Below are 57671 nucleotides of genomic sequence, written 5' to 3'. Positions count from 1 at the left end.
GCGTGATGGCAAGAGCCTGTCCGTGCTCGATTTTGCCTCGCGCCGCCGCTACGTCATCGATTTGGCGGCATCCACCTACGACGCGTATTCGCTGTTCGACGTGGTGGCTTATCGGCGTATCGAGATCGGACACCGCAAGGGCATGGCCGGCGCGCTCCAGGCTGGCGGCTTGCAGGCCCACGTCACGCCGCCCGTATATGAGGAGCAAGCGCTGTCCGTGCCGGCGGCAAGGCGGCGCAATGCACTGCAGCCCCAGGTGCAGGACGGCGCCGTGCTGTGGTCGCTCGACGAGCAGCCTCTGCTGCGTTTGGGGATAGCCGGCAGCCCCGTCAGCGGCGACGACGCCACGGCGTTCGCCCAGTACCTGCGCTATACCTGGGGCGGTCACCCGTTGTTGCTGAAGATGCTGGCCGATGGCAAGCGCATTCCCGCCGACTTCACCTTGCATTACCAGGAGGTGGGCGGCGCGGTCACGCGCCATTTCCGCATCAGCGCCATGACGGCGGGTGCGCCCGCCACGTATGCGCTGGCAGCTTACCGGCCACGTCCGCTGGCAGCCGACGCGCCGGCGCTCGAAAGAGTGCTGGCGCAGGCGGCGCGGTTGCCGCCGCTGGGATCCCAGGCCCATCCCGCGCTGCGGGCTGAAGCGGAGCGTCTGTTTGCGGAAGAGAAACCCTTTGAGGCCTTCCTGAGCATGCTGGAAGACCATTTTTCCACGGGCGCGCTGGTCGAAAAACTCACGCCCCGGCAGCAACTGGCCATGCAGGAGTGCGAGCCCATTCACGACTTGACGCGGGGGCTGCTGGCCAAGGACCCGGCGGGCATCGCGGCCGCGCTGGCCACCGTGCAGGAATTAAGAGAAAAAACGGGACTGGAGCAGCCCGTACTGGCCTTGTTCGAAGGGAATTTGCGCGCCAAGCTGGGGCAATGGCCGGAAGCGACCGCGCTGTATCTGCAAGTGCTGCAGGCAAAACCGCAGATGGCGGCCGTGTACCAGGACCTGGGCGACGCCTTGCTGGCGCAGTTCGATGCGCCGAATGCCTGGCGCAGCTGGGATGCGGGGCGGGTCATGGCGCCGTCGCTGCGGCAATTTCGCAAGGCTAACGAGCTTGAACGTAGCCTGCTGAAGGAGTACCCCGCCTTCTTTGCAGGCGGGGCGCCGGTGCAGCCGACAGTTCAGCCCAGCACCAGCCGTCCGGCCAGCAGAACGAAGACGGTGGGCAGCACGAACTTGCCGTAAGGCGAAGGTTTGCCGCGCAAGCGGTGCGCCAGGCGCGCGGCCAGCACGGCGTACATGGCATCAAACAATAGGCCCATCAGCACCAGGACAGCGCCCAGGCGCAGGTATTGCATGCCGACATGCTCGCTGCCGACGACGAATTGCGGCAGGAACATGCTGCAAAACAGCAGTGCCTTCGGATTGAGCAGATTGGTCAGGAAGCCGCGCACCAGGCTGGCGCGGGCGCCGTGCGCCGTGGCGGGGGCGCCTTCTTCCTGCGCCGCTTTTTTCGACAGGGCCGACTGTAACAGGCGCAGCGCCAGGTACAGCAGATAGGCGGCACCTGCCCATTTGACCCACTGCAAGGCTTGCGGATGTGTCACCATCAGCGCCGCCAGGCCCGCGCCGGACAGCGCCACGTGCACGGCCCGTGCACCGGCGATACCCACTGCAGTCACCAGCGCCGTGGCCACGCCGCGCGCCGCGCCCGTCGCCAGCACCAGCGCCATGTCGGGACCTGGTAATAAAAAGGCGCCGGCCAGTGCCAGCAGGTACATCAGGAAGGTAGAATCGGACATGGCGCAGCTCGGTCACAGGCAAAAAGTAAGGGCGGGAGCAACGGCCGCTTGCCGCATGCTCGCCGGGCCCCATTATGTTCTTGCCGTGATGAAATGTGCTTGCTTTTCCTGCCCTGCATACCCTAGTATTCGGGTAGATTCCACTCCTATAAAAACAAAAAATAGATGAAAATTTCAGAAGTTAGCCTCGACGCCACCGATTTGCAGATACTCAGGCTGTTGCAGGATGAAGGACGGCTGTCGAATGCGCGCCTGGCCGAGCGCTTGAAGCTCAGTGAAACCCCCGTCTGGCGCCGCTTGCGCCGCCTGGAAGAGGAAGGCTTTATCACCGGCTACCAGGCTTTGCTCAACCGCAAGAAGTTGGGGATCGGCCTGGTCGCGTTCGTGCGCGTCGTGTTTGCCAACCATGGCGGCGAGCAACCCTCGCAGTTTGAGCAAGCCATCGCGACGATACCCGAGATATTGTCGTGCCACAATGTGGCGGGCGAAGCCGATTATTTCCTGCAAGTGGTGGCGCGCGACCTGGAAGCGTATGGCGAATTCGTCTCGACCGTGCTGCGCCGCCTGCCCGGCGTGGCGGAAATCCAGTCCAGCCTGTCGATGCGCGAAATCAAGTCGTCGAACCGCCTTCCCTTGCCGCTGGCCTGAGGCGCCGGGGGCGCACTATGGCACTATAATTGGGTCTTTGCCAGGCATCCGCTGCCTGGCTTCCAGACCTTCTGCGAGGACCGCCATGCCTGATTCCCTGTCGCCCCTGTTTCCCGTCCTGACGCCGAACCGGCACGGCATGCTGGCGGTCGATGACCTGCACACCATTTATTGGGAAGAGTGCGGCAATCCCGACGGCATTCCCGTGCTGTTCCTGCATGGCGGTCCCGGCGCGGGCCTGTCGCCGCAGCACCGCCGTTTCTTCGATCCGCAGCGCTACCGCGTAATCCTGTTCGACCAGCGCGGCGCGGGCAAGTCCACGCCGCTGGGCGAATGGCGCAACAACACGACGCAACTGCTGATCGAGGATATCGAAGTACTGCGCGCCCAGTTCGGCATCGCTCAATGGCTGGTGTTTGGCGGTTCCTGGGGTTCGACCCTGGCGCTGGCGTATGGCCAGGCGCATCCGGAGGCTTGCCTCGGTTTCGTGCTGCGTGGCATTTTCCTGTGCACGCAGGCGGAGATCGACTGGTTCATCGAAGGCGTGCGCTGGTTTTATCCGGAACTGTACGCGGAATTTGCCGCGCCCATTCCGCCAGAGGAGCAGGGCGACTTGCTGGCGGCCTACGTGAAACGCATCCTCAGCAGCGATCCCGCCGTGTACTGGCCGGCCGCACGCGCCTGGAGCCGCTTCGAGGGCCGCCGCGTCTACCTGATGCCGCAGCCGGAAGATGCGCCGAACGATGCGCTGGACCTGGGCGTGGGCCGGCTTGAATCGCATTACATGGCCAATCTTGGTTTCTTCGAGGAGGACCAGCTGATTCGCAACATGGGGCGCATCGCGCATTTGCCGGCCGTCATCGTGCAGGGACGCTACGACGCCATCTGCCCGCCCCTGTCAGCCTACCGCCTGCAGCAGGCATGGCCTGGCGCACAGCTGGAGATGATACCGGACGCGGGCCATGGCGCGCTGGAGCACGGCATCGCTTCGGCGCTGGTGCGCGCCACCGAACGCTTCGTCCCGGGGCGCGGCTTCGCATGACATTTAAACATGCCGGTTGGCAAAGCTGCCAGCCGGCGTGCGCCACCTGCTACACTACGGCCTGTGCTGGCGCCAGGGTCGGGCGCCGGTGTGAACCCACGACTTTTTATCCATGAACATACAGATCGGCGACATCGGCCATATCATCCAGCTGGCGATTGCGCCGGTTTTCCTGCTGACCGGTATCGGCACCATGCTGGTGGTGCTGACCAACCGCCTGGGCCGCATCATCGACCGCACGCGCGTGCTGGAAGACCGGCTCGACATCGGTTACAACGATTTTTATATGGATGAGCTAGATACCTTGTATCAGCGTACCCATCTGATCAATTACTCGATTTCGCTCAGCACGGCGTGCGGTTTTTTCGTCTGCGTCATCATCGCCATGCTGTTTTTGGGCGACATTTTGAACCTGACCCTGGACAAATACATCGCGGCCTTCTTTGTGCTGGCCGTGATTTGCCTGATCGGCTGTTTTATCTATTTACTGCGCGAAATTTACCTGGCCGCCAGGGCCCAGCGCATCCGGCGCCATATCCGTCCGCCCCGTTAAGCGGCCGCGCCGGTTTTACCCTACTATTGAAGAACGAGTCCAGCATGCACGATTACAAACGTCCCCCCACCCTGCACCGCTACGGCCAGCGCAGCGAACTTGAGCTGGCACTGAGCCTGGGCCAGTTCCGCCTGATGCCAGCGGGCAATTGTTTGACCCTCAGCTTTTCGCAAGTATGGGACAAGCAACTGTTCGACCTGTTCGCCCCGGCCGATGCCTGTTTGATCATCCACAATACGGAAGAATTCGGCGAACGCCTGCACCGCGCCGTGCAGCGTACTTTGCCCAGCTGGGCCGGCATCGACGGCCTCGTCGAGTATGGCCAGCGTGCGGCCCTGGGCGCCGCCTTCACCAAGACGCGCGCCGAAGCGCCCGAGCAGGAATGGCTGTTCGCCTGGCGCTCGATGCAGCCGCAGGCCAGCCTGAATCCCGTCACGGTGAAACTGGGCAGCCTGGAAAATTTTGCGGAAATCCGCGACCGCGATACCTATTTAGCCTGATTTATCCGGATTTATCGGCGTACTGGCTGTCGATGCGGGTGAGCACGGCCGCCATCATGCGCTCGATATCGCCGCGTATCATGGTCGTGCCCAGCATGCCGGGCACATAGAAGCCCGGCATCAGCCGGCTGGAAAAGACGATGCGCGTGCCGCCCGTCTCGGGGATGGAATACAAATTCCAGCGCGATTCGTAATGCCGCATGTCGCCCGAAATGAGGGCGATATCGATGGCCGTGAACGGCGTTTCCGTGGCCCGCACCACCAGGTGGATGGCGTGGTTCATGAACAGGAAGCGCGCCATGCCCTGCTGCTCGATGATGACTTCATTGCCGTTGCGCGACAGCACGCGGCAGGAGCTGAGGTCGGGCACGAATTCATTCATGCGCTCGTAGGTGGTCAGGGTCTTCCAGACGGACGCCAGCGGCGCCTGCACGCTGCCGCTGGCATCGACTTCATACATGCGCTGCCCGTCGACCTCGATGCGCTTGACGTCGACCTTCAGCTTGTCCAGACGTGGCGCCTGCATCTGCGCTTGTGCTGCAGCCGGGGTGGCAACGGTACACAGCATCAGCAGGCAGAGGAAGAGTCGTGTCATGCTACCTAGCCTACGGGAAACTTGCGCCCTGCACAAGCTGTACCCATCGCCGGCGGGCGCGCCGGGCGATTTAGAACTCCCGGTCTAGAGAAATACGCTGCGGCGGCCAGCAATGCTTGTTACCGTACGGCCTGCATACCATCTTCTATCGGACCGACCATGACTGCCTATCCCCATTTGCTGGCCCCGCTCGACCTGGGCTTCACCACCTTGCGCAACCGCGTCATCATGGGGTCCATGCACACGGGCCTGGAAGACCGGTTTTATCATTATGGCAAGCTGGCCGCGTTTTACCGCGAGCGGGCGCGCGGTGGCGTGGGGCTGATCGTCACGGGCGGCATCTCGCCGAACCGCCAGGGCTGGCTGCTGCCGTTTGGTGGCACCCTCAATTTTCTCGGCGACGTACCGAACCACCGCAAGGTGACGCGCGCCGTGCACGAGGAGGGCGGCAAAATCGTCATGCAGATTCTGCATGCGGGCCGCTATGGTTATCAACCGTTCGTCGTTTCGGCGTCGGCGAAAAAATCGCCGATTTCGCCATTCCGCCCCCGTCCCTTGAGCGAGCGGGGCATCGAGCGCACGATCTGCGACTACGTACGTTGCGCGCGCCTGGCACAAAAGGCGGGCTACGACGGCATCGAAGTGATGGGCAGCGAAGGATACTTATTGAACCAGTTCCTGTGCGCACGCACGAATCTGCGCCAGGACCGCTGGGGCGGCACGATCGATAACCGCATGCGCCTGCCCGTGGAAATCGTGCGCCGTATCCGCGCCGCCGTCGGTCCCAACTTCATCATCATGTACCGCCACTCCCTGCTCGACCTGGTCGAGGGCGGCAATACCTGGGACGACGTGGTGACGGTGGCCAGGGCGCTGGAGCAGGCCGGCGTGACGATACTCAATACGGGCTTCGGCTGGCATGAGGCGAGGGTCCCCACCATCGTCACCTCGGTGCCGCGCGCCGCCTTTGCCTCCGTGGCGGGTCGGCTGCGCCGCGAAGTCAGCATTCCCGTGGTGGCATCGAACCGCATCAACATGCCGCACGAAGCGAATGCCATCCTGGAGCGGGGCGACTGCGACCTGGTGTCGATGGCGCGCCCCTTCCTCGCCGACCCTGACTTTGTCGCCAAGGCCGCTTCCGGCCGCGCCGACGAGATCAACACCTGCATCGGCTGCAACCAGGCCTGTCTCGACCACACGTTCGCCAACAAGCGTGCCAGTTGCCTCGTCAACCCGCGCGCCTGCCATGAAACGGAACTCGTGTACGCGAAAAAGGCCGTGCCGCGCAAGGTGGCCGTCGTTGGCGCCGGCCCCGCTGGCCTGTCGGCCGCCACCGTGGCTGCCGAATGCGGGCACGACGTGACCCTGTTCGACAGCAGCGACAGCTTGGGCGGCCAGTTCAAGGTGGCCATGCAGATACCGGGCAAGGAAGAGTTTACGGAAACCATCCGCTATTTTTCCCGCCGCATCGCCTTGTCGAACATCAAGCTGCGCCTGGGCCAGCGCGTCACGCGCGAGCAATTGCTGGCCGGCGGCTATGACGACGTCATTGTCGCCACCGGCATCAAGGTGCGTCTGCCGGCCATTCCCGGCATCGAGCACCCGAAAGTGCTGTCGTATCTGGACGTGCTGCAAGCCAAGAAACCTGTCGGCGCGCGCGTGGCCATCATCGGCGCGGGCGGCATCGGTTTTGACGTGGGGGAATACCTGCTGCACGACCCGGCGCACCCGCTTCCGCAACCCGTATCGGCCTGGGCGGGGGAGTGGGGCGTGGACCTGAACGCGGCCACCGGCGGCGGATTGGTGGCGCCCGTGGCCTCTGCGCCCGTGCGGCAGATTTTCCTGTTGCAGCGCAAGACGTCGAAGGTGGGCGCGGGCCTGGGCAAGACGTCGGGCTGGGTGCACCGTGCGGCGCTGGCGAGAAACGGCGTCGCCATGCTGGCGGGCGTGACCTACGACAAGATCGATGGGCAAGGCTTGCACATCACCGTGGGCGGCGAGCAGCGCTTGCTGGCGGTGGACAACGTGGTCATCTGCGCGGGCCAGGACAGCTTGACGGAACTCATGCCGCCCGTCGACAAGGATGGCAAGCCCCTGCATGCGGGCGGCCCGCGTTTCCATAAAATCGGCGGCGCCGCGCTGGCGGCGGAACTCGACGCCAAGCGGGCGATACGGGAAGGTGCGGAGCTGGCCGCGAGTTTGTAAATTGAGGGCTGGGGTCAGACCCGGCGGGTCTGACCCCGGATGTCGCTGCACGTGCCATTATTAATGGCCATGCCCCTTTTTCACCGCCTCAAAACTCTGCAGCACGTGCTCGGCCATGCCATTCGCCAGTTCTTGCTCGCCAATGAAGACTTTGCCCGCGTTTTCTGCGCGCAGCAATTCCGCCTCTTCCTCGCTGTGCGTGCGCACCACCGTCATGATGGAGGGGTTCAGCGCGCGCGCCGTCTCGATCATGGCGCGCACGTGGAAGGTGTCCGGCGTGGCGATGACGAGCATGGTGGCGTGCGTGATGTGCGCCTGGATCAGCACGGCCGGTTCGCCCGCATTGCCGGCCACGGCCGGAATGCCCTGCTTGCGCAACTGGTCGACGATTTCCCGGTTTTCCTCGGCCACGACGAAGTGGATACCCCGCTCCATCAGGGCGGCGGCGATGCGCCGGCCTACGCGGCCGTAGCCGACCAGGACGATCTGGCCCGACAGCTTTTCGTGCGGCACCGTCATCGGCAGCTCGGCCAGCGGGTCGGTCGTGCGTTCGAACTTGCGCGCGAAATCGCTGTTGCCGATCACGCGCAGCAGCGGCTTGGCCATGCTGAACACGAGCGGGTTGAGGGCAATGGAGAGGATGGCACCGGCCAGTATCAGGCTTTGTCCTTCCTGCGGCATCAGGCCCAAGGAGAGGCCCAGGGCGGCCAGAATGAACGAGAATTCGCCGATCTGCGCCAGGCTGGCCGAGACGATGATGGCTGTTTTCGGCGGATAGCGCAGGGCCATCACCAGCAAAAACGCGGCGATCGACTTGCCGAAGATAATGATGGCGCACACGGCCAGCACTTGCAGCGGCTTGTCGATGAGAATATTCGGCTCGAACAGCATGCCGACGGAAACGAAGAACAGCACGGCGAAGGCGTCGCGCAGCGGCAAGGATTCTTCCGCAGCGCGGTGGCTGAGTTCTGATTCGCGCAGCACCATGCCGGCGAAGAAGGCGCCCAGCGCGAACGACACGCCAAACAGCTTGGTCGAAGCGTAGGCGATGCCCACGGCGGCGGCGATCACGCACAGGGTAAACAGTTCACGCGAACCGGTGCGCGCCACTTGCCATAAAATCCATGGGAACAGCTTGCGGCCGACGACCAGCATGAAGACGATGAAACCGGCCACTTGCCCCAGCGTCACGGCCAGGGTTTGCCACAGGCTGACGGCCTCGGCATCCGGCGCGACTTTGCCGCCCAGCACACCGGCGAACGCCGGCAGCAGCACCAGCACCAGTACAGTGACGAGATCTTCCACCACCAGCCAGCCGACGGCGATGCGGCCGTTGAGCGAGTCGAGGATGCCCCGTTCTTCCAGCGCGCGCAGCAGCACCACGGTACTGGCCACGGACAGCGCCAGGCCAAAGATCAGTCCGCCACCGAGAGTCCAGCCCCACCAGTGGGCCAGGCCCATGCCCATCGCCGTGGCGACGCCAATCTGCAGGATGGCGCCGGGCAGCGCAATCTTGCGCACGTCCCACAAATCTTCGATGGAAAAGTGCAGGCCGACGCCAAACATCATCAGCATCACCCCGATCTCCGCCAATTGCCCCGCTATTTCCGCATCTGCCACAAAACCGGGCGTGGCCGGTCCGATGATGATGCCGGCGGCCAGATAGCCGACCAATGCCGGCAGTTTCAGGCGGGCGGCGATGAAGCCGAAGATGAGGCCGAACCCGAGGGCGGCGGCGATGGTGGTGATCAGACTGATGTCATGGGGCATGCGTGGTGGGTTCCTTATGGTGACGTGCGGATGGAAAAAGAGGGGATTCAGCGATTGAGTATAAACGCAACAAAGCTGCGGCTGGAATTTTCCTGCCGCTTTTTTTACAAAAAATTTACGCTATATCTTCGTCCAGGTGCCTGCGAACGCATGCCATCCACTGCGATCTGCGCCTAATTGAGGCAATCAGGCGCATCTCGCGGCTAACGCTTACACCTTGCGTACGACCACGCAGCCGATGGAATAGCCGGCGCCGAACGAACAGATGACGCCCAGGCCGCCTGCCGCCATGTCATCTTGATATTTATGGAAGGCAATGATCGAACCGGCCGACGAGGTGTTGGCGTAGGTGTCGAGGATCACGGGCGCTTCGTTGGCCTCGGCGTCGCGGCCGAGGATCAGGCGCGCGATCAGCAGATTCATGTTCAGGTTGGCCTGGTGCAGCCAGTAGCGGCTCACTTGCGCCACTTCCACGCCGGCCTTGGCCAGGGTCGCCTTGATCATCTCGGCGGCCATCGGACACACTTCCTTGAAGACCTTGCGGCCTTGCTGGCGGAACAATTTGTCGGCCTTGCCCACGCCGGATTCGTCAAAACGGTTGAGGAAGCCGAAATTGTTGCGGATGGCATTCGAGAAGCGCGTTTTGAGTTCCGTGCCGATGATCTCGAACTGGTGCTGCGACACGGCCGTGTCCTTGGCTTCGACGATGATGGCGGTGCAGGCGTCGCCGAAAATGAAGTGGCTGTCGCGGTCGCGCCAGTTCAGGTGGCCGCTGGTGATTTCGGGATTCAAGACCAGCACGGCGCGCGCCTGGCCGCTTTGCACGGCGGCCACGGCTTGCTGGATGCCGAAGGTGGCGGACGAACACGCCACGTTCATGTCAAAACCATAACCATCGATGCCGAGCGCATCCTGCACTTCCACGGCCATGGCCGGGTAGGCGCGCTGCATGTTGCTGCACGCCACCAGCACCATGTCGATATCGGCCGCCGTGCGGCCGGCGCGCGCCAAGGCGTCACGCGCGGCAGCGACGGCCATCTCGGCCTGCAAGGACAGTTCGTCATCGCCCCGTTCCGCAATGCGCGAGACCATGCGCGTCGGATCGAGGATGCCTTCTTTTTCCATCACGAAGCGCGACTTGATGCCGGACGCCTTTTCGATGAAGGCCACGCTCGACAGGTCCAGCGCCGTCACCTCGCCTGCGGCGATCGCGTCGGCGTGATCGGCATTGAATTTTTCTGCGTAGGCATTGAAGCAGGTGACCAGCTCTTCGTTGGAGATCGAAAATGGCGGCGTATACAGTCCGGTACCGCTGATGACGACTTGTTTCATGGTTAAACTTTCAAATTTGGCAATCGACGCGCTGCCGATAAGTGAAGCAAATTTTACACAAACAGACTCGACCGTAGAGAGTTTCGTGTTGCGGGGGAGGGGAAAGTGTGGCGGAAGATTGATTTTTGTCGCGTGGACGGTGGCAGGGGGTATTGCGTGTGATGGGGGCAGACGGGGGCGCCGAGTCCCGACGGGTCTGACCCCAAACTGCCTACTTTTTCTGTTCTTTCTTGACGTCAGCCTGCACCACCACCGGTTCGGCCTTGGCCAGCTGGACAGGCAAGCCTTTCAGGTGATTCAGCGCCTGGTGCAGCTGGAAATCGTCCTTGCTGCCAAATTCCAGCGGCTTGCGGGTTTTTTCCAGGGCGATGATGCGCAATTGCTCTTCCATCTCGTCGTTGACGGGCGCGGCCTTGGTACTTTCCTGGTCGCGGTCGTTGCTCAGGTGCTTGGTCAGGTCCGCTTCGCGGATGCGCAAGCCGTTCAAGCCGTCGCCATCCGCATTTTCATCGACCAGCAGGTCGGGTACGATGCCCTTGGCCTGGATCGAGCGGCCATTCGGCGTGTAGTAGCGGGCCGTCGTCAGCTTGACGGCCGTGTCGGCGGTCAACTGGCGTATGGTTTGCACGGAACCCTTGCCGAAGGTTTGCGTGCCGATGATGGTGGCGCGCTTGTAATCCTGCAGGGCGCCGGCGACGATTTCCGACGCCGAGGCCGAGCCTGTGTTGACCAGCACCACCAGCGGCACCTTCTTGATAGCAGCCGGCAATTTCGCCAGCGCATCGCCTTCCGAGCGGAAGGAATAGTATTCGGCGCGGCCGTAGAACACCTGTTTCGAATCCGGTAACTGGCCGTTGGTCGAGACAATGGCCGAGTCCTTCGGCAGGAAGGCGGCCGAGACGCCGATGGCGCCTTGCAGCACGCCGCCGGGATCGTTGCGCAGGTCGAGCACCATGCCCTTGAGGTTAGGGTCTTGCTGATACAGGGCCGTGATCTGCGCGGCCATGTCGTCGACGGTCGGTTCCTGGAACTGCGACACGCGCAGCCAGGCGTAGCCCGGCTCGACCATCTTCGCCTTCACGCTCTTTTGATGGATTTCCTCGCGCGTGATGGTGAAGGCCAGCGGCTGGGGTTCATCCTTGCGGGCAATGGTCAGCGACACCTTGGTGCCCGGTTCACCGCGCATGCGCTTGACGCTGTCGTCCAGGCTGACGCCTTTGACGGGCTGGCCATCGAGGCGGGTGATCAGGTCACCGGCCTTGATGCCGGCACGGTAGGCGGGCGAATCCTCGATGGGCGAGACGATCTTGATGTAGCCGTCTTCATTCATGCCAATTTCAATACCCAGGCCGACAAACTTGCCTTCGGAGCCTTCGCGCAGCTCGGCGTAGGCTTTCTTGTCCAGGTAGGCGGAATGGGGGTCGAGCGAGGCAACCATGCCGGAAATGGCGTCCTCCAGCAGTTTTTTGTCTTCCACCGGCTCGACGTAATCGGACTTGATCAGGCCAAACACATCAGCCAGCTGGCGCAGCTCTTCCAGCGGCAGGGGCGGCTCGACGTTCTTTTGCGCCATGGCCGAAAATTGCAGCGACACGGCGACGCCGGCCACCACGCCCAGGCCGATCAAGCCGGTATTTTTGAGTTTGCCCATCATTGCACCTTTGCAGCTAGCGTGTCTTGCACAAGCGCCAGTCCCCGTGGAGCGGCGCTTTGTTGAAAGTATAGACCTGAATCTCTGCCGGCGTGGGCCGGTCGTGGAAAAAGCGTACCTGGCCGCAGTCTACGCGCGAAAACGGGACTTTCAGCTTGCCATATGTTGCGGTTTTGTATGCGATGTATAGTTACTCTTGAGGGGAGTAAGCATTTGTAAGAGTCGAAAAAAAGCGTGTGCGGCGGCCCTATAGTGGATTCGCATTCTCGACCCGAAGTGGTTTTGCCTGCGTCTGCGGACGCAGGCTTTTTTTTATCCGGAGCCCCCATGACATCGCCGACCTTTTCCCGCACCTTGCGCCGCCTCAGCCTGGCCTTCCTGCTGGGCAGCACCGCCTTGGCCGCCTCGGCCGTGCCGATCGCCGAGATGCGCCTGGAAGACTTGCTGCCGATGGCCCCCGATTTCAGGACGGAATTGAAACTCAATGCGAATCAAAGCACCTTGTGGCAGCAGGTGGAAGGAAAAACCCGTCAACTCCTGCGCGAACGCAAGGCGCGCCGCGAACGCCTGCAAGCGGCGGTGACGCAGGGCTTGCAGGCGCCCCGGCTGGAGTTGCGCGACCTGCTCGCCGGCCTGGACAATGAAAGCGCGCTGAGCCTGGCCGAAGAAAAGCAGGTGCGCGAGTGGTGGCTCAGCGTCAACGATGCCCTGGACGAGCAGCAGCGCCAGATGGTGGCCCAGTTCATCGCCGGGCAGATGGCGCGCGTGATGGACGCCGCCGTACCTCACAGTGAATCGCGCGGTGCGCCCGTTGGCGAACACGGCGGGCGCAAGGGGGGCAAGGGTGGCATGGGAGGCGTGAGCATGGGCAATGGGGGCGCCGGCATGACGATACCCGCTAACTGAGGGGCAATCCAGGGGTAGTCCAGGGGCAAAGGATGGCCAAATGGCATGGTCGCGTGCTACATTCCCGTAGCGCCTGGCGCGGCGGGCTATCCGCCCGCAGCTATCTGCCCGGTCTTTTTGACATGCCCCATAAGGACAATCCGTGAATCGCTATCTCTTGAGCAGTCTGACCCTGACCCTGTTGGCTGCGTTTGCCCATGCCGCCGAACCGGTATCCGCCGCATCCTCCATGTCGGCACCGACCGTGGCGCCCAGTGTCGCACCTTCCGCGCCTGCCGCCGCTGGCGTCGTTTCCGGCATCGATGTGCAGTACATCGACCCTGCCGTGCGCGTGCAGGACGATTTCTTCACCCACTTGAATGGCAAGTGGCTGGCCACGGCCGAGATTCCTGCCGACAAGTCGAGCTGGGGTTCGTTCGCCAAGTTGCGCGATGACACCACGCCACAGTTGCGCGGCATCATCGAGTCCACGCAACAGGACAAGCACAAGAAGGCCGGTTCCGAAGCGCAGAAAATTGGCGACCTGTACGCCAGCTACATGGATGAAGCCCGCCTCGATGCGCTGGGCACGAAGCCGCTTGCCGGTGAACTGAACCGTATCCGCTCGCTGCGCGACAAGAAGGGCGTGCCTGCCCTGATCGCCCACCTGAGCCAGACGGGCGTGCCCACCCCGTACGCCGTGTACGTGGGCCAGGATGCGCGTGCCTCGACGAAATACGCCGCCTATGTCAGCCAAAGCGGCCTGGGCATGCCTGACCGCGATTACTACCTGGAAGCCAAGCAGGCTGGCGTGAAGGAAAAATACCAGGCGCACGTAGAAAAAATGCTGGCCATGGCCGGCGACAAGAACGCCGCCGCCCGCGCCAAGGCCGTAGTTGCCCTGGAAACATCGCTGGCCGAAGTGCAATGGACCAAAGTCGAGAACCGCGACCCCGTCAAACGCTACAACAAGACCGACATTAACAAGCTGAACGACCTGACCCCCGGCTACGACCTGAAGTCCAGCCTGGCAGCCCTGGGCATCGCCAACAAGGTCGATTACGTCATCGTCAACCAGCCGAGCTACCTGGCCGGCTACAACAAGGTGCTCGCTGCCACCGACCTGGACACCCTGAAAGCCTACTTTGAATGGCAGTTGCTGCGCAGCTATGCCAGCTACCTGTCGAAAAACTTCGTCGACGAGAGCTTTGCTTTCTACGGCACGGTACTGAGCGGCGTGACGGAAAACCAGCCGCGCTGGAAGCGTGGCGTGGGCGCCGTCGAAGGCGTGCTGGGCGAAGCCGTCGGCAAACTGTACGTGGCGCAATATTTCCCGGCTGAGCGCAAGGCGCACATGCAGGAACTGGTGAAAAACGTGCTGGCCGCCTACAAGGACAGCATCGATACGCTGGACTGGATGAGCCCGGAAACCAAGAAGGAAGCGCAAGCCAAGCTGGCCAAGTTCACGCCGAAGATTGCCTATCCGAACAAATGGCGCGATTACACGAAGCTGCAAATCGTCCAGGGCGACTTGGTGGGCAACATCATGCGCGCGGCCAATTTCGCTTCGGCGCGCCAGGTGGCCAAGCTGGGCAAACCGATCGACCGTGAAGAGTGGGGCATGACGCCGCAAACGGTGAACGCCTATTACAGCTCGACGATGAATGAGATCGTCTTCCCCGCCTCCATCCTGCAGCCGCCATTCTTTGACGCCAACGCGGACGACGCCGTCAACTATGGCGCCATTGGCGCTGTTATCGGCCATGAAATCAGCCACGGCTTCGACGACAAGGGCAGCCAGTCCGATGGCGACGGCAACCTGCGCGACTGGTGGACCCCGGCCGACCGCAAGAACTTTGCGGCCAAGGCCGACGCGCTGACCAAGCAGTACGATGGCTACAGCCCATTGCCTGGCTACAACGTCAACGGCGCGCTGACCCTGGGCGAGAACATCGCCGACAACTCGGGCGTGGCCATCGCGTACAAGGCGTACAAGATTTCGCTGGGTGGCAAGCCGGCGCCTGTGCTTGATGGCTTGACGGGCGACCAGCGCTTCTACATGGGCTTTGGCCAGGTATGGCGCAGCAAGATGCGCGAAGCGCAGCAGATCGTGCAAATCAAGACCGACCCGCATTCGCCGGGCCAGTACCGTGCGAACGGCACCATGGTTAACCAGCCTGGCTTCTATGAAGCGTTTGGCGTGAAACCGGGCGACAAGATGTATGTCGCCCCGGAAAACCGCGTGATCATCTGGTAATCGCGTACGCGTCGTCGTGAAAAACGTACTACTGTAACAACAGAAAGGACCACCTCGCGTGGTCTTTTTTGTATTCCGGACAAAGTTCTTTCTGTCGTTTCGGCCGGTATGCTACAGTCAAAAACCGGGCCAGAAGCCTTGGGCCTTCTGACCCTTATATTTTACACAATACAATATAGAGGACAACCGTGAATCGTTATTTGTTAAGTGCATTGACCCTGAGTTTGCTGGCTGGCGTGTCCGGCATGGCTGGCGCCGCTGATTCTGCCAAGAAAGCCGCTGTCGCTCCCGCCACGGCCGTCGCCGCTGCGGCGCTGACGTCCGGTATCGCCATCGAATACGTCGACCCTGCCGTGCGCGCGCAGGACGACCTGTTCCAGCACCTGAATGGTAAATGGCTGGCGGAAACTGTCATTCCTGCCGATAAGTCGAGCTGGGGCAGCTTTGCCAAGCTGGCCGACGATACGCAAACCCAGCTGCGCGGCATCGTCGAAGGTGCGAGCGCCGACAAGGCCCGCGCGGCCGGCTCGAATGCCCAGAAAATCGGTGATTTTTATACCAGCTTCATGGATGAAGCCAAGCTGGAAAGCCTGGGCCTGACCCCCTTGAACGCGGAGCTGGCGAAGATCGCCGCGCTGCAGGACAAGGCGGAGTTGCCTGCCGTCATCGCTCATTTCAGCAAGCTGGGCGTGACCTCGCCTTACGACTTCGGCATCCACCAGGACGCCAAGGATTCCACCAAATACGTGGCCGACATCGTGCAAAGCGGCCTGGGCTTGCCTGACCGCGATTACTACCTGGAAGAAGGCAAGGCCGATACGCGCGCCAAGTACCTGGCCCACGTGGAAAAAATGCTCAGCCTGGCCGGCGATGCGAATGCTGCTGCCAACGCCAAGGCTATCCTCGCGCTGGAAACGGAACTGGCAAAGGCGCAATGGAGCAATGTGCAGAACCGCGATCCCGTCAAGACCTACAACAAGGTGGAGTTGGCGAAACTGGCCGCCCTGGCGCCAGGCTACGACTGGGCCCGCTACCTGAAGGACACGGGCATTGCCGGCAAGGTCAATTATGTGATCGTCAGCCAGCCCAGCTACCTGAAAGGCTTTGCCGAGATCGCCAACAAGACGCCGCTGGACACATGGAAAGCGTATTTCCAGTGGCACTTGCTGCACGCCAACGCCGGCTACCTTCCGAAAGCGTATGTCGATGAAAACTTCGCGTTTTATGGCACCACCCTGACGGGCGTGACGGAAATGCGTCCGCGCTGGAAACGCGGCGTGGGCGCCGTCGAAGGCGCGCTGGGCGAAGCCGTGGGCCAGCTGTACGTCGAGCAATATTTCCCGGCCGAGCGCAAGGTGCGCATGGAAGCGCTGGTGAAAAACCTGATGACGGCCTACAAGCAAAGCATCGACAAGCTCGACTGGATGAGCCCTGTTACCAAGAAACAGGCGCAGATCAAGCTGGCCAAGTTCACCACCAAGATCGGCTATCCGAACAAATGGCGCGATTACTCGGGCCTGACGGTGACGCCGGACGATTTGATCGGCAACATCCAGCGTTCGCACTTGCTTAACTACAACCGCGAATTGAACAAGCTGGGCCAGCCTATCGACCGCGACGAGTGGGGCATGACGCCGCAAACCGTGAATGCTTATTACAACCCGGAACTGAACGAAATCGTCTTCCCTGCCGCCATCCTGCAAGCGCCGTTCTTCGACGCCAATGCGGACGATGCCGTCAACTATGGCGCCATCGGCGGCGTGATCGGTCATGAAATCAGCCACGGCTTCGATGACCAGGGCGCCCAGTACGATGGCGACGGCAACCTGCGCGACTGGTGGACCAAGGCCGACCATAAAAACTTCGCCAAGAAAACCAAGCAGCTGGTGGCGCAGTACAACAGTTTCAGCCCCGTCAAGGGCCACTTCGTCAACGGCGAACTGACCCTGGGCGAGAACATCGCCGACAATTCCGGCGTGGCGATTGCCTACAAAGCGTATAAATTGTCGCTGAATGGCAAGAAAGCCCCTGTCATCGACGGTTTCACGGGCGAGCAGCGCTTCTATGCGGGCTTTGCCCAGGTCTGGCGCATGAAGATGCGCGAAGCGCAGCAACTGGTCTTGCTGAAAACGGACCCGCACTCGCCAGGCCAGTTCCGCGCCAACGGTACCATGCGCAACCAGCCCGGCTTCTATCAAGCCTTCGACGTGAAACCGGGCGACAAGATGTATCTGCCACCGAAAGACCGCGTCATCATGTGGTAAGACGGTTGTCCCAGGCATAAGTTGCCAGCCGCCCCGCGCAAGCCGGGCGGCTTTTTTACATCGGGTGATCTGGCACAAACTGCGGGCGAAAAAAAACCGCCCATCCGGGCGGTTCCTGGTCCAGCGCGCTGGCTGAATTATTTGGCAGGCTCGGCTGCAGGAGCAGCGCCGTCAGCGGCAGCGGCCGGTGCCGGCACTTCCGGTTCCTTGAATTTGCCGCCCGAAGCGTTGGCCATGTAGACCACGGCGCGCGCCACTTCTACATCGTCGAGGTCGGGATTGCCGCCCTTGGCCGGCATCGCGCGCAAGCCTACGATGGCGTGCTTCAGGACCGTATCGTAGCCCTGGGCCAGACGGGCCGACCAGCTGCCCGCGTCGCCAAACTTCGGTGCACCGGCCACGCCGGCGCCATGGCACGCCACGCAGGTGGCTGTGTAGACGGCTTCGCCGCCTTGCAGCACCTTCGGACCGCTGGCATCCTTGAAGGTAAAGCCGGCGTTGGCCACGGGGCTCAAGCGTTCGGCAATGGCTTCCGGCGACTGGCTGTCCGTCCCCGCACCCGTCAGTTTTTGCGCCGTGACGAACTGCACCAGCAGGATGATGCCAATGACGGTGATGAGGAAGAAGCCAGCTACGGCGGCAAGCAGTTGTTTAGGCGTTTTGATCGCTGATTGTTGTTCGTTATGTGCGTCGCTCATGATGTCCTTAGTCCAGATTTGAAACTGATGGCCGTGTAAGGTAGCATTTTTACATGCTTGTATGTAAACCTTTATGAAACCCACAATTATAGGCACAAAAATTGAGCAGTGACATGCAATTGCCAGCGATACGACAGTTTCCGTAGACGTAGGTAAAGAAAAACGGTATCCTTCGCATCACTTCAGAAATTCCCCCTACGCGGCTGTAGCTCAGTGGATAGAGTATTGGCCTCCGAAGCCAAGGGTCGTGGGTTCGATCCCCGCCAGCCGCACCAGACAAATCAAGACTCCCGTTTTATCCAGTCAGCATTGCCATGCTGGCTGCATGCCGCATCCCCACTCCCACTATTACTTCCGCAAGCCTGACAAGGTCTATCGCTGCTTGCCAGGGATGCCACTCTTTGTGCGTCGCTTACCCGAAAACGCCCCTGACGTACTTGCCGTTATCGCTTTGCAAGCTCCAGTATCCGCCCGACGCCGATATCAAAATTGATATCGAAACTGTGGAAAAATTGATTGGAGGGATTATCGTCCAGCCCCTAAGATCAATGCCGAGCATGCGAACGACATGCAAGCAGCATGACAATATCAATACAGTCTCTGGAGATTCATGATACGCAACACCATCGGCCCGCTCGCGGCCACTTCTCCTCATCGTCCATTCAACTTGAAGGCCGCCGTTGTGGCATCGGCCGGTATCGGCCTGCTGAGCACGGCTTCGGCATGGGCGCAGGACGCGGTGGTGGCGGACGCCAGTGGCGAGCCTGCGGCGGAAGTGTCAGTCGTGACCGTCAGCGGGGTGCGCCGCGCCGACAGCATCGCCGGCCTGGCCGACGCACCGAGCCGCGAAATCAAAGATAAATTGTTCCAGCGCCGTATGTATGCGATCCGCCGGAATTCCGCAGCTTCTGGGCCAAGGAGTCCGCCGACTTGCTCGACCCGTTTTCGTGGAGCACGTCGCCCGAGCCCGTGTTTGCTACCTGCTACGAGCACGGCAACTATGGCCCCGGCCACAACAGCTGCACCAAGGCCGGCGGCGACGTATTGCTGGTGTACCATGCCCGCACCTACCCGGACATCGTCGGCGACCCGCTGTGGAATCCGGTTCGCCACACGTTTGTCAAACCGCGGCGCCGGGATGCGCAAGGCATGCCCGTGTTTGGCCGCTCATCGACCCTGTAAAACCTGGACCCTACGCCATGACCCCAGTTAATTCTGTTTCTGTGACGCAAGCGCCGTTCGGCATCCTGCCCGACGGCCAGCAGGTAACCGTCTTTACCCTGACGAACCGCCGCGGCATGCAAGTCAAAGTGCTCGACTTTGGCGCCATCATCAGCGAAATCCACGTGCCCGACCGCGACGGCAACTTTGCCGACGTGGTGCTGGGTTTCGAGCGTATCGAGCCCTACCTGGCCAACAGCGCTTTCCTGGGCGCCGTCATCGGGCGCTTCGGCAACCGCATCGCGGCAGGACGTTTCCATCTCGATGGAATGGATTACCAGTTGGCCGTCAACAACGCGCCGAATCACTTGCATGGTGGCAACCAGGGCTTTCACCAGGTCATGTGGCAGGCTGAGCCGTTCACCAGGGATGAGGCGGTCGGCGTGACGTTGACGCGCAGCAGCCCGCACGGCGAGGATGGCTATCCGGGCAAGCTCGACGTCACCGTCGTGTACGAACTGGACAACGACAACGCGCTGAGCCTGCGTTACCACGCCGTGACGGACCAGGCCACGCCCGTCAACCTGACCAACCATAGCTATTTCAACCTGGCGGGGCAGGGCACTATCCTCGGCCACGCGCTGACGATCAACGCGGACCGCTACCTGCCCGTCGATGCCGGGTCCATCCCCACGGGCGAACTGGCGGACGTGTCCGGCACGCCGTTCGACTTGCGCCAGAGCACCGTCATCGGCGGCCGCATCGATTTGCCGCATGAGCAGATCCGCATCGGCCGTGGCTACGACCATAACTTTGTGCTCAATCAACAGGCAGATCAAGGGCTGAACCTGGCCGCCAGCGTGCGCGATCCCGTGTCGGGGCGCGTGATGCAGGTGTACACGCAGGAGCCTGGCATCCAGTTTTATTCCGGCAATTTCCTCGACGGCAGCCAGCACGGCAAGCAGGGCCCCATTCGCTACCGCGGCGCGCTGTGCCTGGAAACCCAGCATTTCCCGGATGCGCCGAACCAGCCCCACTTCCCCAGCACCATTTTGCGCCCGGATCAGGTGTATCGGACGCAAACCGTGTACCGCTTTTCTGCAGAATAATCGTCGCAGCTCCCGGGGTCTGACCCGGCGGGTCAGACCCCAAATACCTTCCACGCCCTGCCGCCACGCGCCCGCAGGGCGTTTTCATTGGGACATGCCGATACCGTTTTCGATATCGGAACGCATTAAAAATTGATTGGAAAGGCATGGCTGGATTCTTTAGTATTCCAACATCGCTGCCCGGGCCGACGACCTTAGATCCGGCACGGCACAACCAGGAGAATGGCATGTCTGAGACAAAAAAGAAGGTTGCCCTGCGCTCGGCCGAGTGGTTTGGCTCGCAGGACAAGAATGGCTTCATGTACCGCAGCTGGATGAAAAACCAGGGCATACCTGACCACGAATTCCATGGCAAGCCCATCATCGGCATCTGCAATACCTGGTCCGAACTGACCCCCTGCAACGCGCATTTCCGCCAGCTGGCAGAACACGTCAAGCGCGGCATCCTGGAAGCGGGCGGTTTCCCCGTGGAATTCCCTGTCTTCTCGAATGGCGAGTCGAATCTGCGTCCGACAGCCATGCTGACGCGCAACCTGGCCTCGATGGACGTGGAAGAATCGATCCGAGGCAACCCGATGGACGCCGTCGTGCTGCTGGTGGGCTGCGACAAGACCACGCCTGCGCTGTTGATGGGCGCGGCCAGTGTCGACATTCCCACCATCGTCGTCAGCGGCGGCCCCATGCTGAACGGCAAGCTCAACGGCAAGGACATCGGCTCCGGCACGGCCGTGTGGCAGTTGCACGAGCAGATGAAGGCCGGTTCCATCACCCTGCACCAGTTCATGTCGGCCGAGTCCGGCATGTCGCGCTCGGCCGGTACCTGCAACACCATGGGCACGGCCTCGACCATGGCCAGCATGGCCGAAGCACTAGGCACGTCCCTGCCGCACAACGCGGCCATTCCCGCCGTCGACTCGCGCCGCTACGTGCTGGCGCACATGTCGGGCATCCGCATCGTCGAAATGGTGCACGAAGACCTGCGCCTGTCGAAAGTGCTGACGCGTGCAGCGTTTGAAAACGCCATCAAGGTCAACGCCGCCATCGGTGGCTCGACCAATGCCGTGATCCACCTGAAGGCGATTGCCGGACGCATCGGCGTGCCCCTGGAGCTGGAAGACTGGACCCGTGTGGGCCGTGGCACGCCGACCATCGTCGACTTGCTGCCGTCGGGCCGTTTCCTGATGGAAGAGTTTTACTATGCAGGCGGCTTGCCCGCCGTGATACGCCGCCTGGGCGAAGGCGATTTGCTGCCGCACAAGAATGCCTTGACCGTGAACGGCAAGTCGATCTGGGACAATTGCGTCGAAGCACCGATCTACAACGATGAAGTGGTGCGCACCTTGGACAACCCGCTGCTGGCCGATGGCGGCATTTGCGTGCTGCGCGGCAATCTGGCGCCTCGCGGCGCCGTCCTGAAACCGTCGGCCGCCTCGCCGCATTTGATGCAGCACCGGGGCAAGGCCGTCGTCTTCGAGGATTTCGAACATTACAAATCGCGCATTCTTGATCCGGACCTCGATGTCGATGCCGACTCCGTGCTGGTCATGAAAAATTGCGGCCCGAAAGGCTACCCCGGCATGGCCGAAGTGGGCAACATGGGCTTGCCGCCGAAGCTGCTGGCGCAAGGCATCACCGACATGGTGCGCATCTCGGACGCGCGCATGAGCGGTACGGCCTACGGCACGGTCGTCTTGCACGTGGCGCCGGAAGCCATGGCGGGCGGCCCGCTGGGCATCGTCAGGGATGGCGACATGATCGCCCTCGATTGCCACGCCGGCAGCCTGAATATCGACATCAGCGACGCGGAAATCGCCGAGCGCCTGGCGAAGCGCGAGCTGGGCAGCGCGCCCGGGCCGAAGAGCGGCTACCAGCAGCTGTACATCGAACACGTGTTGCAGGCCGACGAAGGCTGCGATTTCGACTTCCTGGTCGGCAATCGCGGTTCAGCCGTGCCGCGCCACTCACACTAAGCGGAGAATCCCATGCTGTTGCTGCAATTTACGAATGAACATCGCGGGCGTCTCGTCGGCCTGCTGCAAGACGACCAGATCCGCGTCATCGAAGGCTACAACACGACGTATGCGCTGGCGCAAGACGCCATCCGCAAAAAGGTCAGTCTGGCGGAACTGGTCAACGCCAGCGTCGGCAACAGCATGCATTCCTATGCTGACGTGGCCGCTGCCGGACGTGTGCTGCCGCCGCTGGACCACGCCGATGAAGCGCACTGCTATGTGACGGGTACGGGCCTGACCCATTTGGGTAGCGCCGGTGCGCGCGACGCCATGCACAAGAAGATAGGCGGCGACGCGGAGTCGCTCAGCGATTCGATGAAAATGTTCCGCCTGGGCGTGGAAGGCGGCAAGCCTGAAGCCGGCACGGCCGGCGCCCAGCCCGAGTGGTTCTATAAAGGCGACGGTTCCATCGTGCGCGCCAGCGGCCAGTCGCTGCGCATGCCGGATTTCGCCCTCGATGGCGGCGAAGAGCCGGAAATCGCCGGCCTGTACGTGATTGGCGACGACGGCCAGCCCTACCGCGTTGGCTATGCCATCGGCAATGAATTCTCGGACCACGTCACGGAACGCCAGAATTATCTGTACCTGGCCCACTCGAAGCTGCGCATGTGCAGCGTGGGTCCGGCCCTGCTGGTGGGCGAATTGCCCGCGCACATCGCCGGCGCCTCGCGCGTGTTGGACACGGCCGGCAATGTGCGCTGGGAAAAGGCCTTTGTCAGCGGCGAAGACAATATGTCGCACACGATTGCCAACCTGGAACACCATCATTTCAAGTATCCGCTGTTCAAGCGCCCTGGCGACGTGCACGTGCACTTCTTCGGCACGGCTACCTTGAGCTTTGCCGATGGCGTGAGCGTGGCGCCGGGCGAAACCTTTGAAATCGAAGCGCCTGCCTTTGGCCCCGCCCTGCGCAACCGCCTCGACGTCTTCCCAACCGAATTTGCGAAAGTGAGCACATTATGAGTTTCAATATCACCGGTGATGCATTGATCGGCGGCGTCGCCGTCAAGGGCAATGGCGGCTCCTTCGAAGCGTGGGACCCGGCCGCGCGCGCACACATCGCGCCCGCCTTCCACATGGTGGACGTAGCGCAAATCGACGAGGCTTGCCGTCTGGCGCAAGCGGCGTTCGACCCTTTCCGCGCCACCACGGATGCGCAGCGTGCCGATTTCCTGGACACCATCGCCGCGCAAATCCTCGAACTGGGCGACGAGCTGATCGTGCGCGCCATGACGGAAAGCGGCTTGCCGCGCGCGCGCCTGGAAGGCGAACGCGGCCGCACGGTGGGTCAATTGAAATTGTTTGCCGGCTTGCTGCGCGAAGGCTCGTGGACCGATGCGCGCATCGATTCGGCCTTGCCCGAGCGCGTGCCGCCGCGTCCAGACTTGCGCCTGCGCATGATAGGCCTGGGTCCCGTCGCCGTGTTTGCAGCGAGCAATTTCCCGCTGGCCTTCTCGGTCGCGGGCGGCGATACGGCCTCGGCCCTGGCGGCTGGTTGCCCCGTCGTGCTGAAGGCCCACTCGGCGCATCCGGGCACGTCGGAGCTGGTGGCGCGCGCCATCGTCAAGGCGATTGCCGTTTGCCAGCTGCCGGCCGGCGTGTTCGCCTTGCTGACGGGCACGGGCAACGGTATCGGCCAGGCGCTGGTGGCCCATCCGGCCATCCAGGCCGTGGGTTTTACGGGATCGCGTTCGGGCGGCATCGCCCTGATGAAGGTGGCGGCCGAACGTGCGCAACCGATACCTGTCTATGCTGAAATGAGCAGCATCAACCCCGTGTTTGTGCTGCCGCAAGCCTTGGCTGCCCGTGGTGCGGCCATTGCCAGCGGCTTTGCCGCCTCGCTGACGATGGGCGTGGGCCAGTTCTGCACCAATCCCGGCCTGGTGCTGGGCCTGGCCGGCGCTGACTTTACGGCCTTTGCCGCTGCCGCCGCCGAAGCGCTGGCGCCGGCCCCGGCCGCCACCATGTTGACGGCCGGCATCGCCAGCAGCTATGCCAAGGGCGTGGCCGCGCTGGCGCAGCACGCCGACGTGACATCGCTGGTGCAAAATGTGGGCGAGGAAGGCAAGGGTGCCGCCGCCCTGTTCGTCACTTCGGGCGAGGCGTTTTTGGCCAGGCATGACTTGCGCGACGAAGTCTTCGGCCCGGCCTCCCTGCTGGTGGCTTGCCGCGACATGGAACAATTGCTGGCGATTACGGAAAGCCTGGAAGGCCAGCTGACGGCCACCCTGCAAATGGAGGCGGGCGACCTGGAAGACGCGCGCCGTTTGCTGCCCGTGCTGGAACGCCGCGTGGGCCGCATCCTGGCCAACGGTTTCCCGACGGGCGTGGAAGTGTCGACGGCCATGGTGCACGGCGGCCCGTTCCCCGCCACCTCGGACGGCCGCAGCACGTCCGTGGGCACGGCGGCCATCAACCGCTTCCTGCGCCCCGTGTCGTACCAGAACCTGCCGCAGGACTTGCTGCCGGAAGCGCTGCGCGATGATAATCGGCTGGGGATATGGCGCCGCAAGGATGGCGTGCTGGGCAAGGAGTAACAACACGGCGCGCCGCATGCGATTGCGGTTCGCTGCTGTTGCACGTTGTACATAAAAAATAAACAGGTGGAGACAAGATGAAGCAATTGGCGAAATATGGCAGCTTGCAGGGCAAGCGCGTGTTCATCACGGGTGGTGGCAGCGGCATCGGCGAATCTCTGGTGGCCGAGTTTGCCGCCCAGGGCGCGCTGGTGGCGTTTGTCGATATCGCAGTGGAAGCGAGCGAGGCCCTGTGCCGCCGCCTGGCCGAAGCGGGCATGATGGCGCCCTTGTTCCGTCATTGCGACATTACGGATATTGCCTCCTTGCAAGCCGTCATGGCGGAACTGGCCGAGCAATTGGGCGACTTCGATATCCTCGTCAACAATGCGGCCAACGACCAGCGCCACCAGGCGCAGGACGTGACCCTGGAATACTGGAACGAGCGCATTGCGATCAATCAACGTCCCATGTTCTTTACTTGCCAGGCTGTCTTCGAGGGCATGAAACGCAAGGGCGGCGGTTCCATCATCAATGTCAGCTCGATTTCCTGGCACATGAAGTCGGGCGGCTATCCCGTGTATGCCACCACCAAGGCGGCTGTCGTGGGTCTGACGCGGGGCCTGGCGCGCGATTATGGCGCCCACAATATCCGCGTCAACACGGTCACGCCCGGCTGGGTCATGACGCAGCGCCAGATCGACCTGTGGGTCGACGAGGCGGCGGAAGTGGAAATCAAGAAAAGCCAATGCTTGCCAAGCAAGCTGATGCCACAGGACATCGCCGCCATGGTGCTGTTCCTCGCTTCCGATGACGGAGCGATGTGCTCCAGTCAAGAGTTCATCGTCGACGCCGGCTGGGTCTGAGAAAACTTCCAGGGCGTTGCTGCAGGGTCGGATGTCATCGTACTGATGTACCAGCGTACTGTCTTCGACCCTGCGCCTGGCCATGGCCGCCGGTAGCACCTTCTCGGCGCCCGTCAATGTCACCATCGCCGAACACTTGGGCACGGGTATCTGCGAAGGCATGTGGGTGGTGCCCGACTCTTCCATTCCAAACACCAAGGGCTGACGCAATCGACGTGCTGCACACGTGCGTGACGGCGGACAACTACATGCAGAAACGCAAGGTCCTGCCCATGACGTGGGATAAGGATGGCTGGCCGCAAGTCAATGCGCGCGGCTTGAACCGCGATCAAAGCCGCCAATGAGCGGCCGCCAAACGGTACGGAGGCAGGAGATGTGTGCCAGGTGATACGCAAATCGGTATCGCAAGCGAAAAAGAATTGATTGGATGGCTATGTTGCTTTCTCCTACCATTGCTTCATAAAAAAACCGCCCATCCGGCATCCGGCTGTGATGGTATTCCAAAAAAAACTGGAGACAAGAATGACATTGACACGCCGCACACTCCTCGCCAGCGCCATGCTGCTGGCCTTTTCCGCCACCACCTTCGCTACCTCGTCCGCCTTCGCCGCCAAGCCCCTGGTCATGGGCTTTTCGCAGGTAGGCGCCGAGAGCGAGTGGCGCACCGCCAATACCGTCTCCATCAAGGATGCAGCCAAGAAAGACGGTGTCACCCTGAAATTTGCCGACGCGCAGCAAAAGCAGGAAAACCAGGTCAAGGCCCTGCGCTCCTTCATCGCGCAAAAGGTCGACGTGATCGCCTTCTCGCCTGTCGTTGAATCCGGCTGGGATACGGTCTTGCGCGAAGCCAAGGCCGCCAAGATTCCCGTCATCCTGACGGACCGCGCCGTCAATGTGGCCGACAAATCGCTGTACGTGACCTTCATCGGTTCCGACTTCGTGGAAGAGGGCCGCCGCGCCGGACAATGGCTGCTTGAGCACGCCAAGAAAACCCCGGACGCCACCTTGAACATCGTCGAACTGCAGGGTACGGTGGGTTCCGCCCCGGCCATCGACCGCAAGGAAGGCTTCCAGGAAGTCATCGGCAAGAATCCCAAGCTGAAGATCATCCGTTCGCAAACGGGCGACTTTACGCGCGCCAAGGGCAAGGAAGTGATGGAAGCTTTCCTGAAGGCCGAAGGCAAGAAGATCAACGTGCTGTATGCGCACAATGACGACATGGCCATCGGCGCCATCCAGGCCATCGAAGAAGCGGGCATGAAGCCGGGCAAGGACATCATCATCATCTCCATCGATGGCGTGAAAGGCGCATTCGAAGCCATGATCGCCGGCAAGCTGAATGTCACCGTGGAATGCAGCCCGCTGCTGGGCCCGCAACTGATGTCCATCGCCCGCGATGTGGTGGCCGGTAAACCCGTGCCAGCGCGCATCACGACGGTGGAAGGCGTGTTCCCTGCCGAGGTGGCCGCCAAGGAATTCCCGAACCGTAAGTACTAAGCTTGCCGCATGATGAAGACGCAAGCGCATCACAACGCCGCGCCAGCCCCCCTGCTGGAGTTGCGCGGCATCAGCAAATCCTTTCCCGGCGTCAAAGCCCTCAGCGATGTTGCCCTGCGCCTGTATCCGGGTGAAGTGCATACCTTGATGGGGCAAAACGGCGCCGGAAAGTCGACCCTGATCAAGGTGCTGACGGGCGTCTATACGCCCGACAGCGGCCAGATCCTGCTCGACGGCAAAGCCATCGCCCCAGCGTCCACGTCGGACGCGCAGGCGCTCGGCATCAGCACCGTGTATCAGGAAGTCAATCTGTGCCCGAACCTGTCGGTGGCGGAAAACATTTTTATCGGCCGTTATCCACGCCGCTTTGGCATCATCGATTGGCGTGCCATGCAGCAACAGGCGCGTGCCTTGCTGCAGCAATTGCAGATCGATATCGACGTCACGGCGCAATTGTCCAGCTTCCCGCTGGCCATCCAGCAAATGGTGGCCATTTCGCGCGCGCTGAACATTTCGGCCCGCGTGCTGATCCTCGACGAACCCACGTCCAGCCTGGACGAGGCGGAAGTCAGTCTGCTGTTTTCCGTGCTGCGCCGCCTGCGCGAGCAGGGCATGGCGATCCTGTTCGTCACCCACTTTCTGGACCAGACCTACGCCATTTCCGACCGCATCACGGTGATGCGCAACGGCGAGCGGGAAGGGGAATACGCGTGCAGCGAGCTGTCGCGCCTGGCACTGGTGAATAAAATGATCGGCGTGGCGGCCGACACGCAGGAACAAGCGCTGGATCTGGCGCAGGACGCGGGCGGCGCCAGCTTTGGCCCCACCGTGCTGGAGGCGCAGGGCCTGGGCCGCAAGGGCGCCTTGCTGCCCATGGATTTCCACATCCGCCAGGGCGAATTGCTGGGCCTGGCGGGCTTGCTGGGCTCGGGCCGTACCGAGCTGGCGCGATTGCTGTTCGGCGCCGACAAGGCCGATTCCGGCAGCATCACCATGCAGGGCAAGCCGCGCCAGTTCAGCGTGCCGCGCGACGCGATTGCGCACGATATCGGCTTTTGCTCGGAAGACCGCAAGCACGAGGGGGCGATTTTGTCGCTGTCCGTGCGCGAAAACATCATCCTGGCTTTGCAAGCCCGCACAGGTTTGCTGCGCGCAATCCCGTTCAAACGCCAGCAGGCGCTGGCCGACGAATATGTGAAGGCGCTGGGCATCAAGACGGCCAGCATCGAGACGCCGATCGGCAGCTTGTCGGGCGGCAATCAACAAAAGGCCTTGCTGGCGCGCTGGCTGCTGACCTCGCCCGCCATGCTGATTTTAGACGAACCGACGCGCGGCATCGACGTGCGCGCCAAGCAGGAAATCATGACTTATGTGAGCAAGCTGTGTCGCAAGGGCATGGCGATTCTGTTCATTTCGTCCGAGCTGCCCGAAGTGCTGCGCTGCAGCGACCGTATCGTCGTCATGCGCGATCGCAAGGCTTGCGGCGACTATGCGCGTGGCGAACTGGACGACAGTTCCGTGCTGCAAGTGATCGCCGGAGATGCCACATGAGTTTATCCACACCCTCCAGCGCGGCATTGACGCGTGCGGCTTCCCTTACGAATGCTTCCATGTTGCAGAGTGTCTTGCACCACCCTTTGAGCCGCCCCCTGGCCGCGTTGCTGTTGCTGCTGCTGGTCGACTTCTTTGCCATCCCAGGCTTTTTTCATCTGGAAATCCGTGACGGTCACCTGTACGGCAGCGTGATCGACATCGTCAACCGCGCCGCACCCTTGATGCTGGCCGCGCTGGGCATGACCCTGGTGATTGCCACGCGCGGCATCGATATTTCCGTGGGCGCCGTCGTGGCCCTGTCCGGCACCGTGGCCGCCATGCTGATCGGCGGCACCATGGTGATGGAGAATGGCGTGGCGACGTATGTGAGCAACATCCCCATGGGCTGGGCCCTGGCGGCGGCCCTGGGCGCGGCCTTGCTGTGCGGCGCCTGGAATGGCGTGCTGGTAGCCGGCCTGGGCTTGCAGCCCATCGTCGCTACCCTGATTCTGATGGTGGCGGGGCGGGGCCTGGCGCAGCTGTTGACGGATGGGCAAATCGTCACCGTCTACTATCAACCGTACTTCTTCATCGGCAGCGGTTACCTGTTCGGCTTGCCCTTTTCCCTGTTCCTCGTAGCGGCGGTCTTCCTCATCACGGCCGTGCTGATGCGCAAGACTGCGCTGGGCCTGTTCATCCAGGCTGCCGGCATCAATCCTGTCGCCGCCCGCCTGGCCGGCATCAAGACGGCAACCCTGATCTTTTTCGTCTACGTGTTTTGCGCCGCCTGCGCGGGCTTGTCGGGGCTGATGATCAGCTCGAACATCAAGAGCGCGGACGCGAACAATGCTGGCCTGATGCTGGAACTTGACGCCATCCTGGCCGTCACTCTGGGAGGGACGTCCCTGGCCGGCGGCAAGTTCAGTCTCGTGGGCAGCATGATCGGCGCGCTCATCATCCAGACCCTCACCTACACCATCTATTCGCTGGGCGTGCCGCCGGAAGTGAACATGGTCGTCAAGTCGGTCGTCGTGTTCCTCGTCTGCCTGTCGCAATCGTCGGAATTCAAGCAATTGCTACAACGGAGAAAAGCATGAAGGGCTTGCTGCACACCCCGTATTTCACTTCGCTCGTCACCGTGCTGCTGTTGGTGGTGATGCTGGGCCTGGGCGGCGCCGCCTATCCGGGCTTGCTGTCGACGCAAGTGATCTTTAACCTGTTGATCGATAACGCCTTTTTGCTGGTGATCGCCGTCGGCATGACCTTCGTCATCGTTTCCGGCGGCATCGATCTGTCCGTCGGGTCCGTGCTGGCCCTGTCGACCATGATCGCCGCCTGGCTGCTCCACGTGGCGCACTGGCCGCCGCTGCTGGTGATCGCCACCGTGCTGGCGCTTGGCACCATCTTTGGTGCCGGCATGGGTGCGCTGATCCATTATTTCAAATTGCAGCCATTCATCGTCACCCTGGCCGGCATGTTTCTGGCGCGCGGTCTGTGCTATTTGATCAGCATCAATTCCATCACCATCGATAACCCGCTGTTCGTGGCCATGTCGCAGACGCAATTGGGGCTCTTGGGCGGCTTTGTCTCGCCCGGCGTGGTGATTGCCGTGATCACTTTGCTGCTGGCCATCTGGCTGGCGCACGCCACGCCGTTCGGGCGCGCCGTGTATGCGATAGGCGGCAATGAACAGTCGGCCCTGATGATGGGCTTGCCCGTAGGCCGCACCAAGGTGCTGATATACGCCTTCAGCGGCTTTTGCGCCTCGCTGGGCGGTGTGCTGTTTTCGTTTTACATGCTGTCCGGCTATGGCTTGCATGCGCAAGGCACGGAGCTCGATGCGATTGCCGCCGTCGTCATCGGCGGCACCCTGCTCAGCGGCGGCTACGGCTACGTGGCGGGCGCCCTGTCCGGCGTGCTGGTGCTGGGCACCATCCAGACCCTGATCGCCTTCGACGGCACGCTCAGCTCGTGGTGGACCAAGATCGTCATTGGCGGCCTGCTGTTCGTCTTTTGCGTCGTGCAGAGATTGATGGCCATGGGCCAGAAAAATACCAAGGGGAGTTAAGCTTTATGTTGAAGTAACACACACTTGCGTACAAGCCGGACGGCGGCATCGAGTTCATCCATCAAACGGCTGGCCCCGCAGCTAATCCCGGCGCCGCCTGCAAGGCAACCTGAACGCTTGCTGACGATGGACCAGACACACCGATATCAGTAGTATCGATATTGAATTAAAACTGATATCGATCATGATATGATTTATTGATGGATACCCTCAACCCCAACTGGTTCTTGCGAGCCCGCCTGAAGACGCGGCAATTGCTGCTGTTGATCGCCCTGGATGAGCAGCGCAACATCCACCGCGCGGCGGAAGAATTGCACATGACGCAGCCGGCCGCGTCCAAGCAAATCAAGGACCTGGAAGAGATGCTCGACGTGCGCCTGTTTGACCGCTTGCCGCGCGGCATGGAGCCGACCATCTACGGCGAGACGATGATACGCCACGCGCGCATGGCCCTGACGAGCCTGTCGCTGGCGCATGACGATATCGTGGCCCTGAAGTCGGGCTTGACGGGCCAGGTGGAAGTGGGCGTCATCATGACGCCGGCCATGGCCTTGCTGCCGCGCGCGATTGCCCGCATCAAGCAGCAGGCGCCGCTGATGCGCATCGGCGTGCACCTGGAGCACAGCAACACCCTGATGGACATGCTGCAGCATGGCACGCTGGACTTCATGATCGGGCGCATCCTGGAAAAGGAAAGCAGCGCCGGCCTCATCTACGAGGAGTTGACGGAAGAGCCGGCCAGCGCCGTGGCGCGCAATGGCCACCCGCTGCTGTCACGCAAGAATCTGCAATTGAAGGATTTGGCGGGCCAGCCGTGGATCTTGCCGCCGCAGGGCAGCATCCTGCGCCACCGCTTCGACATGATGTTCCGCCGCGCCAGCCTGGAACCGCCCGTCGACGTGGTCGACACCACCGCCTTGCTCTTGATCACGTCCTTGCTGCAGCAAACGGATTCCCTGCACGTGATGCCGACGGAAGTGGCGCATTACTACGAATCGTTGAACGTGCTGAGCATCCTGCCCATCGAGCTGCCGTGCAAGATGGATGCCTTCGGCATCATCCGCCAGCAGGATCATCTGCTGTCGCCGGGCGCGGATATGCTTTTAAAAGCTGTGCGGGCCACGGCGGCGGATATGTATTGACACGACGCGGTGGTGGCTGTGTCGGATTACGCGTTCCGCTAATCCGACCTACGCATGGTCCCGTGACAGGTAGGTCGGATTAGTCCGCAGGGCGTAATCCGACAACACCGGCGCAGCATGCTTAATCGGGCACTTCAAAAAAGAACAGCTGCACCAATCGCCCATTCTCCGGCGTGTCGCCAAACACATTGCTGATCGAGTGAAAGTAATGGCCCTTGTAGACGATCAGGCGGTTGTGGCGCATGGGTACTTCCAGCAGCGCTTGCCAACTGTCGCGCTGTTCCTGCAAGTCGTTGAATTTCTGCACTTTATTGTTTGGCAGCCAGCGCTTCTGGAAATCCTTGAAGCTGGCGTAGCCGCCCGCCTTGACGTCCGCCTCGGGCAAGCGCCGATACCAGCCGCTGGGCTGGTGGCGCCAGAAGGTGGTGCCGCCCTGGCACTGCTCGGGCGGGTTCAAATACAGCACGCCCGCATAGAAATTGAAATTATTCCCCGTCTCGTTGTCCACATGGATATCCGTGCGCGCCATCGCGTCCGCATAGCTGAGGCGGTAGGAGCCATTGTCGGGCGAAATGAAACGGATGGGGCGGTCCAGCGCCGTGGCGATGCGTTCCATGATGGCTTGGCAAGGCTGGCCCGCCGTCTGGCTGCCCGGATAGTTCTGTCCCGCATAGCGCTGCTGCTCAAATGGTAAAGCCAGCGCCTGCGCGCGCCAGGCGGCCGGATCGGGCAGGAAATCGTCGAGGATGTGCAAGTCCGTTTCGCGCAGGAAGTCCTGCAGCGATGGCGCGGCATCGATCGGTGTCAACGTTTCCGCGTGGTCCGCTTGCGGACTGGCAAAGCCGATGCTGCATATTTGCGCCAGCGCCGGGTGCAGCGCGATACCCTGCGCATAGCGGGCCAGCGCCAGTTCCTGCTGGCCCGTGCGGTAATACATCTCGGCCAGTCCCTGCAGGTTTTGCCAGCGTTCGGGACGCAAGGCATGGGCGCGTTCGAGTTCCACGATGGCTTCGGGCAGGCGCAGCTTGGAAAGCAGTAATTCGGAATGCACGATGGCGAAATCGTGTTCGTGCGGCGCCAGCCGCGCCGCCGTGGCGTAGCTGGCCAGCGCCGCTTCGCTATCCGTACCGCGCAACACATTGCCCAGGTTGTAGTGGAACAAGGCATTGTCGGGTTGTTGCTTGAGCGACAATTTCAGCAAGCCCAGGCCAATGGTGGCCTGGCCCAGTTCCAGCATGGCCAGGCCCTGGAAATGCTGGGCTTCCACCAGGGCCTGGTCCAGTTTATAGGCGGCTTGGTAGGCATTGATCGCTTCAATCAGCTTGCCCGCCTGGTGCAGCCGTTGCCCGTTTGCCAGATGTTGTTCCGCCAGTGTCTGTTCGCCCATGTCCCGATCCCGATGCAATGTGGCGAACAGTGTAACGCAAAGGCCCCGGTGCTTACAGCGCTTGCTGCACAGGAATTTCCTGCCCGTTCAGCTTGATCGCCACCTTGACGATCTGCGCCTTGACCTGGTTACTGGCCATGTCCGCTTCCTGAGCGTAGGCATACACGATGATGGCGAAGTCCTTGTAGCCGCTGCGCGCCGCCTCGATCTTGCGCGCCGCCTCCTGGTCCACTTTCAGCAGCGAGTAGCCGTCGCCATTCGTGAACGCCAGCTTGTAGTCGCCGTTGTCGTACATGTAGTAATACGTGCCCGCTTCGGCGAATTTGGCGGGGAAGGCGGCCTTGTCCATGGCATACGGCGACAGCGCGCCCTGGCCATTGATCTGGTAGCGCAGGTAGCGTTTGGTTTTCGCTTCGCTGACCTTGGCGTCGATCTGCGGTTTCAGCGCGTCGAGCACTTCCTGCTTGCGGAAGGCGTCGTTGCTGCCCGCATATTCGCGCGAGACGCGCTGCGCCACGGCCGCATAGTCGGGCGGTACGCCGGACAGGGCGATGTAGCTGTACATCAACTGGTTGCCGCTGCTGATGTCGACATAGCTGGCGCTTGGCGTGGCAGTGTCCGCTTGTGGCAGGCTGGCGGCAGCCGCCTTGACTTGCGCCTTGGCGGCCAGGTCGGCCACGCTGGTGGCGGGCGCGGCGACGGTCGGTGTGGCGTTATTGTGCTCGGTCTTGCCGCAGGCGGACAGGATCAGGGCGATGGCGAGCAGGGCGGGCAGGGTAGCTTGCATGATATTTCCTTCAGGATGAGTGTGCGGGAGGTTGTCGGGATTAGCCGATGGTCTTGCGTTTGTACTCGCCGACGCCGTAAGCGGCCAGGACGATGGAAGAGGCCAGCACCAGGTAAAAACCGATGCCGAAGGACAAGCCTTGCCACACTTGTCCCAGCATTTCGCTGGCCATCTGCTCGGCCATGCGGGCCGCGCGGCTACCCATGATGCCGCCCATGGCGTTGCCCGCATCGCTGACGGCGCCCTTGATTTTGATGAACAGCAAGCTGCTGTGGATGACGACGAACAGCAGCGGCGCGCACTTGCCCAGCGCCGCTTTCGGGTGGCTGCTGGCCATGGTGGCGCAGCAGCCGGCAATGGCCAGCAGGAAGAAAAATTGTGCGGAAGTAAAACCGCCGCCGCCATCGCGGGCGAAGCTTTCCAGGCTGTCGGCGGACAGGCCCAGCAACTGCCAATAGGTGCGCGAGACGGAAGCGAACAAACGGATGCCGATGGTGTTGAAGACAAAGGCACCGGCGATCAATACACCCAGGCTTGCCAGCACCTTGATGCCCAGGGCCGCGACGGCCTGGCCCCACAGTTGCTGACCCTTGTCGCGCGCCAGTTTCGCCGCGCCGGCCATCTCTTCCTGCGCCAGTTGCTGCGTCGCCACGGCGCTGACGGTGACGAGGCTGCCCGCGTCATCGAAGCGCACGTCGACGACGGCGTTGATGGCGGGCGCCACGTCCGAGCGCCAGTGCGTGGCCACGTCGAACGCATGTTGAATGCCGGCCACGCTGACGGAACCTTGTCCGCTTGTTTGGTAGGCGAGGATGCGGCCCCGTTGGCCGGTGGTCATGGTTGCTGCTGGGATCGATGTTTGCATGGGATTTCCCTGGTCACTGTCATGCTGTATTGCATGTACCCACGGATAACGGGGGCAGTTCAGGGAAATCTAAAATTATTTTGAGTTATTTTTTTGCGGCTGCATCAAGTCCTTGGCGGCGCCCTGGTAATCCTTCATCAAGCCCATGAAGGCGTCCTGCAAATGGCGGGCCGCGTCTTGCGGCGGCGCGCCCGTGCGCCGTGCCAGGTCGAATTTATAAGCGTGCGCGGCCGTGTAGCCCGCTTGCGAGGCGGCGTCCAGCAGCACGCCGGCCAGTTTCAAGGATGCCGGGTCGCCCTTGACCATCAGCAATTCGGCCAGATAGGTCTGGGCGATGGGAAAATCTTTCGCTGCCGCCTTTTCCAGCCACTGCATGCCCGCCTTCGGCTGTTTGATGCCGGCATCGCCGCCGCCGATGCCATAGCCGAGCGCCGTCAGCGCCACCAGGTCGCCGCCCCGCGCGCGTTTTTCCAGCTGCTGGCGGGGAAATGGCCGCGCCGCGATCTGCATGCGGATTTCATAGTTGATGTCCTGTAATACATTGCCTGGCCACACTTTCGCGCCCGAAGCAGTGGTCGCGGCTGGCTGGGCGGCTGGCGCCGGCGCCGGGAGGGGAGCGCGCATGCCGCTGTTGCCGGAAGCCTGCACGCCTGGCACCGGCGGGCTGACACCCTTGCCGCTGCCCATGTTCAGCACCAGGCGCGCCGACGTTTCGCCGAACGAGACGCGGGGCTTTTGCACATCGTGCGTCATGGCCGCCACCCTGGCCGCCACTTGCGAGAACACATCGCCCATCGGCAAGCCCGGGGCATCGAGCGCGTCGAGCAGGGCGCTCGTGTAGGGGCTGTTGCGCGAATCGGGCGACCAGAAATCGCGGGCCAGGGCGCCCGGTCCCGCCGAATAGGCGATCACCACGCCCCGTGGCGCTTGTGTGTCGGCAAAACCGTGGCTGGCCGCGTTGCTGCCACCGGGCACGGGCACCATTGCACCGCCGCGCGTATATTCCTGGCGGCAAGCGTCGAGGATCAGCACGGCGCCGCGCGCGCCTGTGCGCTGCAAATCGCCCGCCAGGCTGGAAACGGACACGCCCTGTGCGGCAATCGCGGCGGCGCTCAGCGCATTCATGTTGGCGCCCAGCGGCAGCACGTAATTGGCTTCGCCCGCCTGCGCGCCGTGGCCCGCGTAAAACACGAGGGCGATATCGGCGCCGCGCGCCTGCGTGGAAAACTCGGCCGACGCTTTTTGCAGCTGCGCCGCATTGATGTCCGTGCGCAGCAGTACTTCAAAGCCCAGGCGGCGCAGGCGTTCGGCCATGGCGCGCGCATCGTTCACGGGATTCAATAGCGGCTGCGGATAGGCCGCATTGCCGATCACCAGGGCGATGCGCTTGCCGGGAGACGCTTGCACAGGAGCTGGCACGGCAGCGTGCGCTACCTTGCTGCCCAGCAAAAAGAACAGGCTCAAGAACAGGAGAATCAGGCGATGCATGGGCGTCTCGGGAATTGTCGTGAAAGTAACAAAAGTTAGCGATTTTTACTGTGATATGCGAAAATTGCTTAAATGCATTTTACCTTACTGACAAGTTTCTCTTGTCTGGCCAGCGCATTGCTTGATTGCCGGTGCGCTTCGCCGCCGGCCAGTGGCGCGTGCCGCCCAACACACGATCGGACCGGCTGTGCAATCGGAACAATTTGAACGGATTCATGCTTTCTGGACCCGCCGCCCGCAGCTGACGCAAGGCGAACTGGGCGAGTTTTACCAGCGCGTCATCGCCGCGTTGACGCCGTGCCGCCCGCGCGAGGCGGCGTCGCTGGGCGATTCCCTGGCTGATTTGCGCCACCAGTTTTTCATTGAAAAAGTCCTGCACAGCGATAGCGACGCCGCGCCCCATCACGTGGGCGCTCTGTTTTTATACTTCAAGCGCTTCATCATCGACCAGCTGCGCAAGCAGCGCGATGACGAAGATGCCGATGCGCAAGAGGGCTGCGAGCTGCGCGCGCCCGACGCCTATGCCGAACCGCTGCGCGACTACCAGCTCACGCCGCAGCAAGTGCGCGTAGCGGCCGACGGTTTTATCACCACCTTGCCGCAGGATTTGATCTTGCTGCTGCGCCATTGTGGCTGCGGCGGCATGCCTGTCAAGGAATTGGCCGAGCAGATCGCTTCCGCGCATTACCACGGCGGCAAGCTGGGCCTGGTGCACAGGCAGAAGGGCGATAGCCTCAGCGCGGGACGTCAGATCGTCGAACCGGCCCACCGCTCTACCCTGCTGGGCAACTGGGTCTTGACCCTGCTCAAGCTGCGCGTGGGTGATGCCTTGACCGCGCGCGATATGCAGGCGGCGCAAATAGTTTTGGATATCTTGTGCGTGGCCGCGTTATCCCTGCACCTGGACCCCGCGTCCACCCACCCGAGCACTGATGAAAGGCCACCGGCATGACTGCATTGACGCCCACACTGGCCATCGTTGCCGCGCGCCTGCCATCTCCCCCATCTTCCGCCGAAATGCTGGACGCGGAGGTGAGCGGCGATACTCCCGACTGGCGCGGCATTGCCGTGCCGGAACACCTGCTGCAGCGTTTCGCGCGCCGCAGTGATGCCGCGCCGCTGGCCGCGCGGCCCATCGCGGGCGGACAGATTCACTTGCTGGCGCGCCGCCCCGGCTTTGGCGCCGTGCTGCTCGATGCCTGGGACAGCTCGCGGCAGCGCTGGCGAGGCTGGCTCGTCACGCCCGACACAGCGTATGCGGATGCCTGCGGCCTGGTGGTCGAGGAGCGCGACGCGCCCGCCGACCCCCGGGCGGGGCTGGTGTTGTGCGACATGCCCGTGACCCTGGACGTGACGGACCTGGGCGCCTGCCTGGGCGTGTTCAGCCAAGAGCGCCTGCAGGCGGCGCGCTGGCTGGAAACGCATGGCCGCGCCAATGCCGCCACGGCGGCGCCCGGCGTGATCGCCCGCGTGGCCTTGCCCGGCGACGACTATGTGCTGACGGGCACGCCCCTGTCGAGCGAGCTGGGCAAGGATGGCCGCGTGGCTTACCGGCAATTGCTCCGCCAGGGGCTGCAGCAGTTGCAGATCGCTACCGCCGATACCACCGCGCCACAGCTAAAGACCCCGGTGAAGGCGGCAAATTCAAACCGCTGGCTGAAGCTCGTCACGGCCGTGGCCGCCAGCGTGATGGTGGTGCAATCGGCGTGGCTGTTCCTGCCGAAAGAGAATGCTGTCGTCGGCAATGCGGAATTCCGCAGCGGCAGTGGCGTCGAGACGGGTGTGCGCACGCGCGTGCTGTTCCGTGCCGAGGCAACAGAGGCGGAAATCCGCACCTGGCTGCAACGCGAGCAACTGGAAATCGTTGCCGGCCCGGACACCCTGGGCGCCTACACCCTGCTGTCGCGCGACCGCCAGAAAGTCTTGCCGCCGCCAGGCCCGGGCAATCCCCTGGCCGTGATCAATCCTTGACCCAGAAATTAGAGAAAGTTATCCAGCATGACAACGTATAAGAATTTTCTATCTACTCAGGGGCGCGAGCTGGCCCTGGGTCTGGCTGCTGGCCTCCTGTTGACGGGCTGCGCCATGACGCCGAATGGCCGTGGCGGCGTGATGGTGGGCCTAGATACTGCCGAGTTGTTCGGCACGCCGATTTCCACCTTCCGTCTGCGCGACGGCATGGAAGGCACCTTGCGCAAGGACCCGCAAGGCAAGTATTCGATCAAACTGTCGCAGGCGTTTCGCGTCGTGCCGCTGGCCAACGCCATCACGGCCCGCGTGGCGAGGGTGGAAAACGTGGGCGAGCGTACCGTGGTGATCGTGGAAACGCAGGAGCGCGGCTGCGCCTACCGCTATGAAGTGCTGGCCTTCCAGGGGACGGACGTGCTGCAGTGGACGGTAGGCAATTGCAAGGACCGCCCCCGCGTGGAACTGGCGGCGGACGCGAAATCGCTGAATATCGATTTTCCCAACTACAACCGCCTGTCGCGCATGATTTACACGGACAACCGCCTGCTCAACGCCAGCGTAGCCGTGCCGCCCGGCGTCGATACGCGCGCCCAGCCGTTTGCCGACGATGCCTTGCGCGCCACAGGCCCGGCGTTGGCCACCGTGCCGGGCAACGACAGCGGCCGCGTGATCCCTGCGCCACCGGCTGCCACCCCGGCACCCGCTGGCGCGCCGAAAGCGGGCAGCCGCGCCAGCGCCAAGCCGCGCCGCCAGGAGGTCCAGGCCAGGGTGGCGGCGCCCGCCGCCATCAGCCTGCCCGCGCCGCGTACCGCCACTTCTGTGCAGGCGGCGCCGATGATCTTCCAGGCCGAAGAGATCAAGCCCGTCGTCATCGATTTGAGGAAATAAGATGGCCGCGAGTTTGCGCAGTCTGCAGATCCGGCAGACCTTGATCCTGATCGTCCTGACGATCATTTACCTGTGCTTCGAGCTGGGCTTCAATGCCCGTTTGCTCGACGTGGTGGGCGGCGACGTCAAGCCGCACGACGTGGAGGGCGTGGAATTCTATGGCCGCAGCCTGTCGGGCATCGCCGCCGCGCTGGTGGTGCTGCAGTTGATGTGGCGCCGCCGCCTGAAGAACAATGGAAGCGGCCCCAGCTGGAAAAAAATCATCTTTTGCTGCATCGCCACGGCTGCGGTCGTGTTCGGCATTTTGAAGACCACGGTCACGGTGCTGGTTGAAACACGCGACGCGCAATTTCGCCGCCTGGCCTTCAACACCACCCTGATGCAGCGCTCACTGGTGGGCGGCAGCTTGCAATTGCAGGGCCTGGTAGATGATCCCACCCTGTTTGCCAAGCCCGAAGGCAAGGCCTTCCTAGCCCTGTTCCCCTTCCTGGCAGTGTCGGTCGGCCATCTCGACGAGCGCATGGAACCCGCCAAGGAGCAGTTGATCAATTTCAACGTCCGCAAGATCGCTGGCGGCGCGGCCGGGTATTACGAAAAGTACCAGCAGGCGATCGGCGAAGTGCGCGACAAGTGGAAATTGTATTCGGGCATGATTCCCGATGACGATGCGGGCTTGCGCCAGCAGCAGGAATCGGCATGGAGCGATTACCGGCAAAGCCTGTCCCGCCATGGCTGGCAACCGGAGTCGGTGCCGGCGCGCCGGCGCGCGGCCGTGGTCAATAATGTGCGAAAGAAAGTGCCGGTATCGGCCAACTGGCACCCGGCCGACCAGATATCGTTCCGCCTGGCAGTCAAGCGCCGCTATGCGTCGGAAGCGGCCAGCAAGGGCTTGAGCATCAAGGGCGAGCGTATTCCGCCTGGCTTGTCCTTCCCCGCCTTCGTGGCGCGCCCCGGCATCCAGGCCGTCTTGCGCGACGGGCCGGACGGCGGCGACGGCAGCGAAGCGAGCAAGGGTTTGCGGCTGCCCAAAGGCGCCGTGGTGCAAGACGCGTATGCGAGCCCTGCCGAGTTCAGCCGGTTGTTCGACCAGTTCGCCGCGCGCCAGACGGCGGAGAAGCTGGTGGAGTACCGCGCCAGCCGCAATGACTTTGAAGTGGGCGGCAAGTACTTTGACGAAGGCAAGGAAGCGGCGCGCGCGGCCATCGTGCCGCCCGTGGCCCTGTTTTTCTCCTTGCTGGGCGCCATCGGCCACTTCTCGAAACTGCTGTACCTGATCGCCACGGTGGGCTTGCTGGTGTTGGCGGCGCGCCGGGGAGAGCAGGCGGGCGCAGATGGCCAGCTGAGCCGTCGTTCCGCCTGGATCGCCACGGGCGTGCTGGCCGGCGCCTTCCTGGGAACCTGGGGCATCTTCAGCCTCTCGGACAACAATGTCACGAAGAGCGAGCTGTTTCGCCAGATGCTGGACTGGAACCGCCAGGCGGCTGACGACAGCACGCGCTGGCAAATCGCCGGCAAGGGCTTGCTGGCCAATATCACGCACGTCGTGGCGGTGGGGCAGGGTTACAGCTACCCCGTCAACGAAGCCATCCGCATCCACGTTTTGCAGGGAGTTCATTATGGTTATCATCCGGGACAAAAATAAGGCGGCCGCACTGGCGCTGCTGCTCTGCATGGCCAGCACGGCTGTACAGGCCGACTGCCTGGGCATGAAGGTACACGCCCACCGCGGCGCGGGCAATGCGCCGGAAAACTCGCTGAGCGCGCTGCGCAACACGTATTTCGGCACCTGGGACGGCGTCGAGACGGATTTGCAGCTGCTGGGCGACGGCAGCTGGGTGGTGCACCACGATCTGTTGACGGGGAGAGTCGTCGACACGGGATCACCGCGCACCGTGAAGCAATTGACGGCCGACGACTGGCGCGCCGCCAGCATGAAGAACCGCGGCGTGCTGACGGCGGAAACGCCGCCCTTCGTCAGCGATATCGCCGACCTGGCGACGGCGTTCCCGAACAAGACCCTGAATGCGGAAATCAAGGATGTCGTTTCCTCGTGCGCGCCCATCAACACCCTGGTGGGGCAGTTGCGTGCGAACATCAAGCATGGCAACTGGTTTCTCACTTCGGGCGTGCCGAACAACCTCGCCTGCGCGCGCCGCGCCGATCCGCAGGGCTACTTGGGCCTGCTCGTGTTTGACGCGCGCAATGCGCAGGCGGCCGGCGCGAACCGGGTCAGCCGCTATATCGCGAAAAATGCCCGCCCGCCCAAGCTCGACAAGCCGTGGCTGCAGCGCGTGCAGCAGCAGATCGGCATGCCCGCCGGCGTGCACGTGGATGCGCGCAGCCTCGACGCCAATCCGAATTTGCTGGCCGACGCGGCCAGCCTGAGCATGCCCGTCTTCGTCTACGCCGTCGATGGCGACTCGGCCCTGGCCGCGTCCTTGCTGCGTGCCCAGCAGCGCAGCCACCGCTGGCCCAGCGGCGTCATTCTTGACGGCAATCCAGAAACGTTTTGCGCGATGATGAAGTAATCACGTTATGTGCCGGGAGACCCTGCCTTGATCCTGCCTCAGCCCGACCGTGCCGCCGCGCTTGCCCGTAGCGCCATCGGCGCCATGTTCTTTTCCCTGTTTGGCGGCCTGTGGGTGGCCGCCTGGTGCGTGCAGACGTATGGCGCGCATCCCTTAAGGTTGCTGCCGGTTGCCGGCATCACCGTCTTGCTGTTCATGCTGGCGTGGCGCCAGTTTCGCCGCCACCGCGCCGCGCATGCGGCGGCGGAACAATCGCCGGAGGCAAAACGCGTGGGCCGGCTGTTCCATATCGTGAATGCGGGGCAGTGGATTGCCATCTTCATCGTCGGCAACGTCTTGAAAAACCTGGGGCTGCAGGCGTGGTTCATTCCCGCCGTCATTTTGATCGTGGGTCTGCATTTCTTCCCGCTGGCCTGGCTGTTCAAGGCACGCCGCCACCTGGCGATCGGCATGGCGCTGTGCGTGTGGGCCATCGGCTATCCGCTCACCTTGCGCCACGGCCCCATCCATCCCGTCGGCTGCCTGGGCGCCGGCCTGATCCTGTGGGTGGCGGCCCTTTCTGCCGTGCGTGCCGGTTTTGCCGTGCAGCAGAGCGCTGGGCAAGCCCAGAAATAGCAGCTTGCGACGGCCCGCGCAGGGCCGTTTTTGTAGACTTTCCTGCCTGTTTTTTGCGCATTGCAGCATCGATAATGTTTGCATCAGGCGGCGTGCTGGCATATAAATGTAATCGATTACATTTATTTGAAAACCCCATGCCGCCAGTCGCTCCATCCCCTTTGCCGACAGAAACCGTCTCCATCAGCGCCGTTGCCGCGCATGCCGGGGTGTCGGTGGCCACCGTTTCGCGCGTGATGAACGAGCAGGCCGGAGTGCGGGCGCCCACGCGCGACAAGGTGCTCGCTTCCGTGGCCGCGCTGGGCTACCGCATGAACCATCTGGCGCGCAGCCTGCGCACGGCCGAGAGCCGCATGTTGCTGACCATGGTGCCCGACGTGGGCAATCCCTTCTATGCGCAGATCGTGCGCGGCATCGACACGGTGGCGCGCGAACACGGCTACTTCGTGCTGCTGTGCGACACGGGCGCCGATGCGGGCCGCGAGCGCTCATATTTCGACTTGCTGCGCATGCACCGCGCCGACGGCGCCATCTGCCTGGACCCGGACACGGTGCAGCATGCCCTGTTGCATGAATCCATCAGCCTGCCCTGGGTGGCGTGCTGCGAATTCGACCCTGCCGTGGCCGTGCCCTATGTCGGCATCGATAACCACCGGGCCGCGTCGGACGCCGTCGCGCATTTGCTGGCGCGCGGCCACACGCGCATCGGCCTGATCAACTCCGATGAACGCTATCTGTACGCGCGGCAACGCCAGCAAGGCTACCTGGACACCCTCGCGGCCGCCGGCCTGCCCGTGCAGCCGGACTGGGTGCACACGGTGCAAAGCCTCGATTACGAAGCGGGCACGGCCGCCACCTTGCGGATGATGGCGCAGCCCGACGCGCCCACGGCCATCTTTGCCGTCTCCGACACCCTGGCCATTGGCGTGCTGAGCGCACTGCGCCAGCTGAACAAGCGGGTGCCGGAAGACGTGGCCGTCATCGGCTTCGACGATATTGCCATCGCCGCGCAGATAGCTCCCGGTCTCACCACCATCGCGCAGCCGATGCGCGAACTGGGTGAGACGGCGGCCCGATTATTGCTGCAGCGCCTGGCCAACCCTGTGGCCAGCGTGCCGGGCGTGCTGCTGCAACACCGATTAATTCTGCGAGGGAGTGCATAGTGAGCGTTGCCGTCGGTTTCGAGGGGGTGTGCAAGGATTTCGGCCCCGTGCGCGTCTTGCATGGCGTCAGTTTTACCTTGTCGCCCGGGCGCGTGTATGGCTTGCTGGGCGAAAACGGCGCCGGCAAGTCGACCCTGATGAAAATCCTCGCCGGCTACGAAAGCGTGAGCGAGGGGCAACTGCTGATCGATGGCCAGCCCCGGCGCTTCGCCAGCTCGCGCGCGGCGGAGAGCGCCGGCATCGTGCTGATCCATCAGGAATTCAACCTGGCCGAGCACCTGACGGTAGCGCAAAACATGTTCCTGGGTCACGAAAAGACGCGCGGCTGGTTGCTCGACGAGGCCGCCATGCGCGAAGAAGCGTCGCGCTATCTGAAGCAGGTGGGCCTGGACGTGTCGCCCGACACGAAAATCCGCGACCTGATCGTGGCTGAAAAGCAGCTGGTGGAAATCGCCAAGGCCCTGTCGCGCCGCGCCCGCTTCCTGATCATGGACGAGCCGACCGCCACCCTGACGTCGTCCGAGACGCAGCGCCTGTTCGCCGTGATGGCCCAGCTGAAAGCGGATGGTGTCACGATTTTGTATATTTCCCACAAGCTCGACGAAGTGGAGCGCAACACGGACGAGGTCATCGTCATGCGCGACGGGCGTTTCGTCACGCGCGAGCCGACGGCCAGCCTGACGCGCCAGCAGATGGCGAACCTGATGGTGGGACGCGAATTGTCCGACATGTTCCCCGCCAAGGTGGCGCTGGCGAAAGAAGCTCCTGTGCTCCTGAAAGTGGACGGCCTGTGCGTTCCCGGCTGGTCGAAAGACCTGTCGTTCGAGGTGCGCGCCGGTGAAGTGCTGGGCTTTGCGGGCCTGGTGGGCGCGGGGCGCACGGAATCGTTCGAGGCACTGCTGGGCTTGCGCCCGCGCAGCGCGGGCAAGATCTTTCTCAATGGCCAGCCCGTGGACATCCGCACGCCCAGGCAAGCCATGCAGCATGGCATGACCTACCTGAGCGAAGACCGCAAGGGCAAGGGCTTGCATGTGAACCTGGGCTTGCGCGAAAACCTCACCATGATGACGATGGAACGCTATGCGCGGCCCTGGCTCGATGTCAAGGCGGAGAAGCAGGCGCTGGCCACGGCCGTCGAGGATTTCAATATCCGCACGGGCGACCTCGACAGCCGAGCGCGCATGCTGTCCGGGGGCAACCAGCAAAAGCTGGCGCTGGCCAAATACCTGCATTCGGACCCCAGGGTCGTGGTTTTGGACGAGCCGAGCCGTGGCGTGGACGTGGGCGCCAAGCGCGACATTTACTTTCTGATCCACCGCCTGGCCGCCGAAGGGCGCGCCGTGATCGTGATCTCGTCCGAACTGATTGAATTGATTGGCTTGTGCCACCGCGTGGCGGTGATGCGCGCCGGCACCCTGCAAGCCACCCTGGCTGCTGACCACCTGACTGAAGAGGAGTTGATTGCCCATGCAACCGGCACGCACTGACACCACCGTATCCCCGATTGCCGCCGCCGTTGCCAGCTTTGGCGCGCGCATCAAGGGCTTTGGCCCCGTGCTGGGCCTGCTGGCCCTGTGCATCGCGGGCACCCTGCTCAATGGCGACTTCGCCACCCTGGACAACCTGATGAACGTGCTGACGCGCACGGCCTTCATCGGCATCATCGCCGTGGGCATGACCTTTGTCATCATTTCCGGCGGCATCGACCTGTCCGTGGGCTCCATGGCCGCCCTGATCGCCGGCTGCATGATTTATTTCATGAATGCGCTGGCGCAAGGGGCGGGCGGCAACCTGGCGCCCATCACCATGCTGGTGCTGGGCATCGCCATGGCGCTGGTGCTGGGCGCGGGCTTCGGCCTGATGCATGGCTTGTTGATCAGCAAGGGCAATATCGAGCCCTTCATCGTCACCTTGGGAACGCTGGGTATTTTCCGCGCCGTGCTCACTTACCTGGCCGATGGCGGCGCGCTGACCCTGGACGCGACCCTGTCCGAGCTGTACAGCCCCGTCTATTACACGAGCGTGCTGGGCGCGCCGATACCGATCTGGATTTTCCTGTTCGTCGCGGCGGCAGGCGCCATTATCCTCAACCGCACGACGTTTGGCCGCCACGTGCAGGCGATTGGTTCCAACGAGCAAGTGGCACGCTATGCGGCCATTAATGTCGACAGGGTCAAGGTCGCCACCTATATGCTGCTGGGCGTCTGCGTGGGCATCGCCACGGTGCTGTACGTACCGCGCCTGGGCTCGGCCACGCCCACCACGGGCTTGCTGTGGGAACTGGAAGCGATTGCCGCCGTCGTCGTGGGCGGCACGGCCCTGAAAGGGGGAGAAGGTCGCATCGTCGGCACCGTCATCGGCGCCATCCTTTTGTCTGTGATCAGCAATATCCTGAATTTGACCAGCATCATCAGTGTCTACCTGAATGCCGCAGTGCAAGGCGTGGTGATCATCGCCGTCGCCTTCCTGCAGCGAGGCCGCAAATAAAAACACAGCGGCGTTCTGAAAGGGCAGCCAACGGGCGCCCACAACCTTGGAGGAGAGCAGCATGAAGAGCTTTATACGGGTCGCAGGGATGGCAGTACTGGTGATGCAGGCGTGGGCGCTGCCGAGTGCGCAGGCCGCTGAAAAAATGGTGGTGGGCGTAGCCATCCCCACGGCCACGCACAGTTTTACCTCGGGCATCGTGTGGTGGGCCAACCAGGCCAAGGCGGAGCTGGAAAAAGCCCATCCGGGCCTGAAAATTATCGTCAAGACGGCCGCCACGGCGCCCGAGCAGGCGAACCAGTTGCAGGATATGTTGACGGTGAACAAGATCAACACCCTGGTGATCTTCCCCATCGAGTCGGCGTCCCTGACGCAGCCCGTGGCGCAAGTCAAAAACAAGGGCGTCTATGTGACCGTGGTGGACCGTGGCTTGACGAATACGCAGTCGCAGGATGCGTATATTGCGGGCGACAACACGGCGTTTGGCAAGCTGCCGGCCGAATATCTGGCGAAAAGCCTGAACGGCAAGGGCAATATCGTCGTGCTGCGCGGCATGCCAACCACCCTCGATAACGAACGCTACGATGCGTTTTCTGGCGTGATGAAGGGCCATCCCGAGATCAAGGTCCTGGATGCCAAGTATGGCAACTGGAACCGCGACGATGCCTTCAAGGTCATGCAGGATTATCTGACGCGCTTCAAGCACATCGACGCTGTCTGGGCGGCCGATGACGACATGGCCATCGGCGTGCAGAAGGCCATCGCGCAAGCGAAGCGCACGGACATCAAGCAAGTGTTCGGCGGCGCGGGTGCTAAGGGCGCCGTGAAGAAGATCATGGATGGCTCCGACCCGCTGATCGTGGCTGACGTGTCGTACTCGCCCAAGTTCATGTACGACGCCATCAAGCTGACGACGGAAGCGCGCCTGAAAGGTGATAAATTGCCGGCCAACACGATCATTCCCTCGGTGCTGATCACGCGCGAGAACGCCAAGCAATTTTACTTTCCGAACTCGCCTTTTTAAATTCTGGGGTCAGACCCCCTCGCCCGCTAGCAATGAACTGCGCGTTAGCGGCATTGAGGGTCTGACCCCGGCTTTAGCTAACAGGACATTGATATGAACACCATCCAGGGCCCGGCCATTTTCCTGGCCCAGTTTCTCGGCGATGAAGCACCGTTCGATTCGCTCGAACACCTGGCGCAATGGGCGGCCGGCCTGGGTTACAAGGGCTTGCAGCTGCCCACGGCGCCGCGCTTGTTTGACCTGGAACAAGCGGCCAACAGCCAGCAGTATTGCGACGACGTGGTCGCCTTGCTGGCGCGCCATGGCTTGCAGGTGACGGAATTGTCGACGCACTTGCAGGGCCAGCTGATCGCCGTGCATCCCGCCTACGACGCCCTGTTCGACGGTTTTGCGCCCGAGCACGTGCGCGGCGATAGCGCGGCCCGCACGGCCTGGGCCACGCAGCAATTGCTGTGGGCGGCCACCGCTTCGCAACGACTGGGTCTCAAGGCGCACGTGACGTTTTCCGGCGCGCTGGCCTGGCCGTATCTGTACCCGTGGCCGCAGCGCCCGCTGGGACTGGTGGAGACGGCATTCGCGGAACTGGCCAAGCGCTGGCTGCCCATCCTCGATGCGTTTGACGCGGCCGGCGTGGACCTGTGCTATGAGCTGCATCCCGGTGAGGATCTGCACGACGGCGTGACTTTCGAGCGCTTTCTTGCCGCCGTCAACGATCACCCACGTGCATCGATTTTGTACGACCCCAGTCACTTCGTGTTGCAGCAGCTCGACTATCTCGCCTTTATCGACATTTATCATGCGCGCATCAAGGCCTTCCATGTGAAGGATGCGGAATTCCGGCCCAACGGGCGCCAGGGCGTGTATGGCGGCTATGGCGACTGGCAAGACCGGGCCGGGCGCTTCCGCTCGCTCGGTGACGGGCAGATCGATTTCAAGGCGATCTTTTCCAAGATGGCGCAGTACGACTTCCCCGGCTGGGCCGTGCTGGAATGGGAATGCTGTCTGAAACACCCGGAAGATGGGGCGGCAGAAGGGGCGCGCTTCATCCGCGAACACATCATCCATGTGGCTGAACGCGCTTTCGATGATTTTGCGGGCAGTGCGGTGGACCAGGATCAAATTCATCACTTGCTTGGCTTGAAATAAGGAAAAAACATGCAGCGACGCTTACGGCTGGGCATGGTAGGGGGCGGGCAGGGCGCGTTCATCGGCGCCGTGCACCGCATCGCGGCGCGCATCGACGACCAGTACGAGCTGGTGGCGGGCGCCCTGTCGTCCGACCCGGACCGCGCGCGCGACAGCGGCGCCGCGCTGTACCTGGCGCCCGAACGCTGCTACAGCGATTACCGCGCCATGGCGCAGGCGGAGGCTGCCAGGGCGGACGGTATCGAAGCGGTGGCCATCGTCACGCCCAACCATTTACACGCGCCCGTCGCCATGGCGTTCCTGGAAGCGGGCATCCACGTGATCTGCGACAAGCCGCTGGGCATTTCGCTGGCGGAAGGCCAGGCGCTGGCGGCGCTGGCGCAGCAGAAAAATCTGCTGTTTGCGCTCACGCATACCTACAGCGGCTACCCGCTGCTGCGCCATGCGAAAGCCATGGTCGAGGCGGGCGACATAGGCGAGCTGCGTCTCGTGCAGGTCGAGTATTCGCAGGATTGGCTGGCCGACGCCATCGCGGCTGGCGGCATGAGCGAGGGCAACTGGCACAACGACCCGCACAAGGCCGGTCCCGGCGGCACCTTGCTCGACGTGGGCTTGCACGCCTATCACCTGGCGCAGTTTGTCAGCGGCTTGACGCCGCACTCCGTGCTGGCGGAATTGTCGACCTTTGTTCCGAATCGCACCCTGGACGACCACGTGCAGGTGATGCTGCGCTATGCGAATGGCGCCAGGGGCACCCTGTGGGCCAGCCAGGTGGCGACGGGCTGCGAAAACACGGTGCGATTGCGCCTGTTCGGCAGCAAGGCGCAGCTGGACTTTGACCAGGAACAACCGAATGCGCTGTGGTTTACGCCGCAGGGCGGCAACCGCCAGCTGCTGCGCCCGGGGCGGGTCGACAGCGCGGCCGCGCGCCACGCCACGCGCGTGCCGGCCGGTCATCCTGAGGGTTATCTGGAAGCATTCGCACAGCTGTATCTGGATGCCGCCTTGAGCATTCGCGCCTTGCAGGCAGGGGCGCCCATACCGGAGGCGGCGCGCTGGCTGCCTACCGTCAATGATGGCGTGGCGGGCCTGGCCTTTGCCGAAGCCGTGCTGCGCAGCCATGCGGCTGGCGCGCAGTGGACGACCTTGGCCGACTGTTAAACTGGGCGCATGAGCGCACCTTTTACTATCACCATCGTCCCCCAAGGCTGGCAATTCACTGCCGAGGCCGGCACTACCGTGCTGGCCGCCGCCGAGCTGGCCGGTATCCGCCTGCTCAGTTCCTGCCGCAACGGCACTTGCCGCACCTGCATCTGTCACATGCCCGAGGGAAAAGTGCGCTACACGGTGGACTGGCCGGGCATCAGCCCCGATGAACGGCTCGATGGCTACATCCTGCCCTGCGTGGCCGTGGCCGAAAGCGATGTTTCCCTGCAGGCGCGGGCCGTGCGCACGGGCGCCTGACTTTGAGCCTGTCCCGGTAGATGAATACATCTCCTGCTGGCGCGCCTCGGAAGCGGGGACTGCGTTGCTCGTCGTCGCGTGGCTCGCCACGCGTCCTCCTCACGCCTTGTCCGCGCTCCCGAATATACTGCCAGCAGCAGACGCTCCCAACCGGAATAGGCTCTCACGACGGCTTGCCGCCCTTGAGGCGCTGCAGCAGCGCGTCCACGCTGTCGCTCACGGGCAAGCCGTGGCGACGCAGCAACTGCACGTGCAATACCAGGTTTTCCAGCACCAGCTTGGCCGCCACAGCCAACAGGGCCAGGTTGCGGTCTTCCGGGCTGAAACTTTCCATGGCATCGGCCATCTCGCACAAGTGGTTGGCGATCAGTCCGCGCAATTCCTGCTCGTCGAAAGGCAGATCGGCAAAATCGATGGGATCGGCCACTTCCACTTCCTGCATCAGCACCGCTAGTTCTTCCGGGGTAATCGTCATGCCTGGCCTCCTTGTGTGCTTGCCTCTATTTTAGGCCATGCGCCATTGTATCGTCCGCAAAGCGGACTAGAATGAGTCCAGGCCGATGACGTCGAAGGCAGCATGGCGCACTTGCATTTTACCCAACAATTGGCACGTTTTCTCGACGTCCCCACCGTGGTCGTGGCAGCGCCACGCCTGCGCGCCGCCTTGGATGCCGCATTTGCGCAGCAGCCGCGCCTGCGCGGCTACGTGCTCGACGAGCAGGGGGGGGTGCGCCCGAATGTGGTGATCTTCATCGATGGCGCGCGCTGCCGCGAACGGCGCGTGCTTGACGATGCTTTGCAGCCCGACAGCCAGGTGTATATCTTGCAGGCACTTTCAGGAGGTTAATCATGGCACCAGGCATGGCTCAACGCGCGTATCTCGGCACCCGCAAGGGCTTGTTCCAGTTCGATGTCGATGCGGCCGGCGCCTGGCAGCTGGTGCTGGTGCAGTTTGCAGGCGACCCCGTCTCCATGTTCCTGCACGATAGCCGCGACGGCAGCTTGTACGCGGCCCTGAACCTGGGGCACTTCGGCGCCAAGCTGCACCGCCTCGATGTGGGCAGTCGCGCGTGGCAAGAGATCGCCGTGCCCGCCTATCCCGCCAAGCCGGAAGACAGCACCGATACGGTGGACTGGACCTTGCGGCAAATCTGGTCGCTGGCGGCCGGTGGCGCGGACCAGCCCGGCGTGTTGTGGGCGGGCACCCTGCCGGGCGGCCTGTTTCGTTCCAGCGACCGTGGCGACAGCTGGCAACTGGTGGAATCCTTGTGGAACGTGCCGCAGCGGGCGCAGTGGTTTGGCGGTGGCTACGACGTGCCCGGCATCCACAGCATTTGCGTCGATCCGCGCGACAGCAATAAAGTGCTGGTCGGCGTGTCCTGCGGCGGCGTCTGGCAAACGGTCGATGGCGGCGCCAGCTGGGCCTTGAGCGCGACGGGCATGCGCGCCGACTACATGCCGCCCGAGCTCGATGAAAACGAAGCCGTGCAAGACCCGCACCGCATCGTGCGCAGCGCCGGCATGCCGGACGCGCTGTGGTGCCAGCACCATAACGGCATCTGGCGTTCGCGCGATGCGGGCTGGCACTGGCAGGAAGTGAGCACGGCGCCGCTGTCGCATTTCGGTTTTGCCGTGGCAGTGCATCCGCGCGATGGCGACACGGCCTGGTTCGTGCCGGCGCAGGCGGACGTGCTGCGCATTCCGCTGGACGGCGCGCTGGCCGTGACGCGCACGCGCGATGGCGGCAAGACGTTTGAGGTATTGCGCGCGGGATTGCCGCAGCAGCATTGCTACGACCTCGTGTACCGGCATGGGCTGGCGCTGGCCGACGATGGGCGCAGTTTATTGATGGCATCGACGACGGGTGGCGCCTGGTATTCCTTCGACGAAGGTGAGCATTGGCAGACCATCTCTGCCCACTTGCCGCCCGTTTATGCCGTCTGTTTTGCTACGCCGTAATAGCACAGGAAAATATCGACGGCCAGTTCCGTCACTTCGCGTCGGCGTGCCGGGCCCAGCAGGGGCTCACCCATGGTGATCTGCGGCCAGAAGGCAAAGGTCTTCAGTGGAGACATCAGCAGGTGCGCCACTTCCAGCGTCTCGCCCGCCTTGATGCGCCCATCTTGCTGCGCCGCGCGGATCCAGATATTCAGGCCCGTTTCCTTTTCATTCAGGCGCGCCACCATGGCTCGCGCGCGCTCGGGCGAGTGGATGGTTTCGCCAAAGATCACGCGCGCCAGGTCGATGAAGGCCGCGTCGCACAGCAAGTCCATTTTCTGCTCGACCAGGGCCAGCACTTGCGGGCGCAGCGGCTGGTCGGCGACATAGGGTACGGCAGGCTGGGCCATGCTGCTTTCCCACATGCGCTGCAGGATTTCCGCGAACAACTCGTCCTTGCTGGGGAAATGGTTGTACACGGTGCGCTTGGAAACAGCGGCCGTGGCGGCGATCTTGTCCATGCTGGTCGCGTCAAAACCGTGCTCGCGAAACTCGGCGATGGCGGCATCGACGATGGCGACGCGCTTGCGGTCGGTGAGGCGTTGCGGTGCGGCCATGGCGGGAAATCTCCTTTGAAAACAATATTTTACACCTCTTGGTTTACTTTGCCAGAAATAGGAACTACACTGTGTAGTGTAATTTAATCCTTGTTCATTCTTTACCGGGCCGCCTATGCACTTGCACCGAGTCGCACGTCGTCTCTTCTTTCTGGGAGTCCTGATCATCATGAGTTCTTGCACCTTGCGCGCCGCGCCAGTTTCTTCGCCTGTCCCGTCACCACAACGCCTCGAAGGCAAGTTCCGCAATCCCGTGCAGATGCACAAGCTGGGCACGGCAGCAACGCTCAAGCTGATGTGGACATTCTTCTTTGACAAACCGGACAGCACGGTGCCTGCCGCTGCCGTGCCCGTGCAAGCCTTGAGCCGGGCGCAGCTGCTGGCCGCACCGGACAACAGCCTGTTTCGCCTCGGCCATTCGACCCTGCTGCTGAAACTGAACAATGAATTCTTCCTCACCGACCCTGTGTTTTCCGAGCGCGCCTCGCCCGTACAGTGGGCGGGGCCGAAGCGCTTTCACCAGCCGCCGATCAGCATCGCGGACTTGCCGCCGATCAAGGCCGTCATCCTGTCGCACGACCATTACGATCACCTCGACCATGCCGCTGTGCTGCAGCTGGCCGCCAAGACCGAACACTTCATTGCGCCGCTGGGCGTGGGTGATACCTTGATTCAATGGGGCGTACCGGCCGCCAAGGTGCAGCAGTTCGACTGGTGGCAGGGCACAACGATTGGCGGCGTAAAACTCGTCGCCACGCCCTCGCAGCATTTCTCGGGACGCGGCTTGTTTGATGGCAATCAAACCCTGTGGGCATCATGGGTGATCGACGCCCCGGACGTGCGCGTGTTTTTCAGCGGAGACTCCGGCTATTTCGACGGTTTCAAGCAGATTGGCGACAAATACGGGCCATTCGACGTGACCATGGTCGAGACGGGCGCATATGACAAGCTGTGGCCGGACGTGCACATGCAGCCGGAGGAAACCCTGCAAGCCCACCTGGACTTGCGCGGCAAGTGGCTGATGCCCGTGCATAACGGCACCTTTGACCTGGGCTTGCACGCCTGGCATGAACCGTTCGACCGCATTACGGGGCTGGCGGCGAAGCAGGGCGTGAACCTGGCCACGCCGGAGATGGGCGAGGCGGTCGACCTGACGCAGCCGCAGAAGGGTAAAAAATGGTGGCTGGCGATGCTGGAAGAGGAAATGGCCCGGTAAAGCTGGTTCAGGCCGTCACATCGATCAGGCGGCCCAGGGTCTGGCCATAGCTGTTCAGCTGGGGCGTGCTTTTCGGCGCAGCGGGAGCTGCTTGCTGCGGCACGGCCACCTTGATTGCCCGATCCAGCTGCGGCGCCTTGACGGCGGCCGGGGCATCGGCCTGGGCTTGCTGGCTGCTGCGCTGTGTCTGGCTTAGCGATTCCTGTTCCCGCGCCAGCGACTGGCGACTTTGCGCCAGCTGTTCACTGTCGCGCTGTACCTGGTTCTGGCCTTGTTCGACGCGCCGTTGCGCCGTGGCCAGCGAAGCTTGCAGATTATTGACGGACGTTAGCGTGACCACATTGTTCACCTTTGAAAGTATGCCCAGGCGTGCGCAGAAGGGGAAAGGTCAGGGCGGGGAGGCCGACATGTCTGCAGGAAATCTTTACCTGAATCAAGAGTAGGACAAATTCTCGCATAGTTCCAGTTAATTATGTTTTCTTGATAATTTTATCGTGCGCGCCTTGTATTGCCAAACCGGCATGCCTGAGCCGGTGCGCTACTTGTCAAAGTGAGTACCCGCTGTCGCTTGAAGCTGTTGTTTGTATGCCATCGCCGATGCCACGCTGAGGACGCGGCAAAAATGCTTGTCTTCAAAAGCCACTTTCTAGAGTGTCAATATGTTGTTGTTTTTTCACCATTACGGCGCACGGTAATGCGCGGCCTGCTTGGCGCTCTGGGCTATAATTGACGGTCAGAGTTGGTTTTTTTTGCCATACAGACAGGTAGTTAACACATGAATCTCAAGAGCCTCGCAATTGCCCTCGGCATGTCGAAAACGACAGTCAGCAGGGCGTTGAACGGCTATCCGGAAGTCAATTCCCGCACCCGTGAAATCGTCCTGGCCGCCGCCAAGAAAGTCGGCTACCGGCCCAACCCGCTGGCGCGCAGCCTGGCCGTCGGCCGTACCAATGTGCTGGGCATGATTTATCCCCTGCTGCCCAGCGACCTGGGCGATAGCGTCTTTCTTTCCGTGGTGAATGGCATGTCGGACGCCGTGGAAGCATCGAAGATGAGTCTCATCATCGCCCCCGTCTCGCCGCAGAATGAACAGCCTTCGTATGAAACCATGGTGCGCGGACGCCAGGTCGATGGCCTGGTGGTGGGCCGCACCAAGGTGGTCGATGAGCGCATCGCGTATTTGACGAAGGTGGGCTTTCCCTTTGTTGCGAATGGCCGCACGCGCATCGATGCGCCATACGCGTACTTTGACTACGACAATGATACGGGCATCGACTTGGCCGTGTCCTTCCTGGCCGCACACGGCCACCAGCGCATCGCCTTGTTGAGTGCGCCGCTGGATTTGCATTTCGCTTACGAGCGCAAGGAAAGCTTTATCCGCTGCATGGCGCAGGCGGGTTTGCAGCTTGATTCCCGCTATCTGCTCGACAATACCTTCGACCGCCGCAGCGGCTACCAGGCCATGCAGCAATTGCTGGCTTGCTCGCCCCGTCCCACGGCCGTCATCGTCGACAACCATTTGTCCGGCGTGGGCGTGGTGCGCGCGCTGATGGATGCGGGCATCGAGATTGGCAAGGAAATCTCCGTTATCGTCTGGGGCAATGTGGAAGACACCTTGATCGGCATCAACGTCACCACCATCGACCAGCCCGACCTGCGCCGCGCCGGCGCCAAGATGGTCGAAATGCTGCAATCCATGCTGGCCGGCACGCCGCCGGAGCGGCTGCAGGAAATCTGGCAACCGGTGCTGTTGCCGGGGGCGACCGTGGGGCGTTGCCCGGACGCATAAAAAAACGCAGAGCCGAGGCTCTGCGTTTTTCATTGCCCTACCGGTCAGCTAGGCCGCGTGTTTCGATCCATCGGCCAGCACAGCCAGCAATCGTGCCTTGTCCTTGCGGTAGGTCGCGACGGCGGCTTCCTTGACGTGGCCGAAGCCGCGGATTTTCTCCGGCAGCGATGCCAGTTCCACGCAGGTGCCGAGATTTTCCGCTGTCAGGTTCACCAGCAGGCCGGCCAGCAGTTCGCGGTACTCGACGATCAGGGCGCGCTCCATCTTGCGTTCAGCCGTATAGCCGAAGAGGTCGAAGGTGCCGCCCCGCAGACCTTTGGCTTTCGCCAGCAGCTTGAAGGCGCGCCACATCCAGGAACCGAATTCCGCTTTCACGAGGTGACCTTTCGCATCTTTCTTGGCGAACAGCGGCGGCGCCAGGTTGAATTTCACCGAGATTGTCCCTTCGAACTGCTGCTGCAATTGCTCCACGAAACGGCCATCCGTGTACAGGCGCGCCACTTCGTACTCGTCCTTGTAGGCCAGCAATTTGAAGTAGTTCTTCGCCACGGCAGTCGACAGCTTCTGGCCCAGTCCCAGGGTATTCTCGCGGTCGCGCACCTGTTTGACCAGGGTCAGATAACCGTCCGCATACGCGGCGTTCTGGTAGGCGGTGAGGAACTCCACACGCTTCTTGATGACGCTATCGAGGCTTTGCGGCATTTGCACGAGGATCGCTTGCGACGGCGTGGCGATCTGCGTGACACGGCGCACGTCGACGGCGGCGCGGCGGCCCCACAGGAAACTTTTCTTGTTCGATTCGATGCCCACGCCGTTCAGTTCGATGGCGCGCAGCAGCGCCGCTTCGGTCAAGGGAATGCGGCCTTTTTGCCAGGCGTAGCCGAGCATGAACAGGTTGGCGGCGATCGAGTCACCCATCAGCGCGGTAGCCAGTTTGGTGGCGTCGATGAAGTCGGCCGCGTCCGCGCCGCCGACGGATTCCTCGATCAGCTGGCGCACTTCCGCCGTTGGATATTGCCAGTCGGCATTTTGCGCAAACGTGCCTGGCGGCTGCTCGTGCAGGTTGACCACGGCCAGGCTGCGGCCCGGGCGCATTTTCGACACGGCATCCTGCGCGCCGGCCGTCAGCATGTCGCAGCCTAAAATCAGATCCGCTTCGCCCGTGGCGATGCGCTGGGCGCGGATATGCGCCGGGGACTTGGCGATTTTCACGTGCGAAGTGACGGAACCGTTCTTTTGCGACATGCCCGTCATGTCCAGCACGGAGGCGCCCTTGCCTTCCAAATGGGCTGCCATGCCCATCAGCGCGCCCACGGTGATGACGCCCGTGCCGCCGATGCCATTGATGAGGATGTTATACGGCGCGTCGCAGGCTGGCAGGACGGGTTCCGGCAGCGGGCCGAAGTTGTCCGTCTCGCCTGGCTTGCTGGCGCCTGTTTTTGTCTTTTTCAGGGTGCCGCCCTCGACGGTGACGAAGCTGGGACAAAAGCCCTTGGCGCACGAGTAATCCTTGTTGCATGAGGATTGGTCGATGGTGCGCTTGCGGCCAAATTCCGTCTCTTTCGGCAGGATCGACACGCAGTTCGACTGCACGCCGCAGTCGCCGCAGCCTTCGCAGACGGCGTCGTTGATGACCATGCGTTTGGCAATGTCCGGATACTCGCCTTTCTTCCGGCGCCGGCGTTTTTCGGCCGCGCAGGTCTGGTCGTAGATCAGCACGGACACGCCTTGCACCTCGCGCAATTCGCGCTGCACGGCATCCATGTCCTTGCGGTCGTGCAAGGTCACGTGGGCGGGCAGGTTGCTGCGGTCGCTGTAGCGCGATAAATCTTCCGTGACCAGGGCGATGCGGGCGATGCCTTCGGCCGCCACTTGCTGCGCCATCATGGGCACGGTGATCAAGCCGTCCACGGGCTGGCCGCCCGTCATGGCGACGGCGTCGTTGTAGAGAATCTTGTAGGTGATGTTCACCTTGGCGGCCTGCGCGGCGCGGATTGCCAGGTAGCCGGAATGGAAATACGTGCCGTCGCCCAGGTTCTGGAACACGTGCGGCAATTCCGAGAACGCAGCTTGCCCGATCCACGGCGCGCCTTCGCCGCCCATGTGCGTGGTCAGCTTGTTCATTTCCGGGTAGATCGACGTGGCCATCACGTGGCAGCCGATGCCGGCCAGCGCCAGGCTGCCCTCCGGCACCTTGGTC

The 57671-nt window shown here is 62.6% G+C and carries 52 protein-coding genes and 1 tRNA gene (2 of these 53 running past the window's edge); 39 read left to right on the top strand and 14 right to left on the bottom strand.

Annotation, left to right across the window (positions count from 1 at the left end):
- Positions 1-1240, top strand: partial view of a hypothetical protein gene (locus C8C89_RS03735; protein WP_133988925.1) — the 3' portion only. 197 nt of this gene lie to the left of the window's left edge; the window shows 1240 of its 1437 coding nt (coding positions 198-1437); its start codon lies beyond the left edge, outside the window; the stop codon is at positions 1238-1240.
- On the opposite strand, the gene C8C89_RS03730 is transcribed toward C8C89_RS03735, so the two are convergent.
- Positions 1177-1797 (bottom strand): LysE family translocator, encoded by a 621-nt coding sequence (locus tag C8C89_RS03730; RefSeq protein ID WP_243857890.1) that lies wholly within the window; start codon positions 1795-1797, stop codon positions 1177-1179. The two genes, C8C89_RS03735 and C8C89_RS03730, sit on opposite strands and share 64 nt — an antisense overlap.
- 165 nt (positions 1798-1962) lie before the next feature.
- Here C8C89_RS03730 and C8C89_RS03725 point away from each other — a divergent pair, with 165 nt between their 5' ends.
- The 4 genes from C8C89_RS03725 to C8C89_RS03710 all read left to right on the top strand — a co-directional run bounded on the left by C8C89_RS03725 (position 1963) and on the right by C8C89_RS03710 (position 4540).
- Positions 1963-2445, top strand: coding sequence for an Lrp/AsnC family transcriptional regulator (locus C8C89_RS03725; RefSeq protein WP_010393611.1), 483 nt, complete (start codon positions 1963-1965; stop codon positions 2443-2445).
- A gap of 85 nt (positions 2446-2530) precedes the next feature.
- On the top strand, positions 2531-3487 hold the full coding sequence (gene pip / locus C8C89_RS03720) for a prolyl aminopeptidase (RefSeq protein WP_133988924.1): 957 nt from the start codon (positions 2531-2533) through the stop codon (positions 3485-3487).
- 112 nt (positions 3488-3599) lie between these two features.
- Positions 3600-4040 (top strand): DUF2721 domain-containing protein, encoded by a 441-nt coding sequence (locus C8C89_RS03715; protein WP_101483434.1) that lies wholly within the window; start codon positions 3600-3602, stop codon positions 4038-4040.
- Between the two features lie 44 nt (positions 4041-4084).
- Positions 4085-4540: a hypothetical protein gene (locus C8C89_RS03710; protein WP_099408108.1), complete on the top strand. Its 456-nt coding sequence runs from the start codon at positions 4085-4087 to the stop codon at positions 4538-4540.
- Between the two features lies 1 nt (position 4541).
- Here C8C89_RS03710 and C8C89_RS03705 read toward each other — a convergent pair whose 3' ends face one another.
- Complete coding sequence (locus tag C8C89_RS03705) at positions 4542-5135, bottom strand: SRPBCC family protein (protein ID WP_347876576.1); 594 nt, start codon at positions 5133-5135, stop codon at positions 4542-4544.
- A 159-nt stretch (positions 5136-5294) separates the two neighbouring features.
- On the opposite strand from C8C89_RS03705, the gene C8C89_RS03700 reads away from it, so the two are divergent.
- Positions 5295-7340 (top strand): NADPH-dependent 2,4-dienoyl-CoA reductase, encoded by a 2046-nt coding sequence (locus tag C8C89_RS03700; protein WP_133988923.1) that lies wholly within the window; start codon positions 5295-5297, stop codon positions 7338-7340.
- A gap of 60 nt (positions 7341-7400) precedes the next feature.
- Here C8C89_RS03700 and ybaL read toward each other — a convergent pair whose 3' ends face one another.
- The 3 genes from ybaL to C8C89_RS03685 form a co-directional block, all read right to left on the bottom strand.
- The gene (gene ybaL / locus C8C89_RS03695; RefSeq protein WP_133988922.1) at positions 7401-9110 is read right to left on the bottom strand and encodes a YbaL family putative K(+) efflux transporter; all 1710 of its coding nucleotides are present in this window, start codon (positions 9108-9110) and stop codon (positions 7401-7403) included.
- Between the two features lie 210 nt (positions 9111-9320).
- Positions 9321-10442, bottom strand: coding sequence for a beta-ketoacyl-ACP synthase III (locus C8C89_RS03690; RefSeq protein WP_133988921.1), 1122 nt, complete (start codon positions 10440-10442; stop codon positions 9321-9323).
- A 211-nt stretch (positions 10443-10653) separates the two neighbouring features.
- Complete coding sequence (locus C8C89_RS03685; RefSeq protein WP_133988920.1) at positions 10654-12096, bottom strand: S41 family peptidase; 1443 nt, start codon at positions 12094-12096, stop codon at positions 10654-10656.
- Between the two features lie 324 nt (positions 12097-12420).
- Here C8C89_RS03685 and C8C89_RS03680 point away from each other — a divergent pair, with 324 nt between their 5' ends.
- The 3 genes from C8C89_RS03680 to C8C89_RS03670 all read left to right on the top strand — a co-directional run bounded on the left by C8C89_RS03680 (position 12421) and on the right by C8C89_RS03670 (position 17499).
- Positions 12421-12999: a hypothetical protein gene (locus C8C89_RS03680; protein WP_133988919.1), complete on the top strand. Its 579-nt coding sequence runs from the start codon at positions 12421-12423 to the stop codon at positions 12997-12999.
- A gap of 142 nt (positions 13000-13141) precedes the next feature.
- Positions 13142-15235 (top strand): M13-type metalloendopeptidase, encoded by a 2094-nt coding sequence (locus C8C89_RS03675; RefSeq protein WP_133988918.1) that lies wholly within the window; start codon positions 13142-13144, stop codon positions 15233-15235.
- 245 nt (positions 15236-15480) lie between these two features.
- Positions 15481-17499 carry a M13-type metalloendopeptidase gene (locus C8C89_RS03670; protein WP_243858242.1) on the top strand — a complete coding sequence of 673 codons (2019 nt, stop codon included), beginning with the start codon at positions 15481-15483 and terminating at the stop codon, positions 17497-17499.
- 137 nt (positions 17500-17636) lie between these two features.
- Here C8C89_RS03670 and C8C89_RS03665 read toward each other — a convergent pair whose 3' ends face one another.
- Positions 17637-18197, bottom strand: a complete 561-nt coding sequence (locus C8C89_RS03665) for a c-type cytochrome (protein WP_133988916.1) — start codon at positions 18195-18197, stop codon at positions 17637-17639.
- 199 nt (positions 18198-18396) lie between these two features.
- Between C8C89_RS03665 and C8C89_RS03660 the strand changes: the two genes are divergently transcribed.
- The 13 genes from C8C89_RS03660 to C8C89_RS03605 all read left to right on the top strand — a co-directional run bounded on the left by C8C89_RS03660 (position 18397) and on the right by C8C89_RS03605 (position 32101).
- Positions 18397-18472: transfer RNA gene (locus C8C89_RS03660), tRNA-Arg, on the top strand.
- 586 nt (positions 18473-19058) lie between these two features.
- Entirely contained in the window at positions 19059-19379 is a 321-nt protein-coding gene (locus C8C89_RS03655) for a family 43 glycosylhydrolase (protein WP_133988915.1), read from the top strand.
- Positions 19380-19396: 17 nt separating this feature from the next.
- The gene (locus tag C8C89_RS03650) at positions 19397-20467 is read left to right on the top strand and encodes an aldose epimerase family protein (RefSeq protein WP_133988914.1); all 1071 of its coding nucleotides are present in this window, start codon (positions 19397-19399) and stop codon (positions 20465-20467) included.
- A 227-nt stretch (positions 20468-20694) separates the two neighbouring features.
- Positions 20695-22437 (top strand): IlvD/Edd family dehydratase, encoded by a 1743-nt coding sequence (locus tag C8C89_RS03645; RefSeq protein ID WP_101483453.1) that lies wholly within the window; start codon positions 20695-20697, stop codon positions 22435-22437.
- 12 nt (positions 22438-22449) lie between these two features.
- Positions 22450-23442: an AraD1 family protein gene (araD1, locus tag C8C89_RS03640; RefSeq protein WP_133988913.1), complete on the top strand. Its 993-nt coding sequence runs from the start codon at positions 22450-22452 to the stop codon at positions 23440-23442.
- Positions 23439-25016: an aldehyde dehydrogenase (NADP(+)) gene (locus tag C8C89_RS03635; protein WP_133988912.1), complete on the top strand. Its 1578-nt coding sequence runs from the start codon at positions 23439-23441 to the stop codon at positions 25014-25016. Before araD1 ends, C8C89_RS03635 begins: the two co-directional genes overlap by 4 nt.
- Positions 25017-25093: 77 nt before the next feature.
- Positions 25094-25861 carry an SDR family oxidoreductase gene (locus C8C89_RS03630; RefSeq protein ID WP_101483456.1) on the top strand — a complete coding sequence of 256 codons (768 nt, stop codon included), beginning with the start codon at positions 25094-25096 and terminating at the stop codon, positions 25859-25861.
- Positions 25862-25943: 82 nt separating this feature from the next.
- The gene (locus C8C89_RS27485; protein ID WP_257562752.1) at positions 25944-26066 is read left to right on the top strand and encodes a hypothetical protein; all 123 of its coding nucleotides are present in this window, start codon (positions 25944-25946) and stop codon (positions 26064-26066) included.
- Positions 26067-26383: 317 nt separating this feature from the next.
- A complete protein-coding gene (locus C8C89_RS03625; RefSeq protein WP_071079903.1) occupies positions 26384-27358 on the top strand; it encodes an ABC transporter substrate-binding protein in 975 nt (324 codons plus the stop codon).
- A gap of 9 nt (positions 27359-27367) precedes the next feature.
- Positions 27368-28909, top strand: a complete 1542-nt coding sequence (locus C8C89_RS03620) for a sugar ABC transporter ATP-binding protein (protein ID WP_243857888.1) — start codon at positions 27368-27370, stop codon at positions 28907-28909.
- A gap of 59 nt (positions 28910-28968) precedes the next feature.
- Positions 28969-29988 carry an ABC transporter permease gene (locus tag C8C89_RS03615; RefSeq protein WP_243858240.1) on the top strand — a complete coding sequence of 340 codons (1020 nt, stop codon included), beginning with the start codon at positions 28969-28971 and terminating at the stop codon, positions 29986-29988.
- The gene (gene yjfF / locus C8C89_RS03610; RefSeq protein ID WP_101483458.1) at positions 29985-30959 is read left to right on the top strand and encodes a galactofuranose ABC transporter, permease protein YjfF; all 975 of its coding nucleotides are present in this window, start codon (positions 29985-29987) and stop codon (positions 30957-30959) included. Before C8C89_RS03615 ends, yjfF begins: the two co-directional genes overlap by 4 nt.
- 200 nt (positions 30960-31159) lie before the next feature.
- Positions 31160-32101, top strand: coding sequence for a LysR family transcriptional regulator (locus C8C89_RS03605; RefSeq protein ID WP_035823672.1), 942 nt, complete (start codon positions 31160-31162; stop codon positions 32099-32101).
- A gap of 121 nt (positions 32102-32222) precedes the next feature.
- Here C8C89_RS03605 and C8C89_RS03600 read toward each other — a convergent pair whose 3' ends face one another.
- From C8C89_RS03600 to C8C89_RS03585, 4 genes are all read right to left on the bottom strand, one after another.
- Positions 32223-33488 (bottom strand): DUF6445 family protein, encoded by a 1266-nt coding sequence (locus C8C89_RS03600; RefSeq protein ID WP_133988910.1) that lies wholly within the window; start codon positions 33486-33488, stop codon positions 32223-32225.
- 52 nt (positions 33489-33540) lie between these two features.
- Entirely contained in the window at positions 33541-34275 is a 735-nt protein-coding gene (locus C8C89_RS03595; RefSeq protein WP_133988909.1) for a hypothetical protein, read from the bottom strand.
- 40 nt (positions 34276-34315) lie between these two features.
- Positions 34316-35140, bottom strand: coding sequence for a hypothetical protein (locus C8C89_RS03590; RefSeq protein ID WP_133988908.1), 825 nt, complete (start codon positions 35138-35140; stop codon positions 34316-34318).
- A 75-nt stretch (positions 35141-35215) separates the two neighbouring features.
- Positions 35216-36628 (bottom strand): caspase family protein, encoded by a 1413-nt coding sequence (locus tag C8C89_RS03585; protein WP_133988907.1) that lies wholly within the window; start codon positions 36626-36628, stop codon positions 35216-35218.
- A gap of 187 nt (positions 36629-36815) precedes the next feature.
- Here C8C89_RS03585 and C8C89_RS03580 point away from each other — a divergent pair, with 187 nt between their 5' ends.
- From C8C89_RS03580 to C8C89_RS03520, 13 genes are all read left to right on the top strand, one after another.
- Positions 36816-37580 carry a hypothetical protein gene (locus tag C8C89_RS03580; RefSeq protein WP_133988906.1) on the top strand — a complete coding sequence of 255 codons (765 nt, stop codon included), beginning with the start codon at positions 36816-36818 and terminating at the stop codon, positions 37578-37580.
- Positions 37577-38599 (top strand): hypothetical protein, encoded by a 1023-nt coding sequence (locus C8C89_RS03575; RefSeq protein ID WP_133988905.1) that lies wholly within the window; start codon positions 37577-37579, stop codon positions 38597-38599. Before C8C89_RS03580 ends, C8C89_RS03575 begins: the two co-directional genes overlap by 4 nt.
- Positions 38600-38626: 27 nt before the next feature.
- Complete coding sequence (locus tag C8C89_RS03570) at positions 38627-39484, top strand: hypothetical protein (RefSeq protein ID WP_133988904.1); 858 nt, start codon at positions 38627-38629, stop codon at positions 39482-39484.
- 1 nt (position 39485) lies between these two features.
- The gene (locus C8C89_RS03565) at positions 39486-41126 is read left to right on the top strand and encodes a hypothetical protein (RefSeq protein WP_243857887.1); all 1641 of its coding nucleotides are present in this window, start codon (positions 39486-39488) and stop codon (positions 41124-41126) included.
- Entirely contained in the window at positions 41101-42012 is a 912-nt protein-coding gene (locus C8C89_RS03560) for a glycerophosphodiester phosphodiesterase family protein (protein WP_133988903.1), read from the top strand. The genes C8C89_RS03565 and C8C89_RS03560 overlap by 26 nt, the downstream gene beginning before the upstream one ends.
- A 27-nt stretch (positions 42013-42039) precedes the next feature.
- A complete protein-coding gene (locus tag C8C89_RS03555; RefSeq protein ID WP_101483467.1) occupies positions 42040-42627 on the top strand; it encodes a hypothetical protein in 588 nt (195 codons plus the stop codon).
- Between the two features lie 137 nt (positions 42628-42764).
- Complete coding sequence (locus tag C8C89_RS03550; protein ID WP_208327669.1) at positions 42765-43790, top strand: LacI family DNA-binding transcriptional regulator; 1026 nt, start codon at positions 42765-42767, stop codon at positions 43788-43790.
- Positions 43790-45277, top strand: a complete 1488-nt coding sequence (locus C8C89_RS03545) for a sugar ABC transporter ATP-binding protein (RefSeq protein ID WP_133988901.1) — start codon at positions 43790-43792, stop codon at positions 45275-45277. The genes C8C89_RS03550 and C8C89_RS03545 overlap by 1 nt, the downstream gene beginning before the upstream one ends.
- A complete protein-coding gene (locus C8C89_RS03540; protein WP_133988900.1) occupies positions 45258-46277 on the top strand; it encodes an ABC transporter permease in 1020 nt (339 codons plus the stop codon). Before C8C89_RS03545 ends, C8C89_RS03540 begins: the two co-directional genes overlap by 20 nt.
- Positions 46278-46365: 88 nt before the next feature.
- Entirely contained in the window at positions 46366-47301 is a 936-nt protein-coding gene (locus tag C8C89_RS03535; protein WP_243858238.1) for a substrate-binding domain-containing protein, read from the top strand.
- A gap of 93 nt (positions 47302-47394) precedes the next feature.
- Positions 47395-48447, top strand: coding sequence for a sugar phosphate isomerase/epimerase (locus C8C89_RS03530; RefSeq protein ID WP_133988898.1), 1053 nt, complete (start codon positions 47395-47397; stop codon positions 48445-48447).
- Positions 48448-48456: 9 nt separating this feature from the next.
- On the top strand, positions 48457-49608 hold the full coding sequence (locus C8C89_RS03525; protein WP_243857886.1) for a Gfo/Idh/MocA family oxidoreductase: 1152 nt from the start codon (positions 48457-48459) through the stop codon (positions 49606-49608).
- Positions 49609-49617: 9 nt separating this feature from the next.
- On the top strand, positions 49618-49911 hold the full coding sequence (locus C8C89_RS03520) for a 2Fe-2S iron-sulfur cluster-binding protein (RefSeq protein ID WP_133988897.1): 294 nt from the start codon (positions 49618-49620) through the stop codon (positions 49909-49911).
- 163 nt (positions 49912-50074) lie between these two features.
- On the opposite strand, the gene C8C89_RS03515 is transcribed toward C8C89_RS03520, so the two are convergent.
- The gene (locus tag C8C89_RS03515; protein WP_070258491.1) at positions 50075-50386 is read right to left on the bottom strand and encodes a hypothetical protein; all 312 of its coding nucleotides are present in this window, start codon (positions 50384-50386) and stop codon (positions 50075-50077) included.
- A 102-nt stretch (positions 50387-50488) separates the two neighbouring features.
- Between C8C89_RS03515 and C8C89_RS03510 the strand changes: the two genes are divergently transcribed.
- On the top strand, positions 50489-50758 hold the full coding sequence (locus tag C8C89_RS03510) for a MoaD/ThiS family protein (RefSeq protein WP_133988896.1): 270 nt from the start codon (positions 50489-50491) through the stop codon (positions 50756-50758).
- A 14-nt stretch (positions 50759-50772) separates the two neighbouring features.
- Positions 50773-51870: an exo-alpha-sialidase gene (locus C8C89_RS03505; RefSeq protein ID WP_133993116.1), complete on the top strand. Its 1098-nt coding sequence runs from the start codon at positions 50773-50775 to the stop codon at positions 51868-51870.
- On the opposite strand, the gene C8C89_RS03500 is transcribed toward C8C89_RS03505, so the two are convergent.
- The gene (locus tag C8C89_RS03500; protein WP_133988895.1) at positions 51843-52466 is read right to left on the bottom strand and encodes a TetR/AcrR family transcriptional regulator; all 624 of its coding nucleotides are present in this window, start codon (positions 52464-52466) and stop codon (positions 51843-51845) included. The genes C8C89_RS03505 and C8C89_RS03500 overlap by 28 nt on opposite strands.
- Positions 52467-52635: 169 nt before the next feature.
- Between C8C89_RS03500 and C8C89_RS03495 the strand changes: the two genes are divergently transcribed.
- Positions 52636-53682: an MBL fold metallo-hydrolase gene (locus C8C89_RS03495; RefSeq protein WP_133988894.1), complete on the top strand. Its 1047-nt coding sequence runs from the start codon at positions 52636-52638 to the stop codon at positions 53680-53682.
- A gap of 7 nt (positions 53683-53689) precedes the next feature.
- Here the strand turns inward: C8C89_RS03495 and C8C89_RS03490 are convergent, their stop codons facing one another.
- Positions 53690-54022, bottom strand: coding sequence for a hypothetical protein (locus C8C89_RS03490; RefSeq protein WP_133988893.1), 333 nt, complete (start codon positions 54020-54022; stop codon positions 53690-53692).
- Positions 54023-54457: 435 nt separating this feature from the next.
- Here C8C89_RS03490 and C8C89_RS03485 point away from each other — a divergent pair, with 435 nt between their 5' ends.
- Positions 54458-55471, top strand: coding sequence for a substrate-binding domain-containing protein (locus C8C89_RS03485; protein WP_133988892.1), 1014 nt, complete (start codon positions 54458-54460; stop codon positions 55469-55471).
- A 48-nt stretch (positions 55472-55519) separates the two neighbouring features.
- On the opposite strand, the gene C8C89_RS03480 is transcribed toward C8C89_RS03485, so the two are convergent.
- Positions 55520-57671: the 3' portion of an indolepyruvate ferredoxin oxidoreductase family protein gene (locus C8C89_RS03480; RefSeq protein WP_133988891.1), read on the bottom strand. It continues 1445 nt past the right edge of the window; only the last 2152 of its 3597 coding nucleotides appear in the window; its start codon lies beyond the right edge, outside the window; the stop codon is at positions 55520-55522.

Origin of the sequence: Janthinobacterium sp. 75, assembly GCF_004365495.1 — a bacterium.
Lineage (GTDB): Bacteria > Pseudomonadota > Gammaproteobacteria > Burkholderiales > Burkholderiaceae_D > Janthinobacterium.
Note: the sequence above shows the minus strand (reverse complement) of the source record. Positions and strands in the feature narration are given on the sequence as shown.

Coding starts and splice junctions, on each gene's coding strand:
- C8C89_RS03525 (WP_243857886.1), top strand. CDS start 48,457: ATGCAGCGACGCTTACGGCTGGGCATGGTAGGGGGCGGGCAGGGCGCG.
- C8C89_RS03690 (WP_133988921.1), bottom strand. CDS start 10,442: ATGAAACAAGTCGTCATCAGCGGTACCGGACTGTATACGCCGCCATTT.
- C8C89_RS03665 (WP_133988916.1), bottom strand. CDS start 18,197: ATGAGCGACGCACATAACGAACAACAATCAGCGATCAAAACGCCTAAA.
- C8C89_RS03500 (WP_133988895.1), bottom strand. CDS start 52,466: ATGGCCGCACCGCAACGCCTCACCGACCGCAAGCGCGTCGCCATCGTC.
- C8C89_RS03510 (WP_133988896.1), top strand. CDS start 50,489: ATGGCGCACTTGCATTTTACCCAACAATTGGCACGTTTTCTCGACGTC.
- C8C89_RS03645 (WP_101483453.1), top strand. CDS start 20,695: ATGTCTGAGACAAAAAAGAAGGTTGCCCTGCGCTCGGCCGAGTGGTTT.
- C8C89_RS03575 (WP_133988905.1), top strand. CDS start 37,577: ATGACTGCATTGACGCCCACACTGGCCATCGTTGCCGCGCGCCTGCCA.
- C8C89_RS03520 (WP_133988897.1), top strand. CDS start 49,618: ATGAGCGCACCTTTTACTATCACCATCGTCCCCCAAGGCTGGCAATTC.
- pip (WP_133988924.1), top strand. CDS start 2,531: ATGCCTGATTCCCTGTCGCCCCTGTTTCCCGTCCTGACGCCGAACCGG.
- C8C89_RS03535 (WP_243858238.1), top strand. CDS start 46,366: ATGGCAGTACTGGTGATGCAGGCGTGGGCGCTGCCGAGTGCGCAGGCC.
- C8C89_RS03550 (WP_208327669.1), top strand. CDS start 42,765: ATGCCGCCAGTCGCTCCATCCCCTTTGCCGACAGAAACCGTCTCCATC.
- C8C89_RS03600 (WP_133988910.1), bottom strand. CDS start 33,488: ATGGGCGAACAGACACTGGCGGAACAACATCTGGCAAACGGGCAACGG.
- C8C89_RS03620 (WP_243857888.1), top strand. CDS start 27,368: ATGATGAAGACGCAAGCGCATCACAACGCCGCGCCAGCCCCCCTGCTG.
- C8C89_RS03605 (WP_035823672.1), top strand. CDS start 31,160: ATGGATACCCTCAACCCCAACTGGTTCTTGCGAGCCCGCCTGAAGACG.
- C8C89_RS03685 (WP_133988920.1), bottom strand. CDS start 12,096: ATGATGGGCAAACTCAAAAATACCGGCTTGATCGGCCTGGGCGTGGTG.
- C8C89_RS03630 (WP_101483456.1), top strand. CDS start 25,094: ATGAAGCAATTGGCGAAATATGGCAGCTTGCAGGGCAAGCGCGTGTTC.
- C8C89_RS03540 (WP_133988900.1), top strand. CDS start 45,258: ATGCAACCGGCACGCACTGACACCACCGTATCCCCGATTGCCGCCGCC.
- C8C89_RS03495 (WP_133988894.1), top strand. CDS start 52,636: ATGAGTTCTTGCACCTTGCGCGCCGCGCCAGTTTCTTCGCCTGTCCCG.
- C8C89_RS03705 (WP_347876576.1), bottom strand. CDS start 5,135: ATGACACGACTCTTCCTCTGCCTGCTGATGCTGTGTACCGTTGCCACC.
- C8C89_RS03565 (WP_243857887.1), top strand. CDS start 39,486: ATGGCCGCGAGTTTGCGCAGTCTGCAGATCCGGCAGACCTTGATCCTG.
- araD1 (WP_133988913.1), top strand. CDS start 22,450: ATGCTGTTGCTGCAATTTACGAATGAACATCGCGGGCGTCTCGTCGGC.
- C8C89_RS03560 (WP_133988903.1), top strand. CDS start 41,101: ATGGTTATCATCCGGGACAAAAATAAGGCGGCCGCACTGGCGCTGCTG.
- yjfF (WP_101483458.1), top strand. CDS start 29,985: ATGAAGGGCTTGCTGCACACCCCGTATTTCACTTCGCTCGTCACCGTG.
- C8C89_RS03585 (WP_133988907.1), bottom strand. CDS start 36,628: ATGCATCGCCTGATTCTCCTGTTCTTGAGCCTGTTCTTTTTGCTGGGC.
- C8C89_RS03485 (WP_133988892.1), top strand. CDS start 54,458: ATGAATCTCAAGAGCCTCGCAATTGCCCTCGGCATGTCGAAAACGACA.
- C8C89_RS03650 (WP_133988914.1), top strand. CDS start 19,397: ATGACCCCAGTTAATTCTGTTTCTGTGACGCAAGCGCCGTTCGGCATC.
- C8C89_RS03670 (WP_243858242.1), top strand. CDS start 15,481: ATGGCTGGCGCCGCTGATTCTGCCAAGAAAGCCGCTGTCGCTCCCGCC.
- C8C89_RS27485 (WP_257562752.1), top strand. CDS start 25,944: ATGGCCGCCGGTAGCACCTTCTCGGCGCCCGTCAATGTCACCATCGCC.
- C8C89_RS03730 (WP_243857890.1), bottom strand. CDS start 1,797: ATGTCCGATTCTACCTTCCTGATGTACCTGCTGGCACTGGCCGGCGCC.
- C8C89_RS03590 (WP_133988908.1), bottom strand. CDS start 35,140: ATGCAAACATCGATCCCAGCAGCAACCATGACCACCGGCCAACGGGGC.
- C8C89_RS03680 (WP_133988919.1), top strand. CDS start 12,421: ATGACATCGCCGACCTTTTCCCGCACCTTGCGCCGCCTCAGCCTGGCC.
- C8C89_RS03625 (WP_071079903.1), top strand. CDS start 26,384: ATGACATTGACACGCCGCACACTCCTCGCCAGCGCCATGCTGCTGGCC.
- C8C89_RS03635 (WP_133988912.1), top strand. CDS start 23,439: ATGAGTTTCAATATCACCGGTGATGCATTGATCGGCGGCGTCGCCGTC.
- ybaL (WP_133988922.1), bottom strand. CDS start 9,110: ATGCCCCATGACATCAGTCTGATCACCACCATCGCCGCCGCCCTCGGG.
- C8C89_RS03570 (WP_133988904.1), top strand. CDS start 38,627: ATGACAACGTATAAGAATTTTCTATCTACTCAGGGGCGCGAGCTGGCC.
- C8C89_RS03715 (WP_101483434.1), top strand. CDS start 3,600: ATGAACATACAGATCGGCGACATCGGCCATATCATCCAGCTGGCGATT.
- C8C89_RS03725 (WP_010393611.1), top strand. CDS start 1,963: ATGAAAATTTCAGAAGTTAGCCTCGACGCCACCGATTTGCAGATACTC.
- C8C89_RS03700 (WP_133988923.1), top strand. CDS start 5,295: ATGACTGCCTATCCCCATTTGCTGGCCCCGCTCGACCTGGGCTTCACC.
- C8C89_RS03595 (WP_133988909.1), bottom strand. CDS start 34,275: ATGCAAGCTACCCTGCCCGCCCTGCTCGCCATCGCCCTGATCCTGTCC.
- C8C89_RS03515 (WP_070258491.1), bottom strand. CDS start 50,386: ATGACGATTACCCCGGAAGAACTAGCGGTGCTGATGCAGGAAGTGGAA.
- C8C89_RS03615 (WP_243858240.1), top strand. CDS start 28,969: ATGTTGCAGAGTGTCTTGCACCACCCTTTGAGCCGCCCCCTGGCCGCG.
- C8C89_RS03710 (WP_099408108.1), top strand. CDS start 4,085: ATGCACGATTACAAACGTCCCCCCACCCTGCACCGCTACGGCCAGCGC.
- C8C89_RS03505 (WP_133993116.1), top strand. CDS start 50,773: ATGGCTCAACGCGCGTATCTCGGCACCCGCAAGGGCTTGTTCCAGTTC.
- C8C89_RS03530 (WP_133988898.1), top strand. CDS start 47,395: ATGAACACCATCCAGGGCCCGGCCATTTTCCTGGCCCAGTTTCTCGGC.